The following is a 49,628-nucleotide window of genomic DNA, read 5'->3' as shown; positions in this document are numbered from 1 at the left end:
CGCGACGGACCCCGGCCGCGGGGGCGCCGGCTCACGACGTGACCGTCGGCTGCCGCGCCCCCTCGGGCTCCTGCTCGCGGGCCGGCTCCGCACCGGCCGTACCGCCGTCGGCCCGCGCCCGCAGCAGATGGGCGACCGTGCCCCAGACCCCGCGCCGGAACAGCAGGACGACGGCGATGAAGACCCCGCCGGTCACCAGCGCGGTCTCCGCCACGCCCGAGGTCGACAGCCAGTCCTCCAGCCGGACCACGGCGGCGGCGCCGATCAGGCTGCCCCACAGGGTGCCGATGCCGCCCAGCACCGTCATGATCACGACCTTGCCGGAGGTCGTCCAGTAGACCTCCTGGAGCGAGGCGAAGCCGTGGTTGACCGCGTACAGGCCGCCGGCCAGCCCCGACAGGAACGCCGACACCACGAACACCGCCAACTTGTACCGGTCCGCCGGATAGCCCAGCGCCCGCGCCCGGGCGGGGTTGTCCCGCACCGCCGCGACGACCCGGCCGAACGGCGAGTGCACCATCCGCCACGCCCCGGCGAGGGCCAGCAGCACCACCGGCAGAGCGGCGTAGTAGTAGACGAACGCGTCCGACAGGTCCGCGCCCGGCAGGGTGCGCGGGATGCCCTGGAGACCGTTCTCCCCGCCCGTGACGTCGCTCCACTGGTTGGCGACGAAGTACACCATCTGCGCGAACGCCAGCGTCACCATCGCGAAGTAGATGCCGCTGCGCCGCACCGCGAGGAACCCCAGCGGCAGCGCGAGCAGCCCGGCGGCCAGCGCACCGCCCAGCACGGCCGCGTAGAACGGCATTCCGCTGTGGATGGCGATCAGGCCGGTCACGTAGGCGGAACTGCCCCAGAACGCGGCGTGCCCGAAGGACAGCAGCCCGGCGTGCCCGAGCAGCAGGTCGAAGGCGACGGCGAACAGGCCCCAGCACAGGATGTCGGCGGCGACCGGCGGATACAGCACCCAGGGCAGCCCGAACGCCGCCGCGAGACCGGCCGCCAGCAGCCCCCAGCGCAGCCAGGCGGGGCGCTGCCCGAGCGCACCGAGGAACGAGACGATCACGCGTGCTCCTCCTTGCCGAACAGCCCCGCCGGACGCACCAGCAGGACGACGGCCATCAGCAGAAAGACCGAGGTCTGGGAAAGGACGGGGACGTACAGCGAGGTCAGTGACTGCAGCATGCCGATCACGAAGCCGGCCAGCACCGAACCGAACACCGAGCCGAGGCCGCCGATGACGACCACCGCGAACACGGTGATGATGAGATCGGAACCCATCGAGGAGTTCACCGCCCGCATCGGCGCGGCCAGCACGCCCGCCAGCCCCGCGAGGGCGACGCCGAACCCGAACACCGGGGTCACCCAGCGGCCGGTGTCGATGCCGAACGCCCGCGTCAGCTCGGGCCGTTCGGTGGCGGCCCGCACGATCACCCCCACCCGGGTACGGGTCAGCAGCAGCCACACCCCCAGGCAGACGGCCGCCGACAGGGCGAGCGCGAAGACCTGGTAGCGGGGGAAGTCGAACAGGCCCAGGTCGACGGACCCGGGGAAGGGGCCGCGCCCGTACGGCTGCGAGTGCGAGCCGTACTCCATGCGCAGCAGGTCCTGGCAGACCAGGGCGATGCCGAAGGTGAGCAGGAAGTTGTACAGCGGGTCCAGCGCCATCAGGCGGTGGATGAGCAGCCGCTCCACCACGGTGCCCAGCACCGCGAGCGCGAGCGGCACCAGCAGCAGCGCCCACCAGAAGCCGAGGCCGAGGCGGTCGGAGAGGATCACCGCACCGAAGGCGCCGAGCGTGTAGATCGCGCCATGGGCGAAGTTCACCACGCGCAGCATGCCGAAGATGACCGCGAGGCCGAGTGCGAGCAGGGCGTAGAAACTGCCGCTGACCAGGCCGTTGAAGCACTGTTGAAGGAAGGACGTCATGGACGGGTCCCGTCTCGTCGACGGTGGTCCGGCCCGGTGCCCCGCAGCCGGGCCGGACCACCGGGTCGGGGTGGGTCAGCTCAGGTGGCAGGCGGACGAGGGCTTGTCGAAGGCCTGGTCGGCGGGGATCGTCTGCACCAACTCGGTGTAGTCGCCGCTCTCCGTGGCCTTGCTCGGGTCCTTCACCCGGGCCAGGTAGGCGTCGTGCACGACGCGGTGGTCGGACTTCCGGATGGTCGCGTTGTGCGCGAAGAAGTCGCTGAACTGCTGCCCGTCCAACTGCTTCGACACCTCCTCGGCCTTGTCCGTGCCGGCCTTCTGCACCGCCTCCAGGTAGTGGGTGGCCGCCGAGTAGTCCGCCGCCTGCACGAACGTCGGCCGCTGCCCGGTGCGCTCCTTGAAGCGGTCCGCCCAGGCGCGGGCCTGGTCGTCCAGGGACCAGAACCAGGCGGTGGTGAACATCGTCCCGGTCAGCTTGTCCGCGCCGATCGCCTTGATGTCGGTGTCGAACAGCAGGCCGATGGCGAGTTTGATGCCCGCGTCCTTCAACTTGAACTGCTGGTACTGCTTGACGACGTTGGCCAGGTCGCCGCCCGCCTGCAGGGCGCCCAGCACGTCCGGGGTCGGCTTCGCGGCCTTCGCCTTCAGCAGGAAGGTGGAGAAGTTGTCACTCGGGAACGGCGTGGGGTCCTTGCCGACGACCGTGCCGCCGGCGGCCTTGATCGCGCTGCTGAACTTCGCTTGCATGTCCTGCCCGAAGGCGTAGTCCGGGTAGAGCGTGTACCAGCGCTTGCCGCCCTGCTCGGTGACCGCCGTCCCGGTGCCGTGCGCGAGCATGTAGGCGTCGTACGCCCACTCGTAGGTGTAGGGGTTGCAGGTCTTGCCGGCCAGCTCCGTGGTGGCGGCGCCGGTGTTGAAGTACAGCTTGTGCTGCTGGCCGGCGACCGTCTGCACGGCCAGCGCCGCCGACGAGGTCGGCACGTCGAAGAGGGCGTCGACCTTCTTGCGCTCGTACATCTCCCGCGCCTGGGTGTTGGCCACCTCCGGCTTGTTCTGGTGGTCGGCCTGGACCACCTCGATGTCCTGGGAGACCGCCTTGTCGCCGTACTTCTTCCTGAAGTCGTCGACGGCCATCTTCACCGCGTCCACGGAGTGCGGGCCCGCGAGGTCCGCGTACACGCCCGACAGGTCGGTCAGCACCCCCAGGACGATCTTGTCGTTGCTTATCTTGCCGCCGTCCGCGCCGGGGCCGCCGCCCGAGCAGCCGGCGAGCAGCGTGCCGGCCGCGACCGCCGCCAGGACCGTGGTGACTCTGCGCTTCATGTGCTTGTTCCTCCTGATCGGGAACGGAAGGGTGGGGTTCGTGGCGGGGTGGTCACATGCCGAGGTGGGCCAGCAGCTCGTGCTCGCGCTCCTTGACCGCGGTGTTGGCGACCTCCAGGGCGATACGGCCCTGCGCCAGCAGGTAGTGCCGGTCGGCGACCGACTCGGCGAACCGCAGGTTCTGCTCGATGAGCAGCACGGACACGCCGTGCTCCTTGGCCTCGCGGATGATCTCGCCGATCTGCTGCACGATCACCGGGGCGAGCCCCTCGGTGGGCTCGTCGCACAGCAGCACCCGGGCGCCCGCGCGCAGCACCCGGGCCAGCGCGAGCATCTGCTGCTCGCCGCCGGAGAGCTTCCCGCCGGGGAAGCGGCGCCGCGCGGCCAGCACCGGGAAGGTGTCGTAGACCCGCTCCAGAGGCCAGGGCGAGGCGCCCCTGACCGGCGGGAGGGTGAGGTTCTCCTCGACCGACAGCCCGGCGTAGATACCGCGGTCGTCGGGCACCAGCCCCAGGCCCCGGCGGGCCCGGTGGTGCGGCGGCAGGCCCCCGACCTCCGCCCCGTCCAGCGTCACCCGGCCGGTCATCTGCGGGTGCAGTCCCATGACGCAGCGCAGCAGGGTGGTCTTCCCGGCGCCGTTGCGTCCGACCAGCGTCACCACCTCGCCGGGGCCCACCCGCAGCGACACCCCGTGCAGGACCTCCGCCTCGCCGTACCCCGCGCTGACCTCGGTGACCTCAAGCAACGTCCGCTCCCAGATACGCCTCCACGACCCGCGGGTCGCTCCTGACCTCGTCGTAGGGCCCCTCGGCCAGTACCGCGCCGCGCTGCAGCACGGTCACGGTGTCCGCCAGCGAGCCGACGACGCTCATGTTGTGCTCGACCATCACGACGGTGCGCCCCTCCCGGACCCGGTCGATCAGCGCCACGGTCCGGTCCACGTCCTCCAGCCCCATGCCCGCCGTCGGCTCGTCCAGGAGCAGCAGTTGCGGGTCGAGCGCCAGCGCCAGGGCCAGTTCCAGCGAGCGCTTCTGCCCGTACGGGAGGCTGCCCGCGGCACGTTCGGCGACCGCCGCCAGCCCCACCTCGTCGAGCAGTTCGAGCGCGCGCGGGGTGAAGCGGCGCATACGCGTGTCGGACCGCCACCACCGCCGCCCCAGTCCGGTCCCCGCCTGCAGCGCCAACTCCACGTGCTCGCGGGCGCTCATCTGCTCGAACAGCGCGGTGACCTGGAAGGAACGGGCCACGCCCAGGCGGGCGATGCGTTCGGGAGGCGCGGAGGTGACGTCGTGCCCGTCGAAGACGATCCGGCCCGCGCTGGGGGTGAGGAACCCGGTCAGCAGGTTGAACAGTGTGGTCTTGCCCGCTCCGTTGGGCCCGACCAGGGCGTGCACGGTACCCCGCGCCACCCGCAGGTCGACGGACCCGACGGCCCGGAACCCCTGGAACTCTTTCGACAGCCCCTGCGTGTGCAGGACGGCGTGCGCTTCGGTCATCGTGCCCTCGGTAACCCGGAGGAAATCCGCGGCCGGTCGCCGCGTGCTGGAGAAGCTAGGCGCCCCCTATCGGCACGGCCATGTGGGTGACGCACACAGCTGGCCGGTCCCACCTGGCGGCCAGGCACGTAGGGAGCGGCGAACTCCGGCCACGGCGCACGGGCACCGGCACGGCCGGTGCGCCCCGTCCACCCGTTCCCGGGGCCCGGCGCGGACGCGCCGGTCACTGTCCGTCACTGCCGGACGTCGTCGGGCGTCACCGGACACGGTCGGGACTCGGGGGCCGTGGGCGGCGCGGGGGGAACAGGGCTCGCGGAGTGCCCCTCCGCGAGCCGAGGCCGAAAGGTCAGCGGGCCTGCTCGCCCTGCGCGACCTCGATCTCGTGATGGCAGACGTCCAGCCCCGCGGCCGCGGCGCCCGCGGACAGCGACACGCAGGCCGTCAGCAGCAGGGCGACGCTGAGGCCCACGCGCGAGGTGCGGCCGGACGACGCCAGCAGGGCGGCCACCCGCTGCGGGACCGGGCCGCTTGTGGCGGCGGGCGCCAGCGGAGGCCGCGGCGGCTGCGTGTCGTGGGCGGCGAGAGCGGCACGGGCGATGGCCCGGGCCAGGAGCCGGCGATCACCGATGTCGGTCGCCGCGGCCTCGTCGGCGGCGCGTTCCACGGCGAACCGCACGCAGCTCCGCAGCGGGCGGAGGCCGGGGTGGCAGTGGGCCGCCAGTTCGGCGGCGACCAGGAAGTGGTGGTGCCCCCCGCGCAGGTGGGCGCGCTCATGGGCGAACAGGGCACGGTGCTCGTCCGGACCGAGGCTGCGCAGCATGCCGGTGGTCACCACGATGCGGTGCGGGCGCCCCGGCAGCGCATAGGCGTCCGGGTAGGGCGAGTCGATCACGCACAGGTCCCCGGTCGCCGGCCGCCGGTCGGCCTGCGCACGGGCGGTGCGCAGGCTGCGGACCTGGCGCAGCGCGGAGCGGGCCAGCGCCCAGGCGCTGATGGTGAGCGCGCCCATGGCCAGCGCACCCACCGGAAGGGCAGGCAGTCCCGCCGGTACGTGCAGCGGCCGGACGAAGTCGCCCAGCGCGGCGAAGAACGGCAGCTGCAGCAACCCGGTCAGCACCAGCGAGCCCAGCGCGGCCACGGACGCCCCGGCCAGCACCAGCGCCGATCCCGTCACCACCCACAGCGCGACGCCCGGCGCCAGCCGGCCGACCGCCCGTCGGGCCAGCGGCGGAACGAGGAAGGGCACCAGCAGCGGCACCAGCAGGACGAGGATCATCCCTCCTCGGAGTTCAGCAGCTCGCGCAGCACCTGCTCGTCGTCGGAGCTGAGCCGGCCCACGAACCGGGCGAGAACCGCCCCCCGGTCGGTGTCCCGGTCGAGTTCGCTGTGCATGCGCAGCGCGGTCAGTCCCGCGGAGTCCTGCACGGCGAAGTACCCGTAGCCCCGCCCCTGCCGCTCCCGGCCGACGACGCCCTTGGCGTGCAGGCGGGACAGGATGGTGGCGATCGTGGTGCGCGCCAGCCCGCCCCCCAGTTCGGCCTGGACCCGCTGCGGGGACAGGGGCGAATCCGCGGCCCACAGCGCGGCCATCACCGCTGCTTCCAGCTCTCCCGCCGCCCGGCGTTCGTCCCTTGTCTCGGTCATGGCACCGTTCCCGATCCCAGGCTGGGCCGCAGTCCGGTGGATCGTCTACAGGAGTGTCGTTGTCGGCCGGAACCCATGGTACGCAGAGCGCCGCGATCGGGAGGGCCGGGTCCGCCCACCGCTCCCGCACGGCGGCCCCGCTCCCGTACTGCGGCCTCCGCTTGTGTACGGCGCCCATCGCGCCCGTCCGCCGGCCCGCGCCTTCCGTCCGGCGGACCCGCGGCCCGCGCGCCGTCCGCCGGCGGGCGAGGGGTCGTAGTACCCCGGTACCACCCGCCCGGCCCTCTTCGGCCCCCGGTACCAGCGGATCGGGGCGTTCGCGGTCATAGCGTGGCGGGGAAGGCGTCGGGCGTGCCGGACGCCGCAGCGCGAGAGAGAGAACGCGAATGATCGACGCACAGCAGCTCACCAAACGATACGGGGAGAAGACGGCCGTAGACGGTCTGGACTTCGCCGTGAAGCCGGGCACGGTGACCGGCTTCCTCGGCCCCAACGGGGCCGGCAAGTCCACGACGATGCGCATGATCGTCGGGCTGGACGCGCCGACGAGCGGCTCCGTCACGGTGAACGGCCGGCGCTACGCCCGCCACCGGGCGCCGCTGCAGGAGGTCGGAGCACTCCTCGAGGCCAGGTCCGTGCACCCGGGCCGTTCGGCCTACGACCACCTCCGGGCGCTCGCACTGACCCACGGCATCCCGCGCCGCCGGGTCGACGAGGTCGTCGAACTCGCCGGTCTCGGCAGCGTCGCGGGGAAGCGGGCCGGCGCCTTCTCCCTCGGCATGGGGCAGCGGCTCGGTATCGCGGCCGCGCTGCTGGGTGATCCGCAGACGGTGATGCTCGACGAGCCCGTCAACGGCCTGGACCCCGAAGGGGTGCTCTGGATCCGCAATCTGCTGACGGCCCTGGCGGCCGAGGGACGGACCGTCTTCGTCTCCTCGCACCTGATGACCGAGGTGGCACTGGTGGCGGACCACCTGATCGTCGTGGGGCGGGGGCGGCTGCTCGCCGACACGACCGTGCGGGACCTGGTCCGCGAGGCGGGCGGCGACACCGTGCAGGTCGCGACGCAGGACCCCACGCGGCTGCGGGACGTGCTGACCGGACCCGGTGTGGCGGTCACCGGCCGCGTCGGCTCCGAGGAACTCCAGGTGAGCGGCATGTCCGCCCGCCGGATCGGACTGAAGGCGGCCGAGCACGGGATCCCCCTCTTCGAGCTGACCACGAAGGCGGTGTCGCTGGAGGAGGCGTTCATGGAACTGACCAGGGACGCCGTGGAGTACCACGGCTCCACGACCGGCACCGACACCACCGGGAGCGCGGCATGAGCACCCTCACGGCAACCCCCGGGACCCCCGAGACCCCCGGGACCCCTCCGACCGTTCAGGCCCGGCCCGCCTACCGTGTGACCGGACGGCGCGTGCTGGCCTCGGAGTGGGCCAAACTCTGGTCCCTGCGCTCCACCTGGATCACCCTCGGCCTCGGCCTGCTGTTCCTCGTCGCCTTCGGCGTCATCGCCGCGAGCCACTACAAGTCCACTCTCGGCTCCGGCCGCCCCATGGACCGCGACTTCGCCAGCGCGACGGCCGCGAGCCTGTCACTCTTCGGCACCAACTTCGCCCAACTGGCCCTCGGGGTCCTCGGCGTACTGGTCACGGCGGGCGAGTACTCCACCGGCGTGATCCGCTCGACCCTGGCGGCCGTGCCGCGCCGGCTGCCCGTGCTGTGGTCCAAGGCGGCGGCGTACGGACTGGTCGCACTGGTGGTCGCCACCGTCGGCGCGTTCGTCGCCTTCCTCGTCGGCAGCCGGATCGTGTCCGGCACGCCCGCCGCCATGGGCCTCGGCCACGCCGGCGTCGTACGCGCCCTGCTGGGCGCAGGCCTCTACCTGGGCCTGGTCGGTGTGATCGGCACCGCCCTGGGCGCGCTGCTGCGGTCCGTGGCCGCCGGCATCGCCGTCCTGGTAGCCGCCCTCATGCTGGTACCCGGCCTGGTCTCCCTGCTGCCCACCACGTGGCAGGGCGACATCGACCCGTACCTTCCCAGCCACGCCGGCGAGTCGATCTTCGCCCTGACCCACGACGCGAGCGCCCTGTCACCCACCACCGGGCTCCTGGTGTTCCTCGGCTGGACGGCGCTGGCACTGGCCGGGGCGGCGTACCGGCTGGTGCGCAGCGACGTCTGAGCACCGGAACCCGCATCATGGTCCGGTGGACCCTATGACCAGCGACGACCTCGGCGGGATGGGACCGCTGGTCGCCCGGCTCGGCCGGGCGGGCCAGCGGCTCCGGCACGCCGACCGGGCCCGTCCGTGGGTGCTGGACGCCGCGGTCGTCGTGCTGGTCCTGCTGCTGTTCTGCCTGCCGGACCTGCTGCACACGGTGGGCGGCGCGGACGGGGACGCCCCGCGCCGCTTCCGGTTGGCCTTCACCCGGCTGCCGCTGGCCGGCATGCTGGCCCTGCAGGCGGGACTGGTGGTGCCGCTGCTGTGGCGGCGGCGGGCGCCCGCGGTCGCCTTCGGCGCCGTCGCCGCCGTGTTCGTGCTCCAGTGGTCCCTCGGTGCCGCACTCCGTGCCGACGTGGCCCTCCTCGTCGCCCTGTACAGCCTGACCCTGCACGGGCGGCTGCGGCAGCTGCCGTGGGCCGGCGCGGTCACGGCGGGTGCCCTGGGGCTGGTCGCGGTGCGGGTCGCGGCGGCGGTGTCCGTCTGGGACGCGTTGTTCTTCCTGCTCAGCACGGCGACCGCGGCTCTCGCGCTCGGCCTGGTGATCCGCATCCGCCGGGCGCAACTGGCCGGTCTGCGGGACCGCGCGGCCCGGTTGGAGATCGAACGCGACCAGCGCGGCAGGCTCGCCGTCGCCGCGGAACGGACGCGGGTGGCGCGCGAGATGCACGACATCGTCGGCCACAACCTGTCCGTCATCATCACGCTCGCCGACGCCGGCGCCTACGCGACGGCCGCCGCCCCCGAGCGCGGAGCGGAGGCCCTGCACCTGATCGGCGGCACCGGCCGGCAGGCCCTGAGTGAACTGCGGCGGGTGCTCGGCGTACTGCGCGAGGCGGACGGCCCGCTGAGCGAACCCGAACTGAGTCCGCAACCCGGTCTCCCGGACGTCGCGGCGCTGTGCGAGCGGATGCGTGCGGCCGGCCTGGAGGTCGTCCACCGTACGGCCGGTGACGTGGACGCCCTCGACGGCGGCGTGCAGCTCACCGTCTACCGCATCGTGCAGGAGGCCCTGACGAACACCCTCAGACACGCCGGTGCGGGCGCTCGCGCGCACCTGTCGATCGTCGTGGAGGACACGCTGCTGACCGTCGCGGTCCAGGACTCCGGACCACCCGCTCCGGTCGGCCGCCCCGCCGCGGTGGGGCTCGGCCGCCCCGCCGCGGCGAACGAGGAGGGGCACGGTCTGGTGGGCATCCGGGAACGAGCGGCTCTCTACGGCGGGCACGTCAGTGCGGGCCCCGCGGGCGCCGGATGGGCGGTCCGCGCCGCCCTCGACCTCGCTCCCCGGGGCGGTGCCCGATGACGACCGTGCTCATCGTCGACGACCAGCCGCTGCAGCGGTACGGCTTTCGCATGCTCCTCGACTCCGTGCCCGAGACGGACGTGGTCGGAGAGGCCGCGCACGGAGCCGAGGCCGTGCGGATGGCGGCCGAGACACGCCCCGACGTGGTCCTGATGGACGTACGCATGCCGGGCATGGACGGCATCGAGGCGACCCGCCGCATCGTCGCCGCGGGCGACCGCTCCCGCGTCCTCGTCCTGACCACCTTCGACCTCGACGAGTACGTCCACGCGGCGCTGCGCGCCGGAGCGAGCGGCTTCCTGCTCAAGGACGCCCGCCCCGAGGAACTCCTCTCCGGCATCCGCGCCGTGGCCGGCGGCGACGCCGTGATCGCGCCCGCCCTGACCCGCCGCCTGCTGCACGAGTTCGCCCGGATCGTGCCGCCGCACACCGCGGACCGCGCGCAGGACCCGCGGCTCGCGTCCCTCACCGACCGCGAACGCGAGATCCTCGTCGCCATCGGCAGTGGCTGGTCCAACGGTGAGATCGCGAGCCGTCTCGTGCTGTCGGAGTCCACGGTGAAGACCCATGTGGGCCGCGTGCTGTCCAAGATCGGGGCCCGGGACCGCGTCCAGGCGGTGATCTTCGCCTACGACCACGGCCTGGCCCGGCCGCAGCCGGGTTGAGCCACCGGGCCGCACCGGCACGGCTCCGCACCCCGGCGGCCGGTCCGCCTCGGCCGACTCCGTCGCCCGCGTGACGATGGTCAGGGGCCTGACGGCGGTCGGCAGCCTGACGGCCGCGGAGCGGACAGCATGGGCGAGCACGGCTCGCGAACGCTCGTCCCCGACACCGGATCAGCGCTCGTGACCAGGTATTTCGGCGAGGCGTTCAGGTTGTCGTCAGGTTGGCCCCGCGGTGTTGAAACACATGGCCCGGAAGCCCCAAAACATTGGCAAAGGCATCTGTGGGAAGGAGAGTTCGCCGTGTCATCGTGCGGCCCATGACCACCGAGCACCTCCTCGAAGACCGGCCCGTCGTTCCGCTGCGCACCCTGGCGAACAAGGTGCCGGAAGTAACCGTCTACTTCTGGATCATCAAGGTGCTCACCACCGGGATGGGCGAGACGGCGTCGGACTACCTGGCGCGTCTGCTCGGCCCGGTGCCGGCGGTCGCGCTCGGCGGTCTCGCCCTGGTGGCCTCCCTGGCCGTGCAGTTCGCCGTCGGCCGGTACGTCGCGTGGGTGTACTGGACCGCGATCGTCATGGTCAGCGTGTTCGGCACGATGGCCGCCGACATCCTGCACGTCGGTCTCGGCGTGGCCTACACGGTGTCCACGCCGCTGTTCCTCACCGCGCTGGCCGCCGTGTTCGCCCTCTGGTACGCGGTCGAGCGGACCCTGTCCATCCACGGCGTCCGTACCCGCCGGCGCGAGGCCTTCTACTGGGCGGCCGTCCTCGCCACCTTCGCCCTCGGCACCGCGGCCGGCGACCTGACCGCCACCGTCGGCTTCGGCTACCTGGGTTCGGTCGTCCTCTTCGCCGCAGCCATCTGCGTGCCCGCACTCACCCACCGCTTCGCCGGCCTGAACGCAGTGGCCGCCTTCTGGACCGCCTACGTGATCACCCGCCCGCTGGGCGCGTCGCTGGCCGACTGGATGGCACTGGGCCACTCCCGGGGCGGGCTGGGCCTTGGACTCGGGCCCGTCACCCTCGCCTGGACGGTGGCCATCGTCGGCTTCGTCGGCTACCTCGCCGTCTCCCGCCGGGACACGCCGGACGGCGGGGCGATCAACGAGCCGGCGGTCTGAGTCCGGCGGTCTGAGTCCGGTGGTCTGATTCCGGTGGTCTGATTCCGGTGGTCTGATTCCGGCGGTCGGGGCCGGGCGGGCGTTCAGGATGTTTTCAGGCTGCAGCTGACACGGTCGAGGCGAATGGTGACTCTGAGTCGTCAATCGATCGCAATGGGTGTGCACTCTCCCGCCGGGGGAGGGCACTCCGCCGTAGGACCGGACGGGAGCAGCCGACAGTGGAACAGCCGAAGACCCTCGCCGACCACGACGCCGCGCCCGTGACGCCGACGACGGCTGCGACCGTGTCGGTGACCAGGAAGCTGCCCGAGGTCACCCTGGCCTTCTGGGTCATGAAGATCGCCGCGACGACGCTGGGCGAGACGGCCGGCGACCTGTTCTCGCAGACCCTGGGGCTCGGCTACTTCCTCACCACGATCGTGCTGTTCGTGCTCTTCCTCGTCACCCTGGTGGTCCAGCTCGGCTCCCGCCGCTACCACCCGGTCTTCTACTGGACCGTGATCCTCTCGACCAGCACGGCCGGCACCACGATGTCCGACTTCATGAACCGGGACGCGAGTGCGGAGTACCTCCCCGGCGGGTCGGCCTCGCTGGGTTGGGGTCCGCAGGGCCTGGGCCTCGGCTACCCGGCGGGAGCCGCCCTCCTCGTCTCCCTGCTGCTGTCGATCTTCCTGGTCTGGAGGTTGAGCGGCATGACGTTCCGGATCCGCGACATCGCCACCTTCCGCGGCGAGGCGCTCTTCTGGACGGCGATCCTCGTGTCCAACACGCTCGGCACGTCGATGGGCGACTTCCTGGCCGACAGCTCCGGCCTCGGCTACGGCGGCGGCGCGCTCCTGGTGACCGGGGCGCTGGCCGTGCTGGTCGCGCTGACGAAGGTGCCGTCGGTACCGAACGTGCTGCTGTTCTGGGTCGCCTTCGTCCTCACCCGCCCGCTGGGCGCCACGGCGGGCGACTTCCTCACCAAGCCGGTGGCCGACGGCGGCCTGGGTCTCGGCACGGTGGGGTCGTCGGCGGTGCTGCTGGCCGTCCTGCTCGCGCTGACGGCCCGCGCCCAGGTACGGGAGCGGAGGGCGGCGGCCGACCGGCCGACCCCGGAGCGGGAGCCGGTCACCCGGCGGGCAGGCTGATCGTGAACCGGGCTCCGGGAGCGTAACCGCGGTCGTGGGACACCTCGCCGCCGGCGGACCGGGCCAGCCGCCGCGCGAGCGGCAGACCCAGGCCCGCTCCGTCGTGGCCGTCGCCGGGGTCGGCGCGGCGGCCCGGCTGGAACAGTTCCCCCAGGAACGCCGGCGGCACCCCGGGCCCGTCGTCGGTGACGTCGATCCGCACCGCCCCGGGCACGCGCCGCGCGGAGACGGTCACGCTGGTCCGGGCGTAGCGGGCGGCGTTGGACAGCACGGGGCTGACGACGCGTTCGAGGAGGGCCGGCGCCACTCCCGCCTCCAGCTCCGGGTGCTCGGCCTCCAGTACCGCCTTCACCCGGCCCGGCGGCTCGAGGCGCTGGACGAGGTGTGCGAGGACGGGCACGGCGTCCGTCGCGCCGGGACCCGCCGAGGGGTTCGGCACGCTTTCCCGGGCGTCGTCGAGCAGGGTGTCGCAGAGGGCGCGCATGGACCGGGCGGCCTCGCTGATCACCTGGTGCGTGGCGCGGGTCTCGTCGTCCGTGCGGGGACGGGCCCGCCACCAGTCGAGTTCCACGATGATGCGCGTCAGCGGGGTGCGCAGCTCGTGCGAGAGCTCCCCGGTCAGTTGCTGCTCGTGGCGCAGGACGGTGCGTATGCGGTCCAGCAGGGCGTCCAGCGAGCTGCCCAGCCGGGCGAGTTCGGCCGGCTGCCGGGTGCCCGCACCGCCGAGGCGTCCGGCGCAGCCGACGGCGTCGCGCCGGGTGGCCCGGTCGGCCATGGCGCGCACCGGGCGCAGCGCCCGGCCGACCGCGAGGCGGGTCAGGGCGTATGTGCACGCGAGCATCACGGCGTCCAGGACCAGGGAGCCCAGCAGCAGGGTGTCGGCCGAGCTGCGGTAGGGGCCCAGGTCCAGGGCCGCGACGACGGTGACGGCGGGCGCGCCGTGCACGGGCCGGGAGCACAGGCGGACGGGGTGGGGGCCTGCGCCGCCGGCGGTCGTGCAGGCGTGCCGCCGCCGGGCGGCGAGCCGGCCGGCGGCCCGGGTCAGCGGGCTTCGGGCCGTGCTGGACGGCGGCTTCTCGATCAGCAGTGTTCCGGTGTAGATCCACACGTCGGCGTCGAGGAGCCGGTCGTCGGCCGTCTCCAGGACCCGCGGCCGCGGGCCGCGGACGTCGACGGTCGCGGCGGCGGCCGCGGCCCGGTCGCGCAGTTCGTCGTCGGCCCGGTGGCGCAGTTGACGCTCCATCACCACGTTGAAGACGACGGTCAGCGCCGTCATCAGGACGGCGGCGGTGGTCAGTGCGACCAGGGAGAGCCGTCCGCGCAGGGTGGAGGGCGTCAGGCGGCGCAGGATGGTCCTCATACCAGCCGGTGCCCGACGCCGCGGGCGGTGCCGACGGTCCGGGCGCTGCCCGCCTCGCGCAGCTTGCGGCGCAGCCGGGTCAGGTACTGGTCCAGGGTGTTGTCGCTGACCCGGGCGCCTTCTGGCCAGCCCGCCCGGACGAGGTCGCGGCGCGGCACCAGGGCCCCGTCCGCCGCGGCGAGCGTGGCCAGCAGCCGGAACTCCGTCGGCGACAGGGGGAGGCGGGTCTCGTGCACGGTCAGGCTGTGCGTGACCGCGTCCAGGACGACGTCACCGGCCGCGGCCGCCGGGCGCGGGGCGGTCCGGCGCACCGCGGCTCGCAGGCGGGCCGCGAGTTCGGCGAGGTGGAACGGTTTGGGCAGGTAGTCGTCGCCTCCGGCGGAGAAGCCGGACAGCCGGTCGGTGAGCCGGTGCCGGGCGGTGAGGAAGACGACGGGCGCGCGGAAGCCCCTCGCGCGCATGGCCTGGCACACGTCGCGGCCGTCCGCGTCCGGCAGCCCGATGTCCAGGACGACCGCCCCGACGTCGTCCCCCGCCAGACGGAGGGCGGTGGCGCCGTCGGCGGCGAGCACGGGTGCGAAGCCCTCCTCGGACAGGCCGCGGCGCAGCACGTCCCGCAGCGCGTGGTCGTCCTCGACCACCAGGACCTTCGGACGCACGGCGCTCCGATCACCTCCGGGCGGTGCGGGCCGTGCCCGCGAGGAACGAGGTCGGCAGCCACCGGGCCGCCGCCCACAGGCACACCCCGAGCCAGCCGGCCGCGAACAGCCAGCCGCCGACCACGTCGGTGGACCAGTGCACGCCCAGGTAGACGCGGCTGAGACCGACCGACACGCCCCAGCAGCCGACCGCGATCCGCAGCGGTGTCCCCGCGTGCGGAGCACGCAGGGAGATCGCTGCGATCAGCAGCCCGGCGGTGAGCGCCGAGGTGGTGGTGTGGCCGGACGGGAAGGCGAAGCCGGTGGCGTGCGTCGCCCAGTCCACCCGCGGCGGGCGGGCCCGGTGGAGGAGTTCCATCACTCCGTAGCGCAGGGCCTGTCCGACCGCCAGGAACGCGACGCCCAGGACGGCGGCGCGCAGCCGGCCGGGTGCGGTGCGTCCGACGGCCAGGCCGGCCACCGCCGCCAGCGTGTAGGGCACGACGCCGGTGCCGGTGGCGGTCACGCCGCGGGCCAGGGCCAGCGCCGCCGCCGGGCGGTGCCCGACCGACCAGGACAGCAGGCTGTCGTCCGGGCCGAGCGGAGCACCCCCGTGGGCCGCGACCAGCACGGCCAGCACGCCGAACAGGGCCCACCCGCCGACGCCGGTGATCCCGGCACGGCGGGAGACTTCGCGTCGGCTCATGCGGTGAGCAGCACCGAGCCCAGCCGCTTGGTGGTGAGCCGTCGTGCCAGGGCCGTCGACTGCTGCCGCAGCACGAGCATCGCCGCCAGCGCCACCAGCCCGCCGACGACGACACCGGCCAGGACGTCGTGCGGATAGTGCGCGCCCACCCACACCCGGGAGGCCCCCATCGCGAGCGCCGCCAGGACGGCGACCGCCCCGAGCCGGCGCGAGACGAACACCAGCGCCACGGCGGCCGCGGCGGCGACGGCGGCGTGGTTGCTGGGGAAGGACCAGTCGCCCGGTGCCGGGCACGCCTCCAGGGTGCTCACGTGCAGGCTCTGGCAGGGCCGGTCCTCCCGCACCACCATCTTCACGCCCATGTCGACGGCGTAGGCGAGGACCACGACGGCGGGCACGACGAGCGCCGTCACCGCGGCGGCCGGCCCGGTGCGGCGCGCCCGCCACCAGCCCACCAGCATCAGAGCGGCGAACAGGGCCATTCCGAAGGTGGTCCACAGCGACACCGAGTCGTCCAGCCAGACCGGTGAGCGCTGGGCAAGGTGCACCACGTCCGTGTACGCGGTGCCGTCGATGGACGATCCGTCGAATGCGAGGATCACGGGCGGCCTCCGTTGGGCTTGGCTGCCCGGCGGCCGCGCAGGGCCTCCAGGAGCAGGGGGATCAGCGAGACGATCACGATCAGCGCGACCATCGGGAGCAGGTAGCGGTCGACGTTCGGCACCGAGGAGCCCAGCGCGTATCCCGCCAGGACGAGCCCCACGGTCCAGACCGTGCCGCCGACCGCCTGCCACAGGGTGAACGTCCGCACCGGGACCTCCAGGGCGCCCGCCATCGGGTTCAGGACGGTGCGCACCACCGGGATGAACCGGGCCAGCACGATCGCCTTGGCGTACCCGTAGCGCTCCAGCAGCTCCTCGGCCCGTTTCGCCCCCTCGTGCAGGCGCTGCGATCTGCTGCGGGCCATGACGGCCCCGCCCGCTCCGCGGCCGATCAGGAACCCGCACTGCGCCCCGGCCAGCGCCCCGGCCGCCGCCAGGACCAGCAGCGGCGCCAGCGACAGCTTCACCGGCCGGTCGGCCGCCCCCGTGCACAGCAGACCCGCTGTGAACAGCAGGGAGTCGCCGGGCAGGAAGAACCCGATCAGCAGTCCCGTCTCGGCGAACAGCACCGCGCCGACGCCCAGCACGCCGAAGGCGGCCAGCAGCGACCGGGCGTCGAGTACGTTCACGGCGAGCTGCGACGCGAGGTGCAGCGGTGTGGTCATACGACCTGGGCCCTTTCGGTGGGGGTGGTACGAAGATGAACAGCAGGAAACGAGCGACTACGGCAAAGTAGACGGTCTACGGAACTGTAGACGATCCGTGGGCGGAAGGCGTTCCTGACCGGCGGCGCCTCGCGGGAGGCCACCCGTGGTCGCACAGTCGGCCGACGGCGTAGCCCCGTTCCTCGCAGGTGTCGAGGATCGCCGGCAGCGCGCCCAGCGTCGCGCGCCACGATCCGGGGGCGGAGGTGCAGTCGGAGTCGTGCAGGAGGATCGTGCCGCCCCCGTCGAGATCGGCGGTGACCGTGCGGTGCACGGTCACCGGGCTCGCGCGGGCCCGCCAGTCCTCGCCCCAGCAGGTCCACAGCACCGGGGTCAGGCCCAGACGGCGGGCCGCCAGGTGGGCAGAGGCCGACATGACACCGTACGGCGGCCGGAAGAGTACCGGCCGCCGCCCGGTGAGCGAGCCTACGGCGTCGCGGGCGCGGGCCAGATCACCGTACGTGGCGCGCGGGCCGCGCAGCAGCAGCGGGCGGTGCAGCCAGCCGTGGACGCCGATCTCGTGGCCGGCCGCCGCGATCTCGCCGACCAGACCGGGCGCACGGACCGCCTGGTCGCCGAGCAGGAAGAACGTGGCGCGCACCCCGCGCTCGTCGAGCAGCCGCAGGAAGCGCGGGGTGGAGCGCGGGTCCGGCCCGTCGTCGAAGGTCAGGGCGACATGATCGGGACGGCCTCGGCCGGACAGCCCGGGCATGGCGCGGTTGCGCAGCGGACCGAACGTGGAGACCACGGGCGCGGCGTGCACGGCGGCGACGGCGGGCAGGGCGGCGAGGGCCGCGGTGCGCAGCGTGCGGACGGCGTTCACGAGTGTCGGTCTCCCGGGTGGGGAGCGTGGAGCGGGGCAGGGTCGTCGGGGTCCAGACCGTGGCCGATGGCATGGATGAGGTCCGCACCGTCGTACGAGGTCGCGACGCCGGTGCCGACGGCACCCGCCCACACGGCGGACGCGACCGCGGCGGTCGCGGCCAACCGGTGCGGAAGAGGGCGAACGCGGGGGCGCGGGCGCTGCCGTGCGGTCGGCGGCCGACTCCGCCGGACCGGCCCCGACCGGTGGACCCGGGCTATCTCGGCCGCCGGACCGCCGTCCCCGGGCCGGGCGAACAGGGCGAGCCCCCTCGCCCGCTGCCGCCGGCCGAGCGGACCGTCGACCAGCTCCCGCAGCACCGCCCCGAGAGCGGCCGGATCCCGTATCCAGGTGGCGACGCCGGCCTCCTCCAGCGCGGCCGCGTTGGTCAGACCGTGCCCCGGTATGCACCGGAAGCTGGCCACCGGCAGGCCCGCGGCGAACGCCTCCAGCGAGGTGAGCCCGCCGGCGTTCTGCACCAGGACGTCGCAGGCGTGCATCAGTCCCGGCATGTCGTCGACCCAGCCGTAGACGTGCGCGATGCCCTCCGCGCGCAGCCGCTCGGCCAGGGCCCGGTTGCGGCCGCACACGACGACCGGCACCGCGACGCCGCAGTCGCGCAGCTCCACGGCCACCTCGCGGACCTGTCCGACCCCCCAGGAACCGGCGACCAGCAGCGCCAGCGGGGCGTCCGGCGGCAGCCCGAACGCGGCGCGGGCGCGGGCGCGCCGCTGCGTGCCGCACGGCCGGAACCGGGAACCGGTCACCGGCCCGCACACCCGCACGTCCCGTGCCCCGGCGGCCCGCGCCTGGCCGGCGGGTACGTCGTGGGCGGCGAGGTGCACGTCGACGCCGTCCGCCACCCACAGCGGATGCACGGAGAAGTCGGTCAGGTAGGTCAGCACGGGCGCCGCCAGCCGCCCCTTCAGCCGAAGCGCCCCCAGCACCCGGCTGGCCCCCGGATAGGTGGAGACGACCGCTCCGGTGCCCGGAGACAGGGCCCGGAGCACCGGCTCCTCCGCCGCACGCAGCAGCGCCCGCGACGCCGGGCCGACGCCGCCGGCGCGCTCGGTCCCGGCGTAGATCCGCTGATACGCCCACGGGGCCCGGACCAGCATCCGGTGGTACCCCTCCTGCACGACCCGGCCCAAGCGGGCGGGCAGCAGATCCAGCAGGTCGAACCGGTCCACGGCGAAACCCTCCGCCGCCAGGCGGAGTGCGAGCTCGGCGGCGGCACCGTCGTGACCGGCCCCCACGCTCGCGGAGACGATCGCGATCCGCCCCGCGCCGGAGCCGGCGGAACGCGGGCGCGGAACACCGACCGCGGGAACGAGTCCGGACGCCGTGCTTCCGGTACGAGGCATGGGCTTTCCTCCGCAGGCGAGGGAGCGAGGGCGACGGAACACTACAAGATGTAGTAGTTCACGGTTCGAGTTCCGGAGCATACCTCCTACAAGTCGTAGGAGGTGACCGGGTGGAGCGGATGTGCGCCGGTAGTGCAGGACGGCGGCCGACGGAGAGCCGACGCGACGGAGGAAGCCGCGGCACACCACGGAGACGGGCACGGGTCGAACCGGAGAGCGAAGCGCTCGCCACGCCCTGGACCGCCGACACCCCGCTGACCGCACGTCAGACCCGGGAGTCCCACTCCCGGGCGGCCCGGCCCGCCCGCCCGGCCGACGCCGCCCAGCGGCGCCGGGTCCCAGTCTCAGGGGGCCAATGCCCGGTGAACGATCAGGGCCTGACGTGACCTCGGTCGGCTTCGACTCCGCCTGGTGTGCCACGGACCTGGGTGCGTACCGGACCTGTCGCCACACCTACGAGTACTACCCGTACGGCAGTCTGCCGCCTCTCGACTCCACCCGGTTCACAGGCGTCTTCCCATGGCTCGGCGGTACCGGCGAACCCGTTCCCGAACAGGTCGAGATGCTTGATCGCCTGGCAGAGGGCCTGTCGGCCAGAGGCTTGACGCTGCCGCGTGACTTCGCCACCTTCCAGGCCGACTCGAAGCTGCACGACCGCCTGGACGACCTACGCGCAGCCCGGCGTACCCGGATGACCGTGCCGTTTCCACCGGCCACGCAGCGCACGAAAGTGGTGAAGGCCGCCGAGGAAGCGTGGAGACTGGTGAATCCCCCTCCCTGGTGCGCTGACCGGGGCACGCGAACACCGCGTTGAAGCGGCGGAAATACTCTCGACTCCAGCCCCGAGCCGACGCACTGAGGCTCACCGGGCAGCGCCACCATCGATGCGATCTTCGCGTAGCCAGCCGTGGCCGTGGCCGTAGCGGTAGCCGGTCTGGGGATGCCGTGGAGCGTGGCGCGGAGCCCGCCGGGTCCCAAAGTTCCGAGAGGTCCAGGAGAGGTTCGGGACATGCCGCCGCACCCCTCACTGAACTGCCGGGGGCGTGATCACGTCACTGGTCGGCGCTGGTAGTGGCGGGTGCGAGTGCGGTGATCATGAGGTGAGCAGGCGAGCGATGAGTTTTCCAGCCGGCCAGAGTCTTCCTTCCGTCACCGCGATCGCGGACGACCACTCAGGGAAGGACGACCGCCATGACCACCAACCGCACCCTCGCCGTCCCGGGCGCACGCCTGCACTACGAAGTCCGCGGCGCGGGACCACTGCTGCTCGTCATGGGGGCGCCGATGGCTGCGGCGGCGTTCGCCCCGTTGGCCGACGCGCTCGCGAACCACTACACCGTCGTCACCCACGACCCGCGGGGCATCTCGGGCAGCATCCTCGACGACCCCGAGCAGGACTCCACCCCCGAATCGAGGGCGGAGGACGCCGCCGCTCTCCTGGACGCCCTCGGAGCCGAGTCCGCGGATGTGTTCGGCAGCAGCGGCGGCGCCGTGACGGGGCTCGCGCTGGTCGCGCGGCATCCCGGGCGGGTACGCACGCTCGTCGCGCACGAGCCTCCCCTGCTCGAGTTGCTCCCCGACGCCGCCGAGCAGCGCGCTGCGACCGACGACATCATCGAGACCTTCCACCAGGAGGGGGTGGGGGCGGCAATGACGAAGTTCATGGCCAACGCCGGGTTCGATGTTGGTGCGGACGGTGCGCCCACTCCGCCGCCGGGGGAGCCCTCGGAGCAGGATCTCGCCGACAGCGCCCGTTTCTTCGCCCATGAACTGCGGGGCACCGCCCGCTACGTGCCTGACACCTCCGCCCTGACGGCCGGCCCCACCAGTGTCGTCGTCGGCGTCGGTGCCGCCTCGGCCGGCCTGCTCACGTACCCGACCTCCACGGCACTGGCCGAACTGCTCGGTACGACGCCGGTCGAGTTCCCCGGCGACCACGGCGGCTTCCTCGAGCAGCCCAAGGAATTCGCCGAGACACTGCGGCAGGTGCTGACGGGCGAGGGAGCGAACGGGCCGTTCGCGCCCTATTAGTCCATATTGCCAGTTCTTGGCAGGCTGTAGATCGTGATTTCGCGGGTGGGGTCCGGTGTGGCCACCGTTGATCGAAGTGAGCTGTGTTGCCCGACCTCGATGGTTCATGAGGGTCCGTCAGCAAGCTGATGGACCCTCATGAACCATCGTCATGCAGGATCGAGGGTAATGGCCATCAGCATGTTTCGCGATGATTGCCTTCACCGCAGGAAGCTGATCCTTGTCACACTCGATCCATCCCCGCGCCGACACATACACGGCCACTCTCCTGTCACCTCGGCGCGACCCGCCAGGTCGCGGGAGACCCGGCCTGCCCGGGGCTACCTGTGACGATCACGCTCCGGGCCTGGGCGGGATGCCCTTGGCAAACGGTTGTCACGCGGCCGGTCCGCCGTCACCAGCGGGCGGACGTTCAAGGTATTCGCGGCCCCATCCGAGAAAGCCGCGGTCGTCGTCCACCACGCAGGGCCACCGCTCGCACATCGCGGCCACGGTCCTGACCGCGGCATCCGTCGTCCGATAGTCGATGATGAAGCCGACCCACTCTCCGATGAGGCCCTTCACAAGGGCGAGCTCATCCGGCTCGTACTCTCTCTCGAGCTCACCATCTGAGTCTCGTTCGATCCACGCGACAGACCCTTCATGAGATGCCGTGATCCTGTTGTCCCGGAATTCCACAACCATTCCGGATGCGTACAACCGGTCACGCACTTCCTCTGAGGTCACACAGCGCGGCACACATGCGATCAGTGAATTCACGGCGCCACCACGGCAAGGAGGTCGTCCATGGACGTCACACCGACTCCGCCACGACTGTTCACTTCCTTCACGACACTCGGCCGTAGCTTCGGACCATAAACGATCACCGGCTTGTCCGTACCCTCCTGGGTGCGTGTCACCTGTGCTCCGGCGCCCTTTCCCGGCCCCGCTTTCACCTGGATGACGGCGTTCTTGAGCTCGATGTCGAAATCGGTCAGCGTGGACCCGTCCGGTCGGGTGGCAGGCACATTGACGTCCTCAACCAGGCCAGGATACTCAGCGTCGATCGCGGTGGCCACGTCGCCCACCAGCGGATCGTCCGAGGTGAATGTCCTCGACCCTGCGGACCCCGACGATTCGCTGTTGACCTCCGACAGCGCCTTCCCCAGGCCGTCGTTGATGCGCCCGATGCCGTCCGACACGCCGTACGCGCCCGTGCCCACCATGGCCACGCCGCCCAGGGCGACAGGCGCGCCGGCGATGCAGCCGACACCGGTCAGACACATGGCGCCGCCGGCGATAGTGGTGTCCGCCCCGAGGCCCATCAGGACCATGCTCCCGGCGGTTTCCGCGGAACCCCACCAGATCTCGGGTTGGGAGAAGATCGCGGAGCCGTAGTCGACGACGGTGCTCTTGGCGTTCGACAGCCAGCTCCGCCAGCCGCCGCTCTTCTTGTGGGTGGTCTTGGTCTTGCTGGTGTTGCCGGTGTTCGATGCGACCGAGACATGAACGCCACTGGGAAGGATGATCTTGGCGTCGGAGCTCGCGGCGGTTCCGTATTCGAGGTTGGGCCTGCTGCCCTTGCCGCAGTACTCGGTTTCGCCGCAGTCCCGCAGGCCGGTGGGGTCACTGCCCGTGGTGGGATTGTCGTCGGCGTAGGTGTAGCCGTTGAGGGACTGGGCGTCGCCCACATCGAGGACGGGGTCGACGCTGAGGAAGCGGCCGGTGCCGGGGTCGTATTCACGGGCACCGAGGTGCGTCAGGCCCGTGACGGTGTCGGCCGGGGCTCCGAGGAAGGCCCGGTCGTCGGGCCAGCTGCCGGTGCCGCCGGTGCGCGGGGCGCCGAAGGGGCTGCTGTAGCGCTTGGTGACGGCCTGGGTGGCGGAGTCGAGAGCGATGCTGCGGGTGCCGTGCTGGTCGCCGGCCAGCCAGGTCAGGGTGTCGGTGCCGGCCTTGTCGGTGCGCAGGGCGATGGTGAAGCCGCCGGCGGTGTAGTAGCGCTGGGCCCAGTACTTCGGGGTCGAGGTGGAGGTGTCGAGGTGGACTTCGGTGCCGCCGTCCAGGTAGAGGACGGTCTGCGCGCTGGTGTTGCGGCGGATGAGGAGAGTCCCGTCGGCATCGTAGAGGTGGCTGATGGTGCTCTTGGGGGTGCCGGTGCCGGTCTTCTCGACGAGCGTGTCGAGTCTGCCCTCGGCGTTCCAGGTGAGCGCCTGGGTGTCGGTGCCGTTGGGCCGGCCGGTGGTATTGCCGGCCGGGTCGTAGGTGTGGGTGGGGGTGACTCCTGTGCAGGAGGACGCCGTGGTGGTGGCGGTCAGCGCGTGGGGCCGGGCGGCGTCGTAGCAGTAGGTCGTGGTGGTGTCACCGGCCGATGTGTGGTCGGTCTCGGTGGTGCGCAGGCCGCTGCCGGTGTGGGTGTACGAGGTCCAGTAGGGGCTCGCGCCCGCGAGGTTCGCTGTGGCCCGGCCGGCGGTGGAGCAGTCGTCGGTGCCCGGGGTCCAGGCGTCGGTGAGGCGTCGGTGTCCGTCGTAGGCGAAGCACTGGTTGTCGCTCTTGCCGGTGCCGCCGAGAGTGGTGGGGTCTGTGAGGGAGGTGACGTTGCCCGCGTCGTCGTATGTGTAGTTCAGTTCCTGGAGTTCGTAGCCGTGGGTCTGGTCGGTGACGGCGGCCTGCAGCAGGCGGTCGGTGCCCTCCTCCCAGGTGTTGGTGATGTACGCCTTCTTGGTGCCCTCGGCCGCGGAGGTGCCCAGGATGAGTTGTTCGACCTGGCCCGTGGCGGAGTAGGCGGCGCCGAGGAGGTAGTCGCTGGTCCCGGAGACCCCGGTGGGCAGGCCGACGGAGTTGTAGTCGGTGTTCACGGTTTCCGCGGCCAGACCTCCGGCCGCGGGTTCGGAGACGTACTGCCGGTTGCCGTCGAGGTTGTAGTGCGTCGAGGACGTCAGTGTGGCCGTGACGGCCCCGGAGGTGACGAGAGGGTCGGTGGACGGCAGGACGAGCTGCGTGGTCGTCGGCCGGTACAGGCTGTCGTAGGCCGTGACCTTCCGGGTGTAGGCCGCGCCGGAGACCCCGCCCGCGTAACTGGTGGACGAGTCCAGGTGCCCCTTGGCAAGCGAGTCGTAGGCCCAGTGGGCGAGTTTGCGGTCGTCCGTCTTGGACGTCTGCCACTCGTCGGTCTTTCGGCCGAGTTCGTCGTAGCCGTACAGCAGGGTGGTGTTGCGGGAGTCCGTCGTGGTGGCGGGTTGGTCCAGGTCGGTGTACGACGTGGTGGTGGTCCCCTTGTCCGGGTCCGTCGCCTTCACCTGGCGGCCGAACAGGTCGTAGCCGTAGGACCACCGGGTCCCGTCGGGACCGGTGACGGTGTCCGCCTTGCCGTCCCGGGTGTAGGTGAATGTCGTGGAGGTGTAGGCGGCACCGACTCCCGCTCCGTAGGCGGTGTCGGCCGGGTTCTCGCCGGCGTACTCGCGGCGCTCGGTGGTGCGGCCGAACACGTCGGTGATGGTGCGGACCGCGGATCCTCCGGAGAGGGAAGTGGTGGCGGCGGAGTCACCCGTGTAGCTGGTGCTGGTGGTCCACTTCTTGGTGCCGTAGACGTAGAAGGTGCTGCTGGTCTGGCGCCCGGCGCCGTCGAAGACGATGTCGGTCTGTTTCGGCGCGCCACCGGACAGGGCCCTCGTGTAGGTGCCGGACGGGGCGGCGGTGGAGTCGAAGACGTCGGCGTACGTCTCGTGGACCAGGCCGCGGCTGTCGTAGCGGGTGTCGGTGAGCCGCCGGCCGCCGTCGGCGGTCGGGGACTGTATCTGCAGCGGCCGCAGCAGCGAGTCGTAGATGGTGTAGACGGTGCTGTAGACGCCCTCGCCGCGGATGGCGGAGGTGGAGGACCAGGGAGCGGCCTTGCGGGAGACGGAGTAGGCGTAGGTGTAGTTGGGCCCGTATCCGGCGGCGCGTGAGCGGTTGGGCAGCCAGACGGCGGTCACCCGGCCCAGGGCGTCATAGGTGGATTCGGTGAGTTTGATGTTGGCGTCGTAGACCTTGACGGGAGTGCCGCGTGCGTGGTCCAGGTAGGTGTAGGTCTTCTGGCCCTTGGGGTTGGTGACCGTCGTCTTGGTCAGCGGTCCGGTGGCGGCGGGGGTGTAGGCCGTGGTGGTCGTGTGGCCTGCCGCGTCGGTCGCGGTGAGAGGCCGGCCCAGGCTGTCGTGGGTGGCCTTGGTGACGGTCGACCAGGAGGTGGGGTATCGCTCGCCGTTGGTGGCCGTGGCCGGGTAGGCGGAGGCCCGTCCCGTCCAGGTGACCTCGCCCAGCGTCGGCGTCCGGGAGGCTTTCCAGGCGGTCGCGGAGGCGTCGTCGTAGACGATGGCCGTGTCCGACAGCACGTCCCCGCGGGTGCCTGCGGAGGCGGGCAGGTTCAGGTCGGTCTCGGCGGTGGAGCAGGCGCGGCCGACGACCCGCGTGCGTGAGACCAGGGAGTTGATGCCCAGGGCCGTGTTGCGGGCGTACCAGGTGCGGGTGCAGGTCTCGTCTCCGGTGACGGAGGTGTCGCCCGCGTCGTCGACGGTGGCGGCCATGCCGTAGCCGTCGAACCCGGTGGTTGTGCTGTGAGTCCGCCAAGTGGCGCCGACGGTGAGGTACGTCGAGACGCGGGTCGTGCGGGTGCGCACGAAGTAGGCGTCGATATCGGCGTACGACTTGTGTTGGGCGGCCGTGCGAGCGGACCACGGGTCGTTGACCGTGACGGCGACCGGGGTCGAGCCGTTGTAGGTGATCTGCTCCCGGGTGAAACCGGAGTAGCGGTCGCTGTCCGTCTGGGCGGGCACGCTCAGACCGGGGAAGCCGGTGCCCGGGACGGTGACGGAGCGGGTCGTACCGTCCTTCTGCTTGTCACCGTCCATGCCCTGCAGGTACAGCGACACCTTCTTGGACTGGGTCTCGCCGGAGGCACCGGTGATCGCGGTGACGGTGCGGTAGCCCCGCCAGTCCGACCAGGTCCGCTCCTTGGTCGGGGTGAGCGGATCGTCGTTGTGGTGCCAGGCCGGACCGGAGTAGCTGTAGTGGCTCTCCATCGTTTCGCCCAGCCCGGTGGGGTCGGAGGTGACGACGTCCAGCACCCGGTACTTGTTGAACCAGTCGAGTGACGCCTCGGTGGCGCCGTTGACGTGCCAGTAGACCGGATAGCAGCTCATCGTGTCGTTGTCCTCGGCCGACGGCATCCTCGAGCCGCGCACGCACTCCGGGTCCGACAGCGTCACGGTGGTGATCGCGCCGGCCTCGGAGGTGATGCTCGCGATGCGGGGCCGGTTCAGCGGCAGGATGTTGTCCGTGGACGAGTCGACGCGGTTCTCCCGCATCTGGTAGGTGAACGTCACCGGATCCAGGGAGATGGCCGTGCCGTTCCTGCCGGTGTGCCGAATGGTCTTGAGTACCAGCGTCTGGTCGGAGCTGCTTCCGATGTCGCCGGGGTCCAGGTACTGCTGGGTCAGTGCCCAGGAGTCCACGTCCGTGTAGCTGCTGGAGGCGGCCGACCAGGCGTGGGTGTCGATGCCGGTCAGGCGCTTGCGGGTGAAGAACGACGGGTTGGCGGCACGGCAGTCCGCGCCGGACGCGCAGATCGAGTCGAACGGGACGTCGGGCCAGTCGGAGGCGGTGGAGGAGGTCAGCGAGGAACAGTCCGAGGCCGTGCACCGCTCGGCGTACCCGAAGGTGACCTCGTCCGAGGCGGTGCCGGTGAACAGGGTGTCCTTGTTCTGCCCGTAAAGGATCTTGGTGAGGTAGCCGCCCCTCGTGTAGCGGGTCGTGCCGGTGGACGCGCCGTTCTTGCCGTAGTAGTTGGTCTCGGCTGTGTACCAGTACGACATCGCGTTGCCGTGCGGGTCCACGACGTAGTCCAGGTTCCACCGCCACGCCTGGTTCACGGCCCGGTCGGCGAAGCTGCTCCCCAGGTCGTAGCCGGGCTCACCGGCATCATCTCCGAACACTGGTACCGTCCAGGCGGAGTTGGTGCGCTGGGTGCCCGCGCCGGGCAGCTTGTTCAGCCCGAACACGTACCGGGTCCCGTCGCCGGTGGTGACGCTCCAGTACTCGCCGTCGTCGTCACCGTTGTCGGCGCCGGTGGCGTGGGTGACGGTGGAAGCGTCGTCGTCCTCCAGGTGCCACACGCCGGTGGTGTCGTCCTTGACCAGTTCGGTCGACTTGCCGTTCAGCACCAGCGAGGCGTTGTCGTACTTCCAGCACAGGTCGTACTTTCCGTCCTGGCCGTCGTCGTCGCACGAGCCGTAGGACCGCTCGACGTAGGAGGAGGTCAGGCCGAAGCCCTCGCCGACCACGCCTCCCTGGTTGTTCGTCGAGGCCGTCCGGCCGTCGACGCTCCCGGAGTCGTACGACAGCGACAGCTGCGGAGCCGGGCCCGCGGCGGCCGGCGGAGCGCTCAGGGGGTACGACCAGGTGAAGGCTCCCGAGGAGCCGCCCGCCTGCCAGCCGGAGGAGGCCGAGAGCGGGCTGGCCGCGTAGCTGCCGGCACCGGAGGCCGATTCCCCGGACGGTCCGGACGTCACGGCCAGGACTGTGGCCGAAGCTGCCGTGTCGGCGGTCGGTAGGGAGGTGCGGGGCGCCGAGCGCGAGGCCCTTACCGCGTCGGGCCCGCCGTCCGCCGAGCCCAGACCGACCGTGGCCGTGAGCGTCTGCCGGCCGACGTCGTTGCGGGAGGCAAGCGGTGTCAGCGTGCGGCAGGCGGCCTTCTGCGGGGTGGCCAGCGCGCAGGCGGGGAGCCGGAACAGTCGCAGCCGCCCCGACCAGTCGCCGCCGTAGGCGGCGGCGAACGTCGAGTAGTCCACACTCACCCGGGCGTCCCCCGGCTGTGAGGCCGATGCCGTCAGCAGGACGCCCTCGATGCCCGCTGCCCGGGCCTGGCGCTGCCTGAGCACTCGCACCTGCACCTGGCCCGCGGCGGCGGCCCCACGGCCGTGGGCCACGGTGACGGGCAGACCTCCCACGGACAGCTTCGCCGCACCCTGCCCGGGTATCCGTGCGGTGGCCGCGGCGGCCGCGGGCCAGTCCGCGCCCTGTTGTGTATCGGCCCGCCTGGCCTGGGCCGCGTTGGCCGCCTCGGTGCTCGCGACCTGGGCTCGCGCCTTTCGGGCGCCCGGCCCGGAAGGTGTCCGCACCTGGTCGACCCGCTGCTCGGGCAGGTCCGGCCTGCCCAGACCGCCGCCGGCGGCGTGGGCCGCCGATGTCCCCACCCCCGCCGAGACGGTCAGCGCCATGCACAGCGCCGCGACGACGGGCGACCGCGGCAACGCGCCGCGGTTCAGGACACCGCGCATCCACCGGGCTCGTATCCCGGATCTCACAACTGGCCTCCATATTCAAACGGTGGAGCGGCTGCCGCGCGCCCGTCCCGCGACCGCTGCCGGCCGCCCGTGCATGCCAAGAGGGAAAGAAGTAGCGGAGAAGTTCAGGGGGAATCAGTGGAGTCAGGGCAGTCCGGCCTGGCGAGGCGGCGGTGCCGCCCCGTCAGGTGTCCGTCATCGCGTGGCTCAGGCCCCGACGGTGTCGACGATCTGCTGCTGGTCGGCCATGGCACCGGCCCACAGCCGTATGTCGGAGATCTTTCCGGGTAGGTGGTGGCCCCACGCCCCGCCCACGTAGCCCGCACCGGCCGCGAAGTCCCCGGACCCCTTCACAGCCGTGTAGGGGTGGGTGACGCCGGCGTCGTTCTCGTCGGGGCCGAGGTAGAAGCGGACCGTGCCGGACGGAGCGTCGTACATGCCGGTCATCCGTACCGGGCTGCCCAGTACGGCGGTCTCGTCGGAGACCACTCCGGTGAAACCGCCGTCGGCGTTCAGTCGGCCGAAGTACCACTTGCCGACGGGGATCGTCGTGTCGGTGTCCGGGTCGAAGCCAATCCCGGTCAGCTGGTACCAGAAGCCCCAGGAGGATCCGTCCGCGCCGCGCTCGCCGACGACCTGTGCGGTGTAACCGGTGGACTTGGTGAGCAGGGCGTCACGGTCGACGTCCACCAGGGTGGTGGCGGTGAACGAGCCGGTGTCGTCCACCACCGGTCCGGGGGTGGTGGCGGCACCGTCCGTCCCGTTCAGGACGATGGACTGGCCGTCGAGCGAGGCTCCGCCGGACAGGGTCAGCGTGCGGCCGTAGGTGGAGGTGGAGTCCGCGAGTGTGGTGCCGCTCGCACCGTCCGGGTTCCAGGCTGCCACCAGCTCCACGCCGGCCGCGCCGTTGGAGTCGAGTAGCCGGTCCTCGGTGGCGATCTCACCGTCCGTCAGTGCCCGCTGCCAGACGGCCACCTCGTCCACCCGTCCTCGCCAGTAGTTCTGATAGCTGCCGGGGGTGAAACTTGCCCGGCCGAACTGCAGGGTGCCGTCGGCCACAGTGGCGTCCGACGTGCTCGGCAGCGCTACCGGCGCTCCCTGCGGACGGCCGTTGACGTACAGCGAGATGGTGCGGGCGCGGGCGTCGTAGACACCGGTCAGATGCGTCCAGACCCGCAACGGAACACCCGCCGTGTCGGCGTTCACGCCCTGGTACTTGCGCACACCGTTCTCGTACCAGCTCCAGAGGAACACCCACCGGTGGACGCCCGGCGAGTAGTACAGGGTGAACCCCGAACCGTCGCTGCCCGTCTCCGACAGCACCGTGCGGAAGGCCGAGTCGTCGGCCAGGTAGGCCCAGGCCGAGACGGTGAACGAGGACTGGGTGTTGACCACCGGAGCGCTGGTGACGGCGTAGCCACTCTGGTTGGCAGTGTTCGTCGTGTCGTTCAGCCACAGTGAGCGGTCGCCGTCGCCTCGGCGTCCGAACGTCGACCAGCCCGCCCCGTTCGTGTACAGCGTCGCCGGGTGGCGTATCCCCTCGGTCGCCGTGTCCGCCGCCGTGGTAACACCGGAGCCGGGAGACGCGTCATCGAAGTGCCAGCGGCCGATCGCCGTCTGCCCTTCGGCAACGTTGAACTTGACGATCGCCTTCGCGCCCCAGCGGCCCGCGCTGTCCTGGGCCCGCACCTGGAGCTGCTGCGTGCCGGCCAACTGGGGCGTGATCCCTGTGGCGACCTTGTTCCCGGAGATCGGCGGGGACCAGGTGGTGGAGGTGACGAGCTTGTACTCGTAGGCGGTGTTGGTGTCTGCGGACGCCGGTGAAAACGTGAACTGACCCTCCACCCCGGGGCCTCCCGCAGATGCGCAGGCGTCGGCCGTGCATGCGGAGTACGGGCTGCCGAAAGTGATCGTGGGTGCTTTCGGGGCGGTGGTGTCCACCTTGAAGTAGCACCAGCCCTTGGTGGTCACCGTGCTGGGCGACTCCAGATGGCTGCTGCCGCTGTTGTAGTAGGAACGGCTGAACACCGCGAACCGGTAGAGCGTCCCTTCGGACAGGGTGACCGGCGACGGGTAGGTGACCACCGCACCGTTGCCCACGTATCCGCTGGTGGGCCGCACCGGCTCGGTCGCCACCGACCAACTGCCGTCGCTGTTCTTCCGCTGAATGTAGAAGTGTGCGCGCAAGCTCGCCCCGCTGCCACCACCCGTCGCCGTCCACACCTTCGCGGTCAGATCGGGGGTCGCGTCGGCGATCACGTCCGGATCGGTGGAGTTCGTCTCGCAGCTGATCCCGCTGCCCTGGACGAGGCCCGCGCTGGTCGGCACGGCGGGCAGCCCCACATACGTCACCGACAGCACCGCGTCGTTGCGGAACCGCTTCCAGGCACTGGTGTCCGTCTCGTCCCGGGCCTTGAGCAGCAGCGTCAGGCGGGAGAACTTCCCCGCCGCGAAGTCCCCCACCGCGGACGTCAGGCCCGAACCGCTGAACTCGATCGGGGCGGCCGGCTGCGACGGGGAGCATCGGGAGCCACGGCCCGCCGACACGTCCTGGCTCGCCATCATCCCCAGATAGGAGGGGCGGGTCGACCAAGTGGTGGAGGACGAGAAGTTACTCATGCGCTCCAGGTCGACCCAGCGCGCGTCGCACGTGAACGACCAGGACTCGGTGGCCCGGAAGGTGGCGGAGAGTACCTTCTTGCCGACCAGGTTGCTCGGCGAGAACTGGAAGTACAGCCGCTCGGTGTACCCGGGGCCGCAGTAGTACCCGGCATACGAGGAGCAGTGGCCCATGCCCTTGCCCTCGTTGTTGCTGCCGTTGCCCCAGTTGTAGTCGGTGTAGCCGTCGGAGCGCAGCTGCGTGCGTGCGGTCTGGTCCAGGCCGATGCTGGGATCGATGTAGACGGGAAACGCACTGCTGTCGGTGTTCTTCAGCAGGGCCGTGTCCGGCACCAGGGCCAGCGTGTCCCGGCGGACCCGGACCGGCAGTACGGCCGAGGCGTTACCCGGTCCCGGTCCCGCGGCCGGGTCGTGCCGCATCTCGCCGGAGGAGCCCACGGCGGCGGCCTTGGCGGAGGCACCCTTGACGGAACGTTCCTGCCGTGAGTCCCACATCATGGCGGGGGGAGCTGCGAAGACCGGACGCGCGTCGTCGTCCACGGCCGTCATGCCGCCGCCCCGGGTCGCCGCGACCGTCAGTCCCTGCGACCGGAGTGAGAAGACGACCTCCTTCAGTTCCGGGGCCGAGGCTGCCGCAGGGGTCTTGACGACGAGCACCTCACGGAAACTGTCCGTCGTCGCCGTCATCCGCAGATCCACACCGGGCAGTACGTCGGCGTAGACCGCGCTCGCTCCGTCCAGCGACGGCTTGGGCAGCTTCCCCGGCCACCCCAGCCGCAGCGACTTGCCGTGGCTGGCGATGTCCACCAGGCCGGATCCTTCGCCCCCGCCGGAGAACTCCAGATCCACCACCGTGGCCTTCGGGCCGACCGTGCCGTCCGCCCGGAAGGCGAGCGTCGGGTCCGGCGCGGTCCAAGAGCCGTCGCCGCCGCGCACCCGCACCGGCTCGGTCGACTGCTCCAGCCTGAACGTCGTGCCGTCCGGATTGGCGTACGTCGTCGTGTACTCGGTGCGTTCGTCGACGACCTCGACCGGTGAGCCGTTGACCTCGGCCTCCTGTGAGGCGGCCGCCTCCGGCGACGGGGAGGCCGCCGAGGCGGAACCGTCGTCCCGAACCTCAGCGGCCGCGGTACGAGCGACAGCCGTCGCCAACATCGGCTGGATCAGCACTGCTACCGCTGCCAGCCACGCCGTGCACGACGACCGCGCACGCCTTCTTACGAAGTCCCCCACAATTCCCCCTGGATGTTCCACCAGTTGATCACCAGCGCTGAAGAAGCGTGTCAGGCACGGGTGCGGTTCACCCCAACCGTTCCTTCAAGATTTCGTCATAGACCGACCAGGTATGAGCAAAGAAATGGTTCGTACACCTCAAAGAAAGACGGCGGACACCAGTACGCCTCCCGTGCGGAGCACTTCGCGCCGGTGCCGGTCGAGGTGGTGCTCACCTGCGGAACCACTTCCACTTCCTGCTCCGCGCCGACGCACGGGGAAGCGAGGCGGTCGACGAGGTCTTCGCATGCCCGCAGCCCGTCGGCGGAGCCGACGGTGACCCTGAACGCCTTGCTCCTCGACGAACTCGCCGTGCTGACGGGTGGAACTGAGCAGGCGCATCCGCTCGCAGACCCCGCACCTCCGGGCAGCGGACCTCGTGCTCGACCTCATGTGCTGGGACATACCAGACCGGCTGGAAACCGCCTTGAACGAGAAGCTCGCCGCTGAACCGATCGTGCCCCTGCACGGCCGGGAAGCGTGGGGCTCGCTGCAGGACTCCTACGGATGGCGCCCCGACGGAAAGCGCTCCTGGCGCGTCCTCAGGCGTTCGTGCGCCGTAGCGAGCGAGTCGTTCGTGCTGCGCTCGAACGACTCCGCGCGCTCCGTGTCGTGCACGCCGACGACGTGGAGATCACTGTTTCCGGGACGCCGGCCGAACCGCCGTCGTCGACGCGCGCCCTGCCGCTGCCGGACGACGAGCACCCCACGGTGGTCGTCTGGAGAAGCGAGGAGGGCTGGGACGAACTGCAGGCGGCGACGCCCGCCAGCGCACAGCTGCTGGGCAGGCCCTGGCTGCAGGACGCGCTGGAACTGGTCCTCGTCAAACTCGAGCGGAGTTTCGGCGACGTCAGCCCGACACTCGTCGACGACGTTGTCCTCGCAGCAGTGTTGGGCACGACCGAGGCCAAGGTCGTCGAGATCCGGCGCAACCTCACCGGTGACGTGCAGGACACGGTGAGACTGCTCCGCCCGGTGCTGGCGTGCCTGGCCGCCGATGCCTGGAATGAGGAGGCCGCCCTCCTCCTTGGCCGTGCGGCCGGCGAGCGTGACCTCGCCGGGATCATCGACCGGCTGGCGCCTGATCCGCCCCTGTCGTCGGCGGAGCTGGTCGCCCTGGCCCGCTCATGCACGAGTCCGGCCGAGCTCAGGGACGAACTGGGTATCGACTATCAGCAGTTCAATGCCGCGATGGTCGCCCTCGGTCCCGGATACTCCCCGGACTACTACCCCGACCGCCATGAACAGGTCTTCGGCGACTTCGTGCGTGCCCGCTTCGGAATCCTCCTCGACCGGCTACGTGCTCACAACACGGCGGCGCTTGACGCGCTCGTTCCGAGGTTGACTCCCTTGGTGGCCGCCTGGTGCCGCCGCCACGGCGTTCAGGTGCCTGCGGGATGGCACGGAGCGGTGCTGACGGAATGCAGGAGTCACATCGACGGGACCGGGCTGGGCGACCTGTTGCTACTGAGCGAGAGGCACCTGCTCGACGTGGTGGAGCGTGCCGTGGGATGGCCCGACGCAATGCCGCACGCCACGGACCCCGCGGCACTGGGCCTCACCGACAAGGACTTCGCGCCGCCGGCGGCACCGTCCCAGGGCTCCGGCGGCTCCACCGTCGTGGCTCCGCGTACGATCACCATCGGGGACGCCGAGGTCAGGGTCGGTAGCGACCAACTCTCCACCATCGCGGACATCGCCTCGAGGACCATCGACGAGGCTTTCCTCGCTCAGTCGGGCAAGGTGCGCCTGGACACCGTGGCCGGTGTGCCCCGACCACGAGGCGGAGGCGGTTCCTCCGCCAAGCCGCGCATCGTCGTCGCGAAGACGAAGCGGGCCAGCGAGGACCAGCGGTCCGCCATCGGCCTCGTCGGGGAGGTGGCCGCGCGCGCCTGGCTCCAGCGCCACTACCCTGACGTGCGGTGGGTATCGGGCCAACATCAAGTGAGCGTTGACGACGCAAGGTTCACTTGATGCAAATGCCTTGTCCACGAAGACACGAGGGTGGGGAACGGGGCACGTGGCAGGGCTGGACAGCGCGAATCGCAAGACGCTTCTCAATGACGTGGCCTCAGGAAGGCTTCAGCTTCCAGTCTTCCAGAGGGATTGGAAGTGGGACGATGATCGCATCCGAGCCATCATCGCGACCGTGACGCTCGACTATCCCCTGGGTGTCACGATGACGCTGGAGACCGGTGGCGCCTCACGCTTCCGTACCAGGACGCTCACCCGTAAGGCTCCTGCACGTGAGCGAACCCGCCCCCACGGTCAGGATCAAGGTCACCGACGCTCGTACCGCACGCACAGCACCCGGACAGCACGCGCTGCCCGCTCCCGGCCCTGAGGACATCAGCGACCGGGGGTTGCCGCTGGTCGCGGGTCTCGCCACCCGCCGGGGCCGGCACCTCCGGCCGGGAGGTCCGGGCAAGACGGTCCGGGCGGGGTGCGTGTTCGCAACTCCCGTGTGAGTTCGGGACCGCGGTGCAAGAATGTGTCGCGATGACCTCCAGTGACTACTCTCCGTTCGCTCACCTCACCGCCCCCAACGCCCCTCTCTACCGCCAGGTGATGCGGACGTTCCTCGCCGCCAAGGAGCGGTTCGCGGTGCACCTGCGGCCGGAGGACGTGTACGCCGCCCTGGACGCGGGGAGCCGGCCCGTCGACCCGGCTGCGGTGACGCAGGTGCTGGACAAGCTCGTGGAGTGGGGCAACCTGCGGGCCGACCCCGACCACGCGCGGGTGACGGCGGTCGAGGACTTCTACCGCAGGCGGTTCATCTACCAGCTCACCCGAGCCGGTGAGGCGGCCGAGGCGGCGCTGGGGACGTACGACGAGGTGCTGGGGCGGCGCGGTGAACTCCAGGCGGTCGCGCTGCACGACATCGTCACGCAGTTGCGGGCGCTCCTGGTGATCGCTGCGGAGGAAGAGCCCGACCTGGCCAAGACGTACGTCGCCCTGTCCGTGCTGACGGCGCGGTTCACCGACCTCGCCGACAACGCCCGCGCCTTCATGGGCTCGCTTCAGCGCACCATCGACCTGCACGACATCGAGGTCGAGGCGTTCCTCGCCTACAAGGACCGGCTGATCCAGTACCTGGAGCGCTTCATCCAGGACCTCATCACCCTCGGCGGGCGGATCGCCCTGCTGATCGGGGAGCTGGAGGAGCAGGAGCGGGTCGGTCCGCTGCTGCGGCTCGCCGCCGCCCGCGAGGCGGCCGACGCGGCTCCCGAGGACGCCGAGCGGGCGGCGGCGGTGGCGTACGGGAGGTGGGCCGCCCGGTGGTCCGGGCTGGCCGAGTGGTTCGTGTCGGGGGAGGGACGGGAGTCGCAGGCCAGACTGCTGCGCGGGCGGGCACTCGGCTCGATCCCGCAACTCCTGGCCGTCGTACGGCAGCTCAACGAGCGGCGGGCCGGACGCTCGGACCGTTCGGCCGACTTCCGCACCCTCGCGCGCTGGTTCGCCCAGGCGCCGGACGACGTGGCGCGGCACCGGCTCTGGCGGGTGGCGTTCGGGCTGCACTCGTCCCGGCACCTCACCGTCGACGCCGACACCCTCGCCGAACGGACGGCCGCCCCGGAGCCGGCCTCCACCCCGTGGGGCGAGGCGCGGCCGCTGAGGATCAGCCCCCAGCTGCGCCGCACCGGCAGCTACGAACGACGCGGCAGGCCGCGCCGGGTGGCCGACCGGGGCGAGGCGAAGCGCCGGCTCGCCGAGATCGCCGCCCGGCAGACGGAGGAGACCAGGCGAGCCCGGGACCGTCTCGTGACGGGCGGACCGGTGCGGCTGTCCCGGCTCGGCGGACTCGACGCGCCTGCCTTTCAGTTGTTCCTGCGGCTGCTCGGCGACGCGCTCGCCACCTGGCGGCCGGGCACCATCACCACAGTCGCCACCAGCGGGGACGGTTCGATGGAGATCCGGCTGACCGCCCTCGACGACGGATCGACAGCCGAAGTGCGCACTCCCGACGGTGTGTTCAGCGGCCCCGATCACCTGATCGACATCGTCGACCTCACCGTGGGGCAGGGCGAGCGCGCCGCCGCACCGCCATCGGCACCCGTTCCCCTCCCCGCCCCGCGACGGGACACCGCTCCCCGACTCACGGAGGACCGATGAACGGCCCCTTGGCCGAGGTGCTCGACGGCCAGCGGCAGGCCGACCTCCGGAAAGCCGCACGCGCCCTGCTGAAGAAGCCGCTGCTCACGGCCGACGGACCGTACGCGGACGAGTTCAAGCTGGTGCGCCGGCACACCGCCGAGCTGCGGGAGTGGTTCGAACGCAACGTCGGCTGGACGCTGCGCACGGACGCCGACACCGCACGGCTGCGCAAGACGCCGGGCACCGTCACCGACGCCACGCACCCGGCGCGCGAGGCCGCCCGCAGCGCCCAGCCCTTCACCCGCCGCCGCTACGTCCTGCTCTGCCTGGCCCTGGCCGCGCTGGAACGGGGCGAGTCGCAGGTGGCGCTCGGACGCCTCGCCGAGCAGGTCGTCCTGGCCGCCGCCGACCCTGAACTCGTCGCTGCCGGGATCACGTTCACTCTGGAGCGGCGCGACGAGCGCCTCGACCTCGCGGCCGTCGTCCGCCTGCTGCTGCGGCTCGGCGTGCTGCGGCGGGTCGCCGGCGACGAGGACGCCTACGTCAGCGGATCGGGCGACGTGCTGTACGACGTGCGGTGGCGCGTGCTGGCCGGGATGCCCGCGTCCCTGCGAGGACCCTCCATGGTCGAGGCCGAGTGCTTCGAGGAGCGCCTGGTGGAGATGACCGCGTGGACCGTGCTCGACAGCGACGAGCTCAGGTTCCGGGCGATCCGCTGGAAACTGACCCGCATCCTGCTGGACGACCCGGTGCTGTACTACGACGACCTGACCGACGACGAACTGGCCTACCTCACCCGGCAGCGCGGCTTCATCACCGCCCGCATCAACGAGCTGACGGGACTCGTCCCGGAGGTCCGGGCCGAGGGCATCGCCATGGTCGACCCGATGGACGACCTCACGGACGCGCGCATGCCGGAACAGGGCACCCACGGCCACATCACCCTGCTGCTGGCGGGGCACCTGGCCCGGGCGGACGGGCCCGTCGAACCGGCGGAACTGGCGATCCTCGTAAGGGAGCTGGCCGTGGAGCACGGCGGATTCTGGTCCAAGTCGGCGAGGGAACCGGGAGCGGAGCCCGGACTCGTCGAGCAGGCTCTGGCCAGGCTGGTGGCGCTGGGACTCGCCGAGCGCACCGAAGGGGGCGTCGTACCGCGGCCGGCCCTCGCGCGGTACGCGGTCGCCGCACCCGTGGTCGAGGAACCCGGACGGGCCCGCCGGTCCGTCACCACGGAACAGCCCGTGCGGCCCGTGCAGCCCGTGCAGCCCGTGCAGGACGAAAGGTGAACCGCCCCGTGACCGCGCTCCCCGGACCCGAGTCGCCCGGCCCCGTGCTGCCCGCTCCCGCACCCGGCCGGTGGCGGCCCCTGCGCATCGGACTCGTCGACCTCTTCCACTACGACGTCGAGGAGTTCTGGTTCCGCGACGGCCGGCTGCTGCTGCGCGGCAACAACGGCACCGGCAAGTCGAAGGTGCTCGCCCTCACCCTGCCGTTCCTCCTGGACGGCGACCTCTCCGCCCGCCGCGTCGAACCCGACGGCGACCCCGGCAAGCGCATGGAGTGGAACCTCCTCCTGGGCGGCGCGCACCCGCACCCCGAACGGCTCGGATACACCTGGATCGAGTTCGGACGACTCGACGGCAGCACGGGTGAGGCGCACTTCCGCACGCTGCTGTGCGGACTCAAGGCGGTCGCCGGACGTGGCATCGCCCGCCACTGGTTCGCGGTCACCGGCCAGCGGGTCGGCGCCGGCCTCGACCTGCTGGACGCGACCGGGACGGCACTGTCCCGGGACCGGCTCGCCGAGGCCGTCGGCGCCCACGGCATGGTGTACGACACGGCGAAGGCCTACCGCAGGGCGGTCGACGAAGCCCTGTTCGGGCTGGGGGAGCGGCGCTACGGCGCCCTCGTCGACCTCCTGATCCAGCTGCGCCAGCCCCAGCTGTCCAAGCGACCCAGCGAGGCCGCCCTGTCCCGGGCACTGACCGAGGCACTCCCGCCGATGGACCAGGCGGTCGTCGCCGACGCGGCGGAGGCTTTCCGGTCGCTGGACGAGGAGAAGGAGGAACTGCGGGCGGCCCGCGAGGCCGAACAGGCGTCCACGGCGTTCCTCGACCACTACCGCCGCTACGCCCGCCTCGCCTCCCGGCGCCGCGCCCGCCTGCCCCGCCGCGAACACGCCCGGTACGAGAACCTGCAACGGGAACTCGCCAGGGCACAGGCGGACCGGGACCGGGCCTCGGCGGAACGCGAGGACGCCGCGGCGAGGGGCACCGCCCTCGACGAGCGGGCCGCACGGCTGGCCGCCCAGGCCGCCACGCTGCGGTCCCGGCCCGAGATGCGCGACGCCCGCGCGCTCGACCGGGCGGCGGACGACGCCTCCCGCACGGCGGCAGACCTGAAGCGGGCCGAGGCGGACCGGCGTACGGCGGCCGAGGCACACACCCGGGCCCTGGGCCGGCTCGCCACCGCGGACAGCCGGCTCACGGCAGCCCGGGAGGCACTGGACGGGATCCGGGACCGGGTGGCCGAGTGCGCGGTAGCCGCCCGGCTCGAGCTCCCCAGGACGGAGGGAGCCCCCGACGCGGTTCTGCGCCGGGAGGCGGACGAGGCGACCGCGAGCAGGCAGCGCGCCGTCGAGCACGTGGCGGAGCTCGTCACGCGGGCCGAGCAGGCCGAGGAGCGGCACCGTGCCGCTCGGCTGCGCGTCGACGAGGCCGACGAGGAGGTCGTGCACGGGGAGGAGCGACTGGCCGAGGCGGAGGAGGACGTCGCCCGAGAGGGGCGGGCGCTGGTCACGGCCGTGCGGGAGCGTCTTTCCGGGTGTGCGGAGCTGCGGGTGCCCGGGCTTCCCGGGGTTCTGGACGCCGTACAGGACTGGTCGAGCTCTCTGGACGGCCCGATGCCGGCCCGTACGGCGGCGAGCGAGGCGCACCGCGCCGCCGCCTCCCGCCTGGCCGACCGGGCGGCCGGACTGGCCCACCGCGAGGCGGCGACGGCGGGGCGGCAGCGACTGGCGGTGGACGAACTGACCGCCCTCGAAACGGGCGGAGAGCACGGCCCCGCGGCTCCCCCCACGCGCACACCCGGCGTGCGGGACCGGGGCCCCGGCGCTCCGCTGTGGCGGCTCGTCGACTTCCACCCGCACGTCGCCGAGACCGACCGTGCGGGATTGGAAGCCGCGCTGCAGGCGTCGGGGCTCCTCGACGCCTGGGTGCGGCCGGACGGCTCCGCGATCGCGGCGGACGGCCATGACGTGATGCTGGACCCGGTCGGGCTGCTCGGCGGGGTCGGTCTCGACCGCGCGCTGTGCCCGGCCGTCGACCCCGCGGACGCGGGGGCCGCCGCCGTGGGGGAGGAGACGGTCGCACGTCTGCTCGCCTCGATCGGGCTGGCCGCGGGCGACGGCGACGGGTCCGGCGCGGCGTCCTGGGAGGCCGGCGGCCACGACACCTGGGTCTGCGCGGACGGGCGCTTCCGCGTCGGGGCGCTCACCGGGAGCTGGGCCAAGGACAGCGCCCAGTACGTGGGGGAAGGTGCGCGGGAACAGGCACGCCGCGTCCGCATCCGGGAACTGCGCGCCGAGATCGACGACCTGACGGCGGAGCGGGAACGACTGGCCGAGGAGTCCCGCGCCGTGGCCGAGCGCCGTGCCACGCTGGACGCCGAACTCGCCGCACTGCCCGGCGACGACGACCTGCGGCACGCCCACGCACGCGTCACCGCCGCGTCCGACGCGGCCCGTCGCGCCCGCGCCCGGCGGCACGAACGCGCCGCGGAACTGGCTCCGGCCGCAGAGCGCGCCCGACGTGCGGCGGCCGAACTCGCCGACACCGCGGCGGCCCTGAACCTCCCCGCCGACCACACGGCACTGGCCGCCGTGCGCCAGGCGCTCACCGACCACATCGCCCTCCTGGCGGCCCTGTGGCCGGCGCTGCGCGAGCGCGCGGAGGCCGAGCGCGCGGTGACCGATGAGCGGGAGGAGGCCGGCCGGGCCGAACTCCTCGTGTCCGAACTCGCGGAGCGCGCCAAGGAGGCGGCTCGGGTGGCCGCGGCGGCGGACGAACACCTCACGACGCTCCGCTCCACCGTCGGAGCGGCCGTCGCCGAGCTGCAGAGGCAACTGGAGGAGACGGCCGAGGCGGCGCGGGTCTGCGAGCACGAGCAGCGGCAGTCCCGGGCGGACCACGGTGACGCCGACCGGCGGGCCAGCCGCGCCGAAGGACGTATCGAGCGGCTCACCGAGGACGTCACCGAGGCGACCGCCGCGCGGGAGGAAGCGGTCGCGGCGCTCCGGCGGTTCGCCGCAACGGGGCTGCTCGCCGTCGCGCTGCCCGACATCGACGTACCGGACGACGGCGGAGGGACGTGGGCGGCGACCCCCGCCGTCGCCCTCGCGAGGTCGGTGGAGTCCCGGCTCTCCGCGATCGACGACACCGACGCGGCCTGGGAGCGCGTGCAGAAGCGGCTGAGCGAGGAATTCGGCAGGCTCCAGGACGCGCTGTCGCGGCACGGCCACACCGCCACCGCCCGCCCGAGCGAGGACGGCATGCGGGTCGACATCGTCTACCAGGGCCGGGAACGGGCCGTGCCCGAACTCGCCGAGGCGCTGGCCGTGGAGGTCGCGGAACTGACCCGCATCCTGTCCGCACGCGAGCGCGAGATCCTCCAGACCCATCTGATCACCGAGGTCGCCGGGACGCTCCAGGAACTGATCGGGGCGGCCGAACGGCAGGTGGCCGCCATGAACAGGGAGTTGGAGGAGCGTCCGACCTCCACGGGCATGAAGCTGCGGCTGGTGTGGAGAGCGTCCCGCCGGGCTCCGCAGGGGCTGGCTCAGGCCCGCGAACGGCTGCGCCAGTCGGCCGACGCGTGGTCGCCCGAGGACCGGACCGCGGTCGGCGCGTTCCTCCAGGAGCAGATCGCCCACCGGCAGGCCGACGACAGCGCCGGCAGCTGGCTGGAGGACCTCACCGCCGCCCTCGACTACCGGTCCTGGCACGAGTTCGGCGTCGAACGCCACCAGCACGGCAAGTGGGTGCCGGCCACCGGCCCCGCCTCGGGCGGGGAGCGGGTGCTGGCCGCGTCCGTACCCCTGTTCGCCGCCGCGTCCTCGCACTACGCGAGTGCGGGCGGCGCGCACGCCCCGCGCCTGGTCACCCTGGACGAGGCGTTCGCCGGCGTCGACGACGACTCACGAGCCAAGTGCCTCGGCCTGCTGCGCGCATTCGACCTCGACGTCGTCATGACCAGTGAACGCGAATGGGCCTGCTACCCCCAGGTGCCGGGTGTCGCCATCGCCCAGCTCTCCCGCGTCGACGACATCGACGCCGTACTGGTGACACGGTGGGAATGGGACGGCAGCGAACGGCGGCGCGGCACGGAGCCCGGTGCCCGGGCGGACGCAGTTGCGGCGGCCGCCGGTGCCGTTGACTCCGGCGAGCAGCCCGACGGGCCTGTGAGTCCGTCCCGTGAGCCGGGGCGGACCGCCGTGCTCGACAGTGCCGGCGGACAGGGGGCCCTGTGGACGTGAACCGTGCGCCGACCCCGCCTGACCGCGACGGAGGCCGGGCGGCGCCCGGACGCACGACACCGCCGGACGCGACCGCGGACGCCGTGCCGAGGGGGCCCGCACCGGCGGAAGCCCGGACCGACGTCGACACCGAGCGCCTCGGACGCCTGCTCGGCGATCCCGGCCTCACCTGGTTCGTGGACCGCGTGCGGCAACGGATGGCCCGCGGCCGGCCGCTCACCGGCTCCGTCACCTTGTCCGACCCCGAGGAATCCCAACGCCGCGCCGCCGAACGCCTCCTGGGACGGGCACCACGAGCCCGCGGCTCCCTCGGCATTCCCCTCGACACCGTGGATGAGATCCTGCGTCGCTCCGGTGTCAGCCCCGGCGGACTGGCGGCGGCCGTCGTCGCCCTCGCCGGCCCGGTCGTACTCCACGCCGAGACAAGGAACAGAGAGGAACGGGCCTGGGAGGAGGCGTACGCCCCGCTCGGCACCCTCGACGCGGAGCTGGCCCACTGGGCCGAACGGATCCGCGGTGACGGTCTCGTACGACGCCTCGCCCGCATACCGGAGGCGGCGGTCCCCTTGGTGGAGGCCGCCGTGCGCGCGTTGCGTGCACTGCCCGCGTCACCGCCGACGTCGCGGTCGACGTTCGCGGCACGGAACCTCTCCGGCGCCCATGCCCTGGACGAGGGGACACCGCTCGCCACTCTCGTCCTGTCCGGCATCCGTTGCCTCACCGGCTTCCCCGACGGCTCCGGGGCGCAGTGGCGGCGGGAGGCGTGGGCCTCGGCAGGCCTGCTCAAGGACGACCTGTCGTCGACCGTCCTCACCCTCAACCTGCGCGGTACCCCAGCCCTCGACTGGATGGCCGACGCCGGGGAGCCGGCGGTGCTGACGCTCCGCTCCCTGACCGGCCGCGCACCGGTTGCCTCCGTTCCCCCGACGGGAACCGTTCACATCTGCGAGAACCCCGCGGTACTCTCCGCTGCCGCCGACACCCTCGGCCGGGCGTGCCCGCCCATGGTGTGCCTTCAGGGGCAACCGTCGGCTGCCGCGCTCACGTTGCTGCGCGACCAGTCCTCGCGGGGTTCCCGCCTGCTGTATCACGGCGATTTCGACTGGGGCGGGGTGCGCATCGCCACAGCACTGGCGCGAAGCGTCCCCTGGCGGCCGTGGCGCTACACGGCGGCGGAATACCGAGCAGCAGTGACCGGAGTGGCACAAGCCCCGGATCTGACGGGCCCGCCCGCCGCGACCCCCTGGGACCCGGCCTTGGCCGTCGCTCTCGCCGAGTGCGGTGTCCGGGTCGAGGAGGAAACGGTGCTGAACGACTTGCTCACGGACCTCGGCACGGGGTCCCGCTGAGGCGTTTCCCGGGGCCGCGGCGGGCGCAAAGTCCCACGAGTACCGACTCACTCCCCCGTCGTGCGCGCCTTTCCGACGACGCGTCGCGTGGAGTGTGTGTGGCTCGAAAGCCTGCCGTGACGTCCTGTGTGGCACCGGGGGACCACGGGACGCGCACGGCACGCTGACCTGTCGTCATGCTGGCTTCCAGGCCGAGACCATGGAGGCCGAGCGTGTCGGGATGCACGACGTCGGCTCCAGTTGATCAGTCACGCCAATGGGGGCGTTATGACCTCCGACTGATTCTCTCTCCAGGGTCTGCCCGGCGAGCTTGGTGTGGGGAAAGCCCGCTACCTACTGCTGTTCCACCTACTCGTTTCTCGGCTCTTGCTCTGATCGCTTGCAGATCCGATCTCATCCGGACGTGATCAGTCGATGTCCGGATCATCCTTTCGACGGGAGGCTGCGAACACGTCGATCAGGTCGCGGGGCGCTCCGCGGTCGGCGAGGGCACGGACCTTGGTCCCGATCACGTCCTCCTCCGCGAGGACGGGTCCGTACGGGCTCTGGGCGACGGGCCGCCAGAAGAGCTCCTTGAGGATGTCGACTTCGCACTCCTGCCCGGTGGCCGCGTCGGACACGGTGAAACGGGCAGACAGCGGGGCGGTCTCCAGGGCGTGCACCTTCCAGCCGCGGGTTTCCAGGCCGGCTCGGAGCGTGGCCGCGATGTCGGCCATGGGTGCCGGGTTCTCGGTGGCGACATCGAGGTCCTGGCTGGGGCGATTCACGAGGCGGTGCGCCCGCACGGCATAGCCGCCGGTGAGGACCAGGGGATACGGCGAGCCGAGCGCGATCACATCCGCCAGGAGCCGCTTGTGCAGCTCCGGCATGTCCGTCACGCGGCTTCCCGGCTGCCGGAGGCGAGCTGGGGGAAGGCTTCTTCCCACACCGTGCGCACGGTGCGGCCGACGAGGGTGCGCAGCACCGGCCACATCTGGAGGAGAAGATCCCGGTTGAGGAATTGGGGCAGATCGTCGCGCAGGCCCTCGTGAAGGACAGTGCGGTACAGGCCCATGCGCTGACGAGGCTTGCTCATGTCGTACGAGGTCATCCCCGACCAGGCCATGTGCAGCGGCAGCTCCACGACCCCCTGGGTCGGGCCGCACAACTGGTCCAGCGACTCCGGCAGACGCCGCCGGAACTTCTCCCGGTACAGCGCGAGATCCTCGGCGACCGCGCCCGAGAGGCCGCTCGGAGCGGGTACTGGGTGCTGTGGGCTGGTGGACATGCCTCCATTGTGACGGTGGGGGAGCGGTAAGGGGCGTGATGCGCAAGCTGGCGTCCGCAGTGAGCGGGACGGGCTCGTGCAGGGTGTCTGGGCGTGACAGCGGGGCAGTGAGCCGACACCTGCCCTGAACTGTGCTCATGACTCGCCCCAGGCCGACATCCTTCCGGTGACGCATCACGTGGAGTGCCGGGCAATCCGTTCCCCAGCCCCTGACGTCGACAGTCTCTCGGCCTCGGCCCAAGAGTCCCGGAGAAGTCCCACAGGCGCAGCCCCGAACCCCTCCTGACTCGCATACACGCAGGTCAGGAGGGGTATAGCGGTGTCTTTTCTGAAGACTTTCAGATGTCCCGGAAGATCTCGATCTGGGCCCCGATGGAGTTGAGGCGCTCGGCGAAGTCCTCGTAGCCGCGGTTGATGACGTACACGTTGCGCAGGACGGAGGTGCCCTCCGCGGCCATCATCGCCAGCAGGACCACCACTGCGGGCCGCAGGGCGGGCGGGCACATCATCTCGGCGGCGCGCCACCGGGTCGGGCCCTCCACCAGCACGCGGTGCGGGTCCAGCAACTGGAGCCGTCCGCCGAGGCGGTTGAGGTCGGTCAGGTAGATGGCGCGGTTGTCGTAGACCCAGTCGTGGATGAGGGTCTGGCCCTGCGCGGACGCCGCGATCGCCGCGAAGAACGGCACGTTGTCGATGTTGAGGCCCGGGAACGGCATCGGGTGGATCTTGTCGATCGGCGCCTCCAGCTTGGAGGGCCGCACGGTGAGATCGACCAGCCGGGTGCGGCCGTTGTCGGCCGGGTACTCGGGGCTGCGGTCGTGGTCGAGGCCCATCTCCTCCAGCACCGCGAGCTCGATCTCCAGGAACTCGATCGGCACCCGGCGCACCGTCAGCTCCGACTCGGTCACCACGGCCGCCGCGAGCAGGCTCATCGCCTCGACCGGGTCCTCGGAGGGGGAGTAGTCGACATCGGCGTCGATGTCCGGTACGCCGTGCACGGTGAGCGTGGTGGTGCCGATGCCCTCGACCCTGACGCCGAGCGCCTCCAGGAAGAAGCACAGGTCCTGGACCATGTAGTTGGAGGAGGCGTTCCGGATGACGGTGACCCCGTCGTGCCGGGCGGCGGCCAGGAGCGCGTTCTCCGTCACCGTGTCCCCGCGCTCGGTCAGCACGATCGGGCGCTCGGGCCGCATCGAGCGGTCCACCTGGGCGTGGTACTGGCCCTCGGTCGCCGCGATGTCGAGGCCGAAGCGCCGGAGCGCGATCATGTGCGGCTCGATGGTGCGGGTGCCGAGGTCGCAGCCGCCGGCGTAGGGCAGTTTGAAATTGTCCATGCGGTGCAGCAGCGGACCGAAGAACATGATGATGGAGCGGGTGCGGACGGCGGCCTCGGCGTCGATCGCCGCCATGTCCAGCTCGGCCGGCGGCACGATCTCCAGGTCGACCCCGTCGTTGATCCAACGGGTGCGTACGCCGATGGAGTTGAGCACCTCGAGGAGGCGGTAGACCTCCTCGATGCGGGCCACCCGGCGGAGCACCGTGCGGCCCTTGTTGAGCAGTGCGGCGCACAGCAGGGCGACGCAGGCGTTCTTGCTGGTCTTGACGTCGATGGCGCCGGAGAGGCGGCGGCCGCCGACGACCCGCAGGTGCATCGGCCCGGCGTAGCCCAGCGAGACGATTTCGCTGTCCAGGGCTTCACCGATACGCGCGATCATCTCAAGACTGATGTTCTGGTTGCCGCGCTCGATCCGATTGACAGCGCTCTGGCTGGTGCCGAGCGCCTCGGCGAGCTGCGTCTGCGTCCAGCCCCTGTGCTGGCGGGCGTCGCGGATGAGCTTGCCGATGCGTACGAGGTAATCGTCTGCCATGAGACTGAGGCTATCTCAGATATGAGATGGGGATTTACGTGAGTGGGCCATTCGGGTGATATTCCGTCAATAGGTCCATTATGTTCGCTTTGGTGGCCGGTCGCGCGTCTCTTCTGGTGGGGCGTGTCGTCGGCGTCGCGAGTCCGGGCGGGGTCGGGTCGGTGTCGCGGGGGTTGTGCGGCGGTTCGCCGGCGGCGGACTCGGTTCGTGGTGCGCGTGGCCGGTCGTGGTGTGCGTGGCCGGCGTCCGTCCGGTTGTGCGGGTGCTCGGTCGCCGCTCCCTTCGTCGCTCGGTCGGCCGTCCGGAGCGAGGCGCTCCATGCTCACCCTTGGTGTCGGCCTGCGTGCCGATAGTGGCGAAAAGGCGCCGCGGAGGCCGGTCGGGCCGTGTGGTGGGATCCTGATCTCGCAACGGACGCATCTGCTGATTACGGTGGATACGTATCCGTGTGTCCTGTTTCACAGGAGGAGACGCAGATGAGTACCCCCACCACCGCTCCCGCTCCGGCAGCCGCGCCCACCATCGCCGATCCCGGCCCGCTGGGTCTCGCCGCCTTCGCCGCGACCACGTGTGTGCTGAGCGTCTTCAACGCCGATCTGATCACCGACCCGGCGCTGATCGCAGTAGTCCTCCCGCTGGCCCTCTTCTACGGAGGACTGACCCAACTCCTCGCCGGAATGTGGGAGTTCCGCAAGGGCAACACCTTCGGTGCCACCGCGTTCGCCTCGTTCGGCGCGTTCTGGCTGTCGTACGCCGGTTTCGTGCGGTACATCGCGCCCGCGCTGCCCGTCGCGACCATCAACCAGGCGGCCGGCATGTTCCTGCTGGTGTGGGCGGTCTTCACGCTGTACATGACGGTCGCCGCGGCCCGCACGACCGGGGCCATCTTCTCGGTCTTCGTCACCCTGTCCGCGACGTTCGTCGTGCTGTGCATCGGCGAGTTCGCGCAGTCGCCCAACACCACGCAGGCCGGCGGCGCGCTCGGGCTGCTGACTGCCGTGTGCGCCTGGTACGCCTCGTTCGCCGGTGTCACCAACGCCACGTACAACCGCACCGTCGTGCCGGTCTTCCCGAACTTCGGGGAGCGCCTCGGGTTCCACGGCCACGGCCACGGGCCCTTCGCCGGAGCCCGGGCATGACCGGCGCGGGCGGCGAGACACTCTCCAACCTGCTGCGCGAGGAGCGGCGCTTCCCACCGCCCCCCGAACTGGCCGCCACGGCGAACGCCACCGCGGCGGACTACGAACGCGCCGAAGCCGACACCCTCGGCTTCTGGGCCGACCAGGCCGCCCGGCTGGACTGGGAACGCCCCTGGGACCAGGTCCTGGACTGGAGCCGGGCCCCGTTCGCCCGCTGGTTCACCGGAGGGCGCCTCAACGCGGCGTACAACTGCCTCGACCGCCACGTCGCGGCAGGCCACGGGGACCGGGTGGCCTTCCACTGGGAGGGCGAGCCGGGTGACACCCGCACGATCACCTACGCCGAACTGACGACCGAGGTGTGCCGGGCGGCCAACGCCCTGCTCTCCCTCGGCGTACGCACCGGCGACCGGGTGGCCATCTACATGCCGATGATCCCGGAGACGGTCGTGGCGATGCTGGCCTGCGCCCGCATCGGTGCCCCGCACACCGTCGTCTTCGGCGGCTTCTCCGCCGAGGCGCTGCGCGGCCGCATCCGGGACTGCGACGCCCGGGTCGTGATCACGGCGGACGGGGGCTACCGCAAGGGTGCGCCCTCGGCGCTGAAGCCCGCGGTGGACGACGCCGTGCGCGAGTGTCCCGACGTGCGCAGCGTGCTGGTGGTCCGGCGTACCGGTCAGGACGTCGACTGGGCCGAAGGCCGGGACGTCTGGTGGCACGAGCTGGTGGCCGCGCAGTCGCCGGAACACGAGGCGGAGGCGTTCGACAGCGAGCACCCGCTCTACATCATGTACACCTCCGGCACGACCGCCCGCCCGAAGGGCATCCTGCACACCACCGGCGGCTACCTCACCCAGGTGGCCTGGTCCCACTGGGCGGTGTTCGACGTCAAGCCGGAACGGGACGTGTTCTGGACGGCGGCCGACATCGGCTGGGTGACCGGACACTCGTACATCGTCTACGGGCCGCTGGCCAACGGCGTCACCTCGCTGCTGTACGAGGGCACCCCGGACACCCCGCACAAGGGCCGCTGGTGGGAGATCGTCGAGAAGTACCGGGCGACGATCCTGTACTGCGCTCCGACCGCGATCCGCACGTTCATGAAGTGGGGTGGCGAGGTACCGGCCGGATTCGACCTGTCCTCGCTGCGCATCCTGGGCTCGGTCGGCGAGCCCATCAACCCCGAGGCGTGGATCTGGTACCGCCACCACATCGGCTCCGACCGCTGCCCCGTGGTGGACACCTGGTGGCAGACGGAGACCGGGGCGCAGCTCATCAGCCCGCTGCCGGGAGTGAGCACCTGCAAGCCCGGCTCGGCGTTGCGCCCGCTGCCCGGGATCCGGGCCGACGTGGTCGACGACACGGGTGCGTCCGTGCCCAACGGCTCGGGCGGCTACCTGGTGCTCACCGAGCCGTGGCCGTCGATGCTGCGCACCATCTGGGGCGACGAGCAGCGCTACGTGGACACCTACTGGTCCCGCTTCCCCGGCATGTACTTCGCCGGGGACGGCGCGAAGAAGGACGAGGACGGCGACATCTGGCTGCTGGGTCGGGTCGACGACGTCATGAACGTCTCCGGCCACCGGATCTCCACCACGGAGGTCGAGTCCGCCCTGGTCTCGCACCCGCTGGTGGCGGAGGCGGCGGTGGTCGGCGCCAGCGACCCGACGACCGGGCAGGGCGTCGTGGCCTTCGTCATCCTGCGCGGCGACGCGGGGGACAAGGAGCCGGAGCAGGTGGCGTCCGAGCTGCGCGGGCACGTCGGCAAGGAGATCGGGCCGATCGCCCGGCCCCGGCAGATCCTGGTCGTGGCCGAGCTGCCGAAGACCCGCTCCGGGAAGATCATGCGGCGGCTGCTGCGGGACGTCGCCGAGCGCCGCGCGCTGGGCGACGTCACCACGCTGACGGACTCCTCCGTCATGGACGAGATCAGCCGGCGCCTGCCCGGGGGCGGAGCCGCACAGGACGAGGAGGCGTAGCCCGCGCGCGGGCGAACCGGGGGGGGGGGGGGGGGGGGGGGGGGGGGGGGGGGGGGGGGGGGGGGGGAGAAGGGGGGGGGAGGGAGGGGGGGGGGGGGGGGGGGGGG

At 71.9% G+C, this 49,628-nt stretch carries 35 protein-coding genes and 1 pseudogene; 16 read left to right on the top strand and 20 right to left on the bottom strand.

Annotation, left to right across the window (positions count from 1 at the left end; genetic code table 11):
• Positions 1-31: 31 nt before the first annotated feature.
• The 7 genes from ACL02U_RS25860 to ACL02U_RS25830 form a co-directional block, all read right to left on the bottom strand.
• Positions 32-1,066: a branched-chain amino acid ABC transporter permease gene (locus ACL02U_RS25860; RefSeq protein WP_412793343.1), complete on the bottom strand. Its 1,035-nt coding sequence runs from the start codon at positions 1,064-1,066 to the stop codon at positions 32-34.
• Positions 1,063-1,929, bottom strand: coding sequence for a branched-chain amino acid ABC transporter permease (locus ACL02U_RS25855; RefSeq protein WP_412793342.1), 867 nt, complete (start codon positions 1,927-1,929; stop codon positions 1,063-1,065). The genes ACL02U_RS25860 and ACL02U_RS25855 overlap by 4 nt, the downstream gene beginning before the upstream one ends.
• 75 nt (positions 1,930-2,004) lie before the next feature.
• Complete coding sequence (locus ACL02U_RS25850; RefSeq protein WP_412793341.1) at positions 2,005-3,252, bottom strand: ABC transporter substrate-binding protein; 1,248 nt, start codon at positions 3,250-3,252, stop codon at positions 2,005-2,007.
• A 52-nt stretch (positions 3,253-3,304) separates the two neighbouring features.
• A complete protein-coding gene (locus ACL02U_RS25845; RefSeq protein WP_412793340.1) occupies positions 3,305-3,997 on the bottom strand; it encodes an ABC transporter ATP-binding protein in 693 nt (230 codons plus the stop codon).
• On the bottom strand, positions 3,990-4,748 hold the full coding sequence (locus ACL02U_RS25840) for an ABC transporter ATP-binding protein (RefSeq protein ID WP_412793339.1): 759 nt from the start codon (positions 4,746-4,748) through the stop codon (positions 3,990-3,992). The genes ACL02U_RS25845 and ACL02U_RS25840 overlap by 8 nt, the downstream gene beginning before the upstream one ends.
• 346 nt (positions 4,749-5,094) lie before the next feature.
• A complete protein-coding gene (locus tag ACL02U_RS25835) occupies positions 5,095-6,024 on the bottom strand; it encodes a M56 family metallopeptidase (RefSeq protein ID WP_412793338.1) in 930 nt (309 codons plus the stop codon).
• Complete coding sequence (locus tag ACL02U_RS25830) at positions 6,021-6,392, bottom strand: BlaI/MecI/CopY family transcriptional regulator (RefSeq protein ID WP_412793337.1); 372 nt, start codon at positions 6,390-6,392, stop codon at positions 6,021-6,023. The genes ACL02U_RS25835 and ACL02U_RS25830 overlap by 4 nt, the downstream gene beginning before the upstream one ends.
• 386 nt (positions 6,393-6,778) lie before the next feature.
• Here ACL02U_RS25830 and ACL02U_RS25825 point away from each other — a divergent pair, with 386 nt between their 5' ends.
• From ACL02U_RS25825 to ACL02U_RS25800, 6 genes are all read left to right on the top strand, one after another.
• The gene (locus ACL02U_RS25825; RefSeq protein WP_412793336.1) at positions 6,779-7,717 is read left to right on the top strand and encodes an ATP-binding cassette domain-containing protein; all 939 of its coding nucleotides are present in this window, start codon (positions 6,779-6,781) and stop codon (positions 7,715-7,717) included.
• Complete coding sequence (locus tag ACL02U_RS25820; RefSeq protein WP_412793335.1) at positions 7,714-8,574, top strand: ABC transporter permease; 861 nt, start codon at positions 7,714-7,716, stop codon at positions 8,572-8,574. Before ACL02U_RS25825 ends, ACL02U_RS25820 begins: the two co-directional genes overlap by 4 nt.
• Positions 8,575-8,608: 34 nt before the next feature.
• Positions 8,609-9,919, top strand: coding sequence for a sensor histidine kinase (locus ACL02U_RS25815; RefSeq protein ID WP_412793334.1), 1,311 nt, complete (start codon positions 8,609-8,611; stop codon positions 9,917-9,919).
• Positions 9,916-10,584 (top strand): response regulator, encoded by a 669-nt coding sequence (locus ACL02U_RS25810; protein ID WP_412793333.1) that lies wholly within the window; start codon positions 9,916-9,918, stop codon positions 10,582-10,584. The genes ACL02U_RS25815 and ACL02U_RS25810 overlap by 4 nt, the downstream gene beginning before the upstream one ends.
• A gap of 317 nt (positions 10,585-10,901) precedes the next feature.
• Positions 10,902-11,708 (top strand): hypothetical protein, encoded by an 807-nt coding sequence (locus ACL02U_RS25805; protein ID WP_412793332.1) that lies wholly within the window; start codon positions 10,902-10,904, stop codon positions 11,706-11,708.
• Positions 11,709-11,926: 218 nt separating this feature from the next.
• Positions 11,927-12,838: a hypothetical protein gene (locus ACL02U_RS25800; RefSeq protein WP_412793331.1), complete on the top strand. Its 912-nt coding sequence runs from the start codon at positions 11,927-11,929 to the stop codon at positions 12,836-12,838.
• On the opposite strand, the gene ACL02U_RS25795 is transcribed toward ACL02U_RS25800, so the two are convergent.
• The 7 genes from ACL02U_RS25795 to ACL02U_RS25765 form a co-directional block, all read right to left on the bottom strand.
• Positions 12,819-14,198 carry a sensor histidine kinase gene (locus tag ACL02U_RS25795; protein ID WP_412793330.1) on the bottom strand — a complete coding sequence of 460 codons (1,380 nt, stop codon included), beginning with the start codon at positions 14,196-14,198 and terminating at the stop codon, positions 12,819-12,821. The two genes, ACL02U_RS25800 and ACL02U_RS25795, sit on opposite strands and share 20 nt — an antisense overlap.
• Positions 14,195-14,857, bottom strand: coding sequence for a response regulator transcription factor (locus ACL02U_RS25790; RefSeq protein WP_412793329.1), 663 nt, complete (start codon positions 14,855-14,857; stop codon positions 14,195-14,197). The genes ACL02U_RS25795 and ACL02U_RS25790 overlap by 4 nt, the downstream gene beginning before the upstream one ends.
• 10 nt (positions 14,858-14,867) lie before the next feature.
• The gene (locus ACL02U_RS25785) at positions 14,868-15,542 is read right to left on the bottom strand and encodes a phosphatase PAP2 family protein (protein WP_412793328.1); all 675 of its coding nucleotides are present in this window, start codon (positions 15,540-15,542) and stop codon (positions 14,868-14,870) included.
• Entirely contained in the window at positions 15,539-16,144 is a 606-nt protein-coding gene (locus ACL02U_RS25780; RefSeq protein ID WP_412793327.1) for a phosphatase PAP2 family protein, read from the bottom strand. The genes ACL02U_RS25785 and ACL02U_RS25780 overlap by 4 nt, the downstream gene beginning before the upstream one ends.
• On the bottom strand, positions 16,141-16,809 hold the full coding sequence (locus ACL02U_RS25775) for a DedA family protein (protein ID WP_412793326.1): 669 nt from the start codon (positions 16,807-16,809) through the stop codon (positions 16,141-16,143). The genes ACL02U_RS25780 and ACL02U_RS25775 overlap by 4 nt, the downstream gene beginning before the upstream one ends.
• 76 nt (positions 16,810-16,885) lie before the next feature.
• Positions 16,886-17,671, bottom strand: a complete 786-nt coding sequence (locus ACL02U_RS25770) for a polysaccharide deacetylase family protein (protein ID WP_412793325.1) — start codon at positions 17,669-17,671, stop codon at positions 16,886-16,888.
• Complete coding sequence (locus ACL02U_RS25765) at positions 17,668-19,074, bottom strand: glycosyltransferase (protein WP_412793324.1); 1,407 nt, start codon at positions 19,072-19,074, stop codon at positions 17,668-17,670. The genes ACL02U_RS25770 and ACL02U_RS25765 overlap by 4 nt, the downstream gene beginning before the upstream one ends.
• 382 nt (positions 19,075-19,456) lie before the next feature.
• Here ACL02U_RS25765 and ACL02U_RS25760 point away from each other — a divergent pair, with 382 nt between their 5' ends.
• Positions 19,457-19,888, top strand: coding sequence for a hypothetical protein (locus tag ACL02U_RS25760; protein WP_412793323.1), 432 nt, complete (start codon positions 19,457-19,459; stop codon positions 19,886-19,888).
• A gap of 377 nt (positions 19,889-20,265) precedes the next feature.
• A complete protein-coding gene (locus tag ACL02U_RS25755) occupies positions 20,266-21,105 on the top strand; it encodes an alpha/beta fold hydrolase (protein ID WP_412793322.1) in 840 nt (279 codons plus the stop codon).
• A gap of 375 nt (positions 21,106-21,480) precedes the next feature.
• Here the strand turns inward: ACL02U_RS25755 and ACL02U_RS25750 are convergent, their stop codons facing one another.
• The 3 genes from ACL02U_RS25750 to ACL02U_RS25740 all read right to left on the bottom strand — a co-directional run bounded on the left by ACL02U_RS25750 (position 21,481) and on the right by ACL02U_RS25740 (position 32,174).
• Positions 21,481-21,789: a hypothetical protein gene (locus ACL02U_RS25750; RefSeq protein ID WP_412793321.1), complete on the bottom strand. Its 309-nt coding sequence runs from the start codon at positions 21,787-21,789 to the stop codon at positions 21,481-21,483.
• Positions 21,790-21,860: 71 nt separating this feature from the next.
• Positions 21,861-28,394: an RHS repeat-associated core domain-containing protein gene (locus ACL02U_RS25745; protein ID WP_412793320.1), complete on the bottom strand. Its 6,534-nt coding sequence runs from the start codon at positions 28,392-28,394 to the stop codon at positions 21,861-21,863.
• A 213-nt stretch (positions 28,395-28,607) separates the two neighbouring features.
• Entirely contained in the window at positions 28,608-32,174 is a 3,567-nt protein-coding gene (locus tag ACL02U_RS25740; RefSeq protein WP_412793319.1) for a LamG domain-containing protein, read from the bottom strand.
• A 729-nt stretch (positions 32,175-32,903) separates the two neighbouring features.
• Here ACL02U_RS25740 and ACL02U_RS25735 point away from each other — a divergent pair.
• From ACL02U_RS25735 to ACL02U_RS25710, 6 genes are all read left to right on the top strand, one after another.
• Positions 32,904-34,265, top strand: coding sequence for a hypothetical protein (locus ACL02U_RS25735; RefSeq protein WP_412793318.1), 1,362 nt, complete (start codon positions 32,904-32,906; stop codon positions 34,263-34,265).
• A gap of 272 nt (positions 34,266-34,537) precedes the next feature.
• Positions 34,538-34,759, top strand: a complete 222-nt coding sequence (locus ACL02U_RS25730) for a hypothetical protein (protein ID WP_412793317.1) — start codon at positions 34,538-34,540, stop codon at positions 34,757-34,759.
• A 31-nt stretch (positions 34,760-34,790) separates the two neighbouring features.
• Positions 34,791-36,404 carry a TIGR02677 family protein gene (locus ACL02U_RS25725; protein WP_412793316.1) on the top strand — a complete coding sequence of 538 codons (1,614 nt, stop codon included), beginning with the start codon at positions 34,791-34,793 and terminating at the stop codon, positions 36,402-36,404.
• The gene (locus ACL02U_RS25720) at positions 36,401-37,672 is read left to right on the top strand and encodes a TIGR02678 family protein (protein ID WP_412793315.1); all 1,272 of its coding nucleotides are present in this window, start codon (positions 36,401-36,403) and stop codon (positions 37,670-37,672) included. Before ACL02U_RS25725 ends, ACL02U_RS25720 begins: the two co-directional genes overlap by 4 nt.
• An 8-nt stretch (positions 37,673-37,680) precedes the next feature.
• The gene (locus ACL02U_RS25715) at positions 37,681-41,919 is read left to right on the top strand and encodes a TIGR02680 family protein (protein WP_412793314.1); all 4,239 of its coding nucleotides are present in this window, start codon (positions 37,681-37,683) and stop codon (positions 41,917-41,919) included.
• Positions 41,910-43,268, top strand: coding sequence for a TIGR02679 family protein (locus ACL02U_RS25710; RefSeq protein ID WP_412793313.1), 1,359 nt, complete (start codon positions 41,910-41,912; stop codon positions 43,266-43,268). Before ACL02U_RS25715 ends, ACL02U_RS25710 begins: the two co-directional genes overlap by 10 nt.
• A 410-nt stretch (positions 43,269-43,678) precedes the next feature.
• Here ACL02U_RS25710 and ACL02U_RS25705 read toward each other — a convergent pair.
• From ACL02U_RS25705 to ACL02U_RS25695, 3 genes and pseudogenes are all read right to left on the bottom strand, one after another.
• A pseudogene (locus tag ACL02U_RS25705) lies at positions 43,679-44,137 on the bottom strand (nucleotidyl transferase AbiEii/AbiGii toxin family protein); the annotation flags it as partial.
• 5 nt (positions 44,138-44,142) lie between these two features.
• Entirely contained in the window at positions 44,143-44,535 is a 393-nt protein-coding gene (locus ACL02U_RS25700) for a hypothetical protein (RefSeq protein ID WP_412793312.1), read from the bottom strand.
• 338 nt (positions 44,536-44,873) lie between these two features.
• Complete coding sequence (locus ACL02U_RS25695; protein ID WP_412793311.1) at positions 44,874-46,403, bottom strand: helix-turn-helix domain-containing protein; 1,530 nt, start codon at positions 46,401-46,403, stop codon at positions 44,874-44,876.
• Between the two features lie 476 nt (positions 46,404-46,879).
• Here ACL02U_RS25695 and ACL02U_RS25690 point away from each other — a divergent pair, with 476 nt between their 5' ends.
• Positions 46,880-47,542, top strand: a complete 663-nt coding sequence (locus tag ACL02U_RS25690; RefSeq protein WP_412793310.1) for an acetate uptake transporter — start codon at positions 46,880-46,882, stop codon at positions 47,540-47,542.
• Positions 47,539-49,521, top strand: coding sequence for an acetate--CoA ligase (acs, locus tag ACL02U_RS25685; RefSeq protein ID WP_412793309.1), 1,983 nt, complete (start codon positions 47,539-47,541; stop codon positions 49,519-49,521). The genes ACL02U_RS25690 and acs overlap by 4 nt, the downstream gene beginning before the upstream one ends.
• The last annotated feature ends 107 nt before the right edge of the window (positions 49,522-49,628 follow it).

Origin of the sequence: Streptomyces sp. MS06 (assembly GCF_047200655.1) — a bacterium.
GTDB lineage: Bacteria > Actinomycetota > Actinomycetes > Streptomycetales > Streptomycetaceae > Streptomyces.
This window is presented reverse-complemented; position numbering and strand designations above follow the sequence as displayed.

Coding starts and splice junctions, on each gene's coding strand:
- ACL02U_RS25755 (WP_412793322.1), top strand. CDS start 20,266: ATGACCACCAACCGCACCCTCGCCGTCCCGGGCGCACGCCTGCACTAC.
- ACL02U_RS25765 (WP_412793324.1), bottom strand. CDS start 19,074: ATGCCTCGTACCGGAAGCACGGCGTCCGGACTCGTTCCCGCGGTCGGT.
- ACL02U_RS25725 (WP_412793316.1), top strand. CDS start 34,791: ATGACCTCCAGTGACTACTCTCCGTTCGCTCACCTCACCGCCCCCAAC.
- ACL02U_RS25850 (WP_412793341.1), bottom strand. CDS start 3,252: ATGAAGCGCAGAGTCACCACGGTCCTGGCGGCGGTCGCGGCCGGCACG.
- ACL02U_RS25810 (WP_412793333.1), top strand. CDS start 9,916: ATGACGACCGTGCTCATCGTCGACGACCAGCCGCTGCAGCGGTACGGC.
- ACL02U_RS25820 (WP_412793335.1), top strand. CDS start 7,714: ATGAGCACCCTCACGGCAACCCCCGGGACCCCCGAGACCCCCGGGACC.
- ACL02U_RS25825 (WP_412793336.1), top strand. CDS start 6,779: ATGATCGACGCACAGCAGCTCACCAAACGATACGGGGAGAAGACGGCC.
- ACL02U_RS25750 (WP_412793321.1), bottom strand. CDS start 21,789: ATGGTTGTGGAATTCCGGGACAACAGGATCACGGCATCTCATGAAGGG.
- ACL02U_RS25700 (WP_412793312.1), bottom strand. CDS start 44,535: ATGTCCACCAGCCCACAGCACCCAGTACCCGCTCCGAGCGGCCTCTCG.
- ACL02U_RS25835 (WP_412793338.1), bottom strand. CDS start 6,024: ATGATCCTCGTCCTGCTGGTGCCGCTGCTGGTGCCCTTCCTCGTTCCG.
- ACL02U_RS25805 (WP_412793332.1), top strand. CDS start 10,902: ATGACCACCGAGCACCTCCTCGAAGACCGGCCCGTCGTTCCGCTGCGC.
- ACL02U_RS25785 (WP_412793328.1), bottom strand. CDS start 15,542: ATGAGCCGACGCGAAGTCTCCCGCCGTGCCGGGATCACCGGCGTCGGC.
- ACL02U_RS25830 (WP_412793337.1), bottom strand. CDS start 6,392: ATGACCGAGACAAGGGACGAACGCCGGGCGGCGGGAGAGCTGGAAGCA.
- ACL02U_RS25740 (WP_412793319.1), bottom strand. CDS start 32,174: ATGTTGGCGACGGCTGTCGCTCGTACCGCGGCCGCTGAGGTTCGGGAC.
- ACL02U_RS25855 (WP_412793342.1), bottom strand. CDS start 1,929: ATGACGTCCTTCCTTCAACAGTGCTTCAACGGCCTGGTCAGCGGCAGT.
- ACL02U_RS25795 (WP_412793330.1), bottom strand. CDS start 14,198: ATGAGGACCATCCTGCGCCGCCTGACGCCCTCCACCCTGCGCGGACGG.
- acs (WP_412793309.1), top strand. CDS start 47,539: ATGACCGGCGCGGGCGGCGAGACACTCTCCAACCTGCTGCGCGAGGAG.
- ACL02U_RS25745 (WP_412793320.1), bottom strand. CDS start 28,394: ATGCGCGGTGTCCTGAACCGCGGCGCGTTGCCGCGGTCGCCCGTCGTC.
- ACL02U_RS25815 (WP_412793334.1), top strand. CDS start 8,609: ATGACCAGCGACGACCTCGGCGGGATGGGACCGCTGGTCGCCCGGCTC.
- ACL02U_RS25775 (WP_412793326.1), bottom strand. CDS start 16,809: ATGACCACACCGCTGCACCTCGCGTCGCAGCTCGCCGTGAACGTACTC.
- ACL02U_RS25695 (WP_412793311.1), bottom strand. CDS start 46,403: ATGGCAGACGATTACCTCGTACGCATCGGCAAGCTCATCCGCGACGCC.
- ACL02U_RS25720 (WP_412793315.1), top strand. CDS start 36,401: ATGAACGGCCCCTTGGCCGAGGTGCTCGACGGCCAGCGGCAGGCCGAC.
- ACL02U_RS25840 (WP_412793339.1), bottom strand. CDS start 4,748: ATGACCGAAGCGCACGCCGTCCTGCACACGCAGGGGCTGTCGAAAGAG.
- ACL02U_RS25690 (WP_412793310.1), top strand. CDS start 46,880: ATGAGTACCCCCACCACCGCTCCCGCTCCGGCAGCCGCGCCCACCATC.